The 56,853-nt window shown below is 61.5% G+C and carries 53 protein-coding genes and 2 pseudogenes; 32 read left to right on the plus strand and 23 right to left on the minus strand.

Going from position 1 to position 56,853, the window contains the following annotated elements; genetic code table 11:
• From CQ14_RS02225 to CQ14_RS48040, 4 genes and pseudogenes are all read left to right on the plus strand, one after another.
• Positions 1-919 (plus strand): glycosyltransferase family 2 protein (locus CQ14_RS02225; protein WP_199805419.1); only part of this gene is annotated, 919 nt, incomplete at its 5' end.
• Between the two features lie 815 nt (positions 920-1,734).
• Complete coding sequence (locus CQ14_RS02230; RefSeq protein WP_156434627.1) at positions 1,735-1,965, plus strand: hypothetical protein; 231 nt, start codon at positions 1,735-1,737, stop codon at positions 1,963-1,965.
• A 358-nt stretch (positions 1,966-2,323) separates the two neighbouring features.
• A complete protein-coding gene (locus tag CQ14_RS45180) occupies positions 2,324-2,509 on the plus strand; it encodes a hypothetical protein (RefSeq protein WP_156434628.1) in 186 nt (61 codons plus the stop codon).
• 1,261 nt (positions 2,510-3,770) lie between these two features.
• Positions 3,771-3,878 (plus strand): annotated as a pseudogene (locus tag CQ14_RS48040) (PEPxxWA-CTERM sorting domain-containing protein); the annotation flags it as partial.
• 189 nt (positions 3,879-4,067) lie between these two features.
• Here CQ14_RS48040 and CQ14_RS02245 read toward each other — a convergent pair.
• From CQ14_RS02245 to CQ14_RS02265, 5 genes are all read right to left on the minus strand, one after another.
• Positions 4,068-6,671, minus strand: coding sequence for an NfrA family protein (locus tag CQ14_RS02245; RefSeq protein ID WP_082649664.1), 2,604 nt, complete (start codon positions 6,669-6,671; stop codon positions 4,068-4,070).
• Positions 6,672-6,864: 193 nt separating this feature from the next.
• On the minus strand, positions 6,865-7,791 hold the full coding sequence (locus CQ14_RS02250; protein ID WP_199805420.1) for an alginate O-acetyltransferase AlgX-related protein: 927 nt from the start codon (positions 7,789-7,791) through the stop codon (positions 6,865-6,867).
• Between the two features lie 41 nt (positions 7,792-7,832).
• The gene (locus tag CQ14_RS02255) at positions 7,833-8,891 is read right to left on the minus strand and encodes an alginate O-acetyltransferase AlgX-related protein (protein ID WP_057856311.1); all 1,059 of its coding nucleotides are present in this window, start codon (positions 8,889-8,891) and stop codon (positions 7,833-7,835) included.
• Between the two features lie 12 nt (positions 8,892-8,903).
• Positions 8,904-10,289 (minus strand): MBOAT family O-acyltransferase, encoded by a 1,386-nt coding sequence (locus CQ14_RS02260; RefSeq protein WP_057856312.1) that lies wholly within the window; start codon positions 10,287-10,289, stop codon positions 8,904-8,906.
• Positions 10,290-10,300: 11 nt separating this feature from the next.
• Positions 10,301-11,014 (minus strand): alginate O-acetyltransferase AlgF, encoded by a 714-nt coding sequence (locus CQ14_RS02265; protein WP_199805421.1) that lies wholly within the window; start codon positions 11,012-11,014, stop codon positions 10,301-10,303.
• Positions 11,015-11,755: 741 nt separating this feature from the next.
• On the opposite strand from CQ14_RS02265, the gene CQ14_RS02270 reads away from it, so the two are divergent.
• The 6 genes from CQ14_RS02270 (at position 11,756) to CQ14_RS02295 (ending at position 17,034) form a co-directional block, all read left to right on the plus strand.
• Entirely contained in the window at positions 11,756-12,031 is a 276-nt protein-coding gene (locus CQ14_RS02270) for a hypothetical protein (protein ID WP_057856314.1), read from the plus strand.
• 537 nt (positions 12,032-12,568) lie between these two features.
• Positions 12,569-12,949: a hypothetical protein gene (locus CQ14_RS02275; RefSeq protein WP_057856315.1), complete on the plus strand. Its 381-nt coding sequence runs from the start codon at positions 12,569-12,571 to the stop codon at positions 12,947-12,949.
• 170 nt (positions 12,950-13,119) lie between these two features.
• Positions 13,120-14,277, plus strand: a complete 1,158-nt coding sequence (locus tag CQ14_RS02280) for an epoxide hydrolase family protein (RefSeq protein WP_057856316.1) — start codon at positions 13,120-13,122, stop codon at positions 14,275-14,277.
• Positions 14,278-14,448: 171 nt separating this feature from the next.
• Positions 14,449-15,408, plus strand: a complete 960-nt coding sequence (locus CQ14_RS02285) for an ABC transporter substrate-binding protein (RefSeq protein WP_057856317.1) — start codon at positions 14,449-14,451, stop codon at positions 15,406-15,408.
• 62 nt (positions 15,409-15,470) lie between these two features.
• Complete coding sequence (locus tag CQ14_RS02290; protein ID WP_057856421.1) at positions 15,471-16,262, plus strand: ABC transporter permease; 792 nt, start codon at positions 15,471-15,473, stop codon at positions 16,260-16,262.
• Positions 16,255-17,034: an ABC transporter ATP-binding protein gene (locus tag CQ14_RS02295; protein ID WP_057856318.1), complete on the plus strand. Its 780-nt coding sequence runs from the start codon at positions 16,255-16,257 to the stop codon at positions 17,032-17,034. Before CQ14_RS02290 ends, CQ14_RS02295 begins: the two co-directional genes overlap by 8 nt.
• A 17-nt stretch (positions 17,035-17,051) precedes the next feature.
• On the opposite strand, the gene CQ14_RS02300 is transcribed toward CQ14_RS02295, so the two are convergent.
• On the minus strand, positions 17,052-17,993 hold the full coding sequence (locus CQ14_RS02300; RefSeq protein WP_057856319.1) for a GAF domain-containing protein: 942 nt from the start codon (positions 17,991-17,993) through the stop codon (positions 17,052-17,054).
• A 118-nt stretch (positions 17,994-18,111) separates the two neighbouring features.
• Positions 18,112-18,906 carry a class II aldolase/adducin family protein gene (locus CQ14_RS02305; protein WP_057856320.1) on the minus strand — a complete coding sequence of 265 codons (795 nt, stop codon included), beginning with the start codon at positions 18,904-18,906 and terminating at the stop codon, positions 18,112-18,114.
• Between the two features lie 161 nt (positions 18,907-19,067).
• On the opposite strand from CQ14_RS02305, the gene CQ14_RS02310 reads away from it, so the two are divergent.
• A complete protein-coding gene (locus CQ14_RS02310; RefSeq protein WP_063800288.1) occupies positions 19,068-20,078 on the plus strand; it encodes a glutathione S-transferase N-terminal domain-containing protein in 1,011 nt (336 codons plus the stop codon).
• Positions 20,079-20,094: 16 nt separating this feature from the next.
• On the opposite strand, the gene CQ14_RS02315 is transcribed toward CQ14_RS02310, so the two are convergent.
• From CQ14_RS02315 to CQ14_RS02335, 6 genes and pseudogenes are all read right to left on the minus strand, one after another.
• Positions 20,095-20,724 carry a 2-hydroxychromene-2-carboxylate isomerase gene (locus CQ14_RS02315; protein WP_057856322.1) on the minus strand — a complete coding sequence of 210 codons (630 nt, stop codon included), beginning with the start codon at positions 20,722-20,724 and terminating at the stop codon, positions 20,095-20,097.
• Between the two features lie 536 nt (positions 20,725-21,260).
• Positions 21,261-23,171 (minus strand): flavin-containing monooxygenase, encoded by a 1,911-nt coding sequence (locus CQ14_RS02320; RefSeq protein ID WP_057856323.1) that lies wholly within the window; start codon positions 23,169-23,171, stop codon positions 21,261-21,263.
• A 14-nt stretch (positions 23,172-23,185) separates the two neighbouring features.
• A complete protein-coding gene (locus CQ14_RS02325) occupies positions 23,186-23,959 on the minus strand; it encodes an SDR family NAD(P)-dependent oxidoreductase (protein ID WP_057856324.1) in 774 nt (257 codons plus the stop codon).
• Complete coding sequence (locus CQ14_RS02330; protein ID WP_057856325.1) at positions 23,949-24,596, minus strand: TetR/AcrR family transcriptional regulator; 648 nt, start codon at positions 24,594-24,596, stop codon at positions 23,949-23,951. The genes CQ14_RS02325 and CQ14_RS02330 overlap by 11 nt, the downstream gene beginning before the upstream one ends.
• A complete protein-coding gene (locus CQ14_RS45570; protein WP_245320137.1) occupies positions 24,593-24,808 on the minus strand; it encodes an AMP-binding enzyme in 216 nt (71 codons plus the stop codon). Before CQ14_RS45570 ends, CQ14_RS02330 begins: the two co-directional genes overlap by 4 nt.
• A gap of 260 nt (positions 24,809-25,068) precedes the next feature.
• A pseudogene (locus CQ14_RS02335) lies at positions 25,069-26,085 on the minus strand (AMP-binding protein); the annotation flags it as partial.
• A gap of 169 nt (positions 26,086-26,254) precedes the next feature.
• Between CQ14_RS02335 and CQ14_RS02340 the strand changes: the two are divergent.
• The 10 genes from CQ14_RS02340 (at position 26,255) to CQ14_RS02385 (ending at position 35,660) form a co-directional block, all read left to right on the plus strand.
• The gene (locus tag CQ14_RS02340; protein WP_057856326.1) at positions 26,255-27,514 is read left to right on the plus strand and encodes an ABC transporter substrate-binding protein; all 1,260 of its coding nucleotides are present in this window, start codon (positions 26,255-26,257) and stop codon (positions 27,512-27,514) included.
• 98 nt (positions 27,515-27,612) lie between these two features.
• On the plus strand, positions 27,613-28,515 hold the full coding sequence (locus CQ14_RS02345) for a branched-chain amino acid ABC transporter permease (RefSeq protein WP_057856327.1): 903 nt from the start codon (positions 27,613-27,615) through the stop codon (positions 28,513-28,515).
• On the plus strand, positions 28,512-29,531 hold the full coding sequence (locus CQ14_RS02350; protein WP_057856328.1) for a branched-chain amino acid ABC transporter permease: 1,020 nt from the start codon (positions 28,512-28,514) through the stop codon (positions 29,529-29,531). Before CQ14_RS02345 ends, CQ14_RS02350 begins: the two co-directional genes overlap by 4 nt.
• Before the next feature lie 2 nt (positions 29,532-29,533).
• The gene (locus CQ14_RS02355; protein WP_057856329.1) at positions 29,534-30,292 is read left to right on the plus strand and encodes an ABC transporter ATP-binding protein; all 759 of its coding nucleotides are present in this window, start codon (positions 29,534-29,536) and stop codon (positions 30,290-30,292) included.
• Positions 30,289-31,005 (plus strand): ABC transporter ATP-binding protein, encoded by a 717-nt coding sequence (locus CQ14_RS02360; protein WP_057856330.1) that lies wholly within the window; start codon positions 30,289-30,291, stop codon positions 31,003-31,005. Before CQ14_RS02355 ends, CQ14_RS02360 begins: the two co-directional genes overlap by 4 nt.
• A 25-nt stretch (positions 31,006-31,030) precedes the next feature.
• Complete coding sequence (locus CQ14_RS02365; RefSeq protein ID WP_057856331.1) at positions 31,031-32,245, plus strand: CaiB/BaiF CoA transferase family protein; 1,215 nt, start codon at positions 31,031-31,033, stop codon at positions 32,243-32,245.
• Positions 32,242-33,018, plus strand: a complete 777-nt coding sequence (locus tag CQ14_RS02370; RefSeq protein WP_057856332.1) for an enoyl-CoA hydratase/isomerase family protein — start codon at positions 32,242-32,244, stop codon at positions 33,016-33,018. Before CQ14_RS02365 ends, CQ14_RS02370 begins: the two co-directional genes overlap by 4 nt.
• On the plus strand, positions 33,018-33,473 hold the full coding sequence (locus CQ14_RS02375; protein ID WP_057856333.1) for a MaoC family dehydratase: 456 nt from the start codon (positions 33,018-33,020) through the stop codon (positions 33,471-33,473). The genes CQ14_RS02370 and CQ14_RS02375 overlap by 1 nt, the downstream gene beginning before the upstream one ends.
• 5 nt (positions 33,474-33,478) lie before the next feature.
• A complete protein-coding gene (locus CQ14_RS02380) occupies positions 33,479-34,336 on the plus strand; it encodes an HpcH/HpaI aldolase/citrate lyase family protein (protein WP_057856334.1) in 858 nt (285 codons plus the stop codon).
• A gap of 91 nt (positions 34,337-34,427) precedes the next feature.
• Complete coding sequence (locus tag CQ14_RS02385; RefSeq protein ID WP_057856422.1) at positions 34,428-35,660, plus strand: acetyl-CoA C-acetyltransferase; 1,233 nt, start codon at positions 34,428-34,430, stop codon at positions 35,658-35,660.
• A gap of 8 nt (positions 35,661-35,668) precedes the next feature.
• Here CQ14_RS02385 and CQ14_RS02390 read toward each other — a convergent pair whose 3' ends face one another.
• The 3 genes from CQ14_RS02390 to CQ14_RS02400 are packed head-to-tail and all read right to left on the minus strand — an operon-like array spanning position 35,669 to position 39,487.
• The gene (locus tag CQ14_RS02390; RefSeq protein ID WP_057856335.1) at positions 35,669-37,261 is read right to left on the minus strand and encodes an ATP-binding protein; all 1,593 of its coding nucleotides are present in this window, start codon (positions 37,259-37,261) and stop codon (positions 35,669-35,671) included.
• A complete protein-coding gene (locus CQ14_RS02395) occupies positions 37,258-37,962 on the minus strand; it encodes a response regulator transcription factor (protein WP_057856336.1) in 705 nt (234 codons plus the stop codon). Before CQ14_RS02395 ends, CQ14_RS02390 begins: the two co-directional genes overlap by 4 nt.
• Positions 37,963-37,996: 34 nt before the next feature.
• Positions 37,997-39,487, minus strand: a complete 1,491-nt coding sequence (locus tag CQ14_RS02400; protein ID WP_057856337.1) for a DUF4153 domain-containing protein — start codon at positions 39,485-39,487, stop codon at positions 37,997-37,999.
• 296 nt (positions 39,488-39,783) lie between these two features.
• On the opposite strand from CQ14_RS02400, the gene CQ14_RS02405 reads away from it, so the two are divergent.
• Entirely contained in the window at positions 39,784-41,085 is a 1,302-nt protein-coding gene (locus CQ14_RS02405) for a glycoside hydrolase family 3 N-terminal domain-containing protein (protein WP_057856338.1), read from the plus strand.
• Between the two features lie 18 nt (positions 41,086-41,103).
• On the opposite strand, the gene CQ14_RS02410 is transcribed toward CQ14_RS02405, so the two are convergent.
• The 3 genes from CQ14_RS02410 to CQ14_RS02420 form a co-directional block, all read right to left on the minus strand.
• A complete protein-coding gene (locus CQ14_RS02410; RefSeq protein WP_057856339.1) occupies positions 41,104-42,291 on the minus strand; it encodes an OpgC domain-containing protein in 1,188 nt (395 codons plus the stop codon).
• A 156-nt stretch (positions 42,292-42,447) separates the two neighbouring features.
• Positions 42,448-42,723 carry a hypothetical protein gene (locus CQ14_RS02415; protein WP_057856340.1) on the minus strand — a complete coding sequence of 92 codons (276 nt, stop codon included), beginning with the start codon at positions 42,721-42,723 and terminating at the stop codon, positions 42,448-42,450.
• A 159-nt stretch (positions 42,724-42,882) separates the two neighbouring features.
• Positions 42,883-43,518: a LexA family transcriptional regulator gene (locus CQ14_RS02420; protein WP_057856423.1), complete on the minus strand. Its 636-nt coding sequence runs from the start codon at positions 43,516-43,518 to the stop codon at positions 42,883-42,885.
• Between the two features lie 129 nt (positions 43,519-43,647).
• On the opposite strand from CQ14_RS02420, the gene CQ14_RS02425 reads away from it, so the two are divergent.
• Together CQ14_RS02425 and CQ14_RS02430 are read left to right on the plus strand one after the other, a co-directional pair.
• Entirely contained in the window at positions 43,648-44,349 is a 702-nt protein-coding gene (locus CQ14_RS02425) for a GcrA family cell cycle regulator (protein ID WP_057856341.1), read from the plus strand.
• Positions 44,350-44,396: 47 nt separating this feature from the next.
• Entirely contained in the window at positions 44,397-44,972 is a 576-nt protein-coding gene (locus CQ14_RS02430) for a DUF6456 domain-containing protein (protein ID WP_057856342.1), read from the plus strand.
• Here CQ14_RS02430 and bamA read toward each other — a convergent pair.
• Entirely contained in the window at positions 44,953-47,214 is a 2,262-nt protein-coding gene (gene bamA, locus CQ14_RS02435; protein WP_245320140.1) for an outer membrane protein assembly factor BamA, read from the minus strand. The two genes, CQ14_RS02430 and bamA, sit on opposite strands and share 20 nt — an antisense overlap.
• Positions 47,215-47,541: 327 nt before the next feature.
• Here bamA and CQ14_RS02440 point away from each other — a divergent pair, with 327 nt between their 5' ends.
• Complete coding sequence (locus CQ14_RS02440; RefSeq protein ID WP_057856425.1) at positions 47,542-48,594, plus strand: hypothetical protein; 1,053 nt, start codon at positions 47,542-47,544, stop codon at positions 48,592-48,594.
• Positions 48,595-48,615: 21 nt separating this feature from the next.
• Here the strand turns inward: CQ14_RS02440 and CQ14_RS02445 are convergent, their stop codons facing one another.
• Positions 48,616-50,172, minus strand: a complete 1,557-nt coding sequence (locus CQ14_RS02445; RefSeq protein ID WP_057856426.1) for a winged helix-turn-helix domain-containing tetratricopeptide repeat protein — start codon at positions 50,170-50,172, stop codon at positions 48,616-48,618.
• Positions 50,173-50,314: 142 nt separating this feature from the next.
• Between CQ14_RS02445 and mddA the strand changes: the two genes are divergently transcribed.
• From mddA to CQ14_RS02475, 6 genes are all read left to right on the plus strand, one after another.
• A complete protein-coding gene (gene mddA, locus CQ14_RS02450; RefSeq protein ID WP_057856343.1) occupies positions 50,315-51,091 on the plus strand; it encodes a methanethiol S-methyltransferase in 777 nt (258 codons plus the stop codon).
• A 36-nt stretch (positions 51,092-51,127) separates the two neighbouring features.
• Positions 51,128-51,550, plus strand: a complete 423-nt coding sequence (locus CQ14_RS02455; protein WP_057856344.1) for a GFA family protein — start codon at positions 51,128-51,130, stop codon at positions 51,548-51,550.
• A gap of 325 nt (positions 51,551-51,875) precedes the next feature.
• Positions 51,876-53,138 (plus strand): CaiB/BaiF CoA transferase family protein, encoded by a 1,263-nt coding sequence (locus CQ14_RS02460; protein ID WP_057856345.1) that lies wholly within the window; start codon positions 51,876-51,878, stop codon positions 53,136-53,138.
• 142 nt (positions 53,139-53,280) lie between these two features.
• Positions 53,281-54,414, plus strand: coding sequence for an alpha-hydroxy acid oxidase (locus CQ14_RS02465; RefSeq protein WP_057856346.1), 1,134 nt, complete (start codon positions 53,281-53,283; stop codon positions 54,412-54,414).
• A 158-nt stretch (positions 54,415-54,572) separates the two neighbouring features.
• The gene (locus CQ14_RS45575; RefSeq protein WP_057856347.1) at positions 54,573-54,779 is read left to right on the plus strand and encodes a hypothetical protein; all 207 of its coding nucleotides are present in this window, start codon (positions 54,573-54,575) and stop codon (positions 54,777-54,779) included.
• 436 nt (positions 54,780-55,215) lie between these two features.
• The gene (locus CQ14_RS02475; RefSeq protein ID WP_057840260.1) at positions 55,216-55,569 is read left to right on the plus strand and encodes a phasin; all 354 of its coding nucleotides are present in this window, start codon (positions 55,216-55,218) and stop codon (positions 55,567-55,569) included.
• Positions 55,570-55,578: 9 nt separating this feature from the next.
• Here the strand turns inward: CQ14_RS02475 and CQ14_RS02480 are convergent, their stop codons facing one another.
• Positions 55,579-55,800 (minus strand): hypothetical protein, encoded by a 222-nt coding sequence (locus CQ14_RS02480; protein ID WP_057840261.1) that lies wholly within the window; start codon positions 55,798-55,800, stop codon positions 55,579-55,581.
• Positions 55,801-55,995: 195 nt separating this feature from the next.
• Here CQ14_RS02480 and CQ14_RS02485 point away from each other — a divergent pair, with 195 nt between their 5' ends.
• Positions 55,996-56,292 (plus strand): hypothetical protein, encoded by a 297-nt coding sequence (locus CQ14_RS02485; protein ID WP_245320142.1) that lies wholly within the window; start codon positions 55,996-55,998, stop codon positions 56,290-56,292.
• An 81-nt stretch (positions 56,293-56,373) separates the two neighbouring features.
• On the opposite strand, the gene CQ14_RS02490 is transcribed toward CQ14_RS02485, so the two are convergent.
• On the minus strand, positions 56,374-56,559 hold the full coding sequence (locus tag CQ14_RS02490) for a hypothetical protein (RefSeq protein WP_057856348.1): 186 nt from the start codon (positions 56,557-56,559) through the stop codon (positions 56,374-56,376).
• Positions 56,560-56,853: the final 294 nt, after the last annotated feature.

Consider the following 56,853-nt stretch of genomic DNA (forward strand, 5'->3'; position numbering starts at 1 on the left):
GGCCGAAGCGGGGGCGGAGGTTGTTGTCCGCAACGACCGGGAAAGAATCGGCAAGGGATTCGCGATGGGGTGGGGCATAAACCATCTTGCCGAGGACCCTCCTGATTTTGTTCTCTTCGTCGACGCCGATTGCCGGCTCGAGGCCGACCTGATCGAAGGGCTAAAGCGGGTCTGTCAGCAGGTTCAGCGGCCGGTACAAGCGCTGTTCATGATGCGAAGCGCTGAAAATTCGCCCATCAATCACAGCTTCGCGGAGTTCGCCTGGATCTTAAGAAACTGGATTCGTCCCCTTGGACTGAGAAACCTTCGTGGTCCGGTTCAGTTGATGGGAACGGGAATGATGTTTCCGTGGAGTGCGATCAGCTCCGCACCGCTGGCCAGCGGTCATCTGGTTGAGGATTTGAAGCTGGGGCTCGATCTCGCGCAAGCGGGCAAGGCTCCGTATTTCTTCCCGTTCGTGAAAGTTACCAGCGCATTTCCGACCAGCGCCAAGGGCACCGAGAGTCAGCGTCAGCGCTGGGTGCAGGGTCATATCGCCACGATCGGAAGATTCGTTCCGCAGCTTCTGGCTGCCGGCTTGAAGCGCGGCGATGCCAACGTTCTTGTGCTGGCGCTCGATCTTTCGGTGCCGCCGCTCTCTCTCCTTGCGTTGATGATCGTCGGGATGATGGGCCTGACTTCATTGGTCACCTTGCTTGGAGGGCCGTGGCTGCCCACCCTGATCGCGGGCGGCACTCTCGCTGGATTTATCCTGTGCGTTCTTCTGGCCTGGTTTAAATTCGGGCGCGAGGTTTTCCCGGCGCACCAGGCACTATCATTCGGCTCCTTTGCATTTAAAAAAATCGGGTTCTACGGCCGGATGTTGTTAGGCGGCACGGCGTCCCACTGGATACGGACCGACCGATCAACGCCCAACTAGCCATTTTTGCCGGCGATTTTTTCCGCGGCGTCCCCCAAACGGGTCACGCAACCGTTATCGAACTCCCATAAAAACGCGCCGACAAAGGTTAAACGGAGCCCAGTCGCATCACCGAATTTAACTGGCATGCCGTTTGCCTGAGTTCTCAGGCAGGAGGAGGGGCACTCATGAAAGCGCACGGTCGCACGACCATTCTGCCGAAACCGAAGAAGCCGCGGAGGATCTTGAAAAAGCGCCCGGCCGAGACCATCGCCGAACGATATCTCGAATTGCGACGCCTTCGCGAACGTCTGTCCGAGGCTGAAGCTCTGCGAAGTTCACAATGATCAAGTTGCGTCAAGGACTGGCGCCGCCGCTCTATCTGGCGGCAATCGGGATCGCCATGGTTGGTTGGCTGTGGGCGATATTCACCGGCGTAGAATGGCTCTTGGGAGTGTAGGCAGTCCGCCTCGTGCCGTGCGCACAAAACATGCTCCGGAGCCGGACCATGGTTACCCAGCGGGTTGGCCCTATCGTCCGGGAGCTTCCCGCTGCCGTCGCATTTTCTCCCGGCCATAATGCGCTGTTGCATTCCTGCCGCGGCGCAGAAGAATTAGCCCAGCCAAACAAGCGTTCATATCCACAGCGCCCTTTGTAGGCTATCAAGCGAACTCAAGAGCCGTTCATCAAGAGTCGGAAAAACGCACGCGAATTCGGCGGCACGCTTGCGAATCGTCCCGTAGTCGGGATTTCTAGCTCAGACAGCATTGCGTTCGATCGGCGGCTTTGGGTGGTTGCGACACCGTTCTTCCGGCGTGAGAGCCGGGATGGTGCCAATGGAGCAGGGGACTGTGGCCGTGTCGGATAGACTGACAAGCGCGTTGCTTGCCGCGCTGAATGAATCGACCGAAATCAAAGAGAGCGATTGGCTGAAGCTCGAAATGGCATTGCGCGGTCAATCGGACCGGGACGATAATCAGCAGGGCAGCGAACTGAAAACGACCCCGGAAAACAGGTTCGCAGCCACGGTATGCTCGGGGATGGCCAAGATTCGAGCCAACGTCTAATCGTCCGAGTTTCCTTAATTTTCAGTCTTGCCCGCCAAAACCAGGTCGCTAATCGCCTACGGGATATTGTGGATCGACGGGTCTGATCAGGCCGCTAACCGTCGTGGATTGATTTTTTCCACTTCTGGGCGCCCATCGGGCTCGCGATTACGCGTCTCAGAAAAGAGCCGCCGGTCAGGAGGCTTCTTGCTATAGGATTTTGCCATCCGCTTCTGTCTGCCAGAAAGCCATGTGGAAAGCCTTTGTCGTCCCGGCCGCCTTGATCCTGAGCGCAGCGGTGCACGGACAGGAGAGTGGTCGCATCAGGCGGCCGCCACCCTCTGCCGCGGAGGCCGCGCGGATCGCCTCGGATATGGCCATGAACGATACCCTGCTTCAGAAGGGCGACATCGTGGTCACGGATCGGGGCTTTTTTGTTTTTCGCGGGCCGGCGGCGGATGGCGTGACGAACGAGTTCGCCAGGGTGCCCGATCCGGCCCTGCCGGCAAACCAGCCGGGTAATCCCGCTGCAAAGCACCGATCGGACGGTCGGCGTGCGAACTAAGCTGCTGGCCAGCGAATCAGCCTCGACCCGGCCAGGATCCAAAACTGAACATTAAATGAAAATAGGTTAATTTTGAAAGGGTATTAAATGCCGAACAACGTCGCGGCATGATTATCACGGCTTTTCGAGGGTTTGAACCTCGGTGCCTTTTTGGGACACACACCACGTACGGGACTCAGCAAACTGAGCAAAGCCGCGTTTATTGACGGCCCAAATCAACCGATGCGCGCACCGGTGATCTTTGGCAACAACCTGCACGATTGGGCTGTTAACGATAAACGCTGCCGCAGAAGATGCGGCTTGCACTAGATAAGGCCCGTGGTAATAACTTGGTAACAACAAATGGCGGTGTTCGATTTATTTGCGCACCTCTTGAGGAATTTAATATGCGGTCTCGTTTGCTCATTGCTCTCTCAACCGTCTTGCTGGGTTCTACGACTGCATCGGCCGGCCTCGTTACTGTCNACCAGTTATGAGATGAACAACGGCAACGGCGCCACGCAATTCACAACGCCAANCTGGTAATCAGAACTATTTCGATTGGACCTATACGAAGACGGGCGAGGGCTCGCCGACTGCGAACGCCAGCCAAAACGGATCGAACCAACTCGTTCCCAACAATGCGGCGCCGAAAGAAGCTTGGCTCAGCGGAGGCACCGGGAAGCTGACAGACGGCGTGATCGCGACACTCGGCTACTCGGCGGTGAGCAGCCCCACGGGCAACGTATCGAATTTGATGTATTCCGGCCCTTCCCAGTATGTCGGTTGGAAGTACCAGGACCCGAGCATCATCTTCAATCTCGCCGCAGGCCAGACCGTAAGTTCGATTTCGCTTTACGTGGCTGCCTACAACCCGATTCTCGGGAATGCCAACGGCCTCGTGGCCGCGCCAGCTAGCGTGGAGCTTACGATCAATGGTGTTCCGACCGGCGTGACGTTTTCGTTGACGTCGATCAATGACGACACGGCGCTGATCACCCTCAGCGGGTTCGGTTTGATCTCGTCCAGTTCGCAGTTTGGCTTGACGCTCAATCGCGGAGTGTTGCAGCAGGATGGCATCAATTACTACAACGACCACGTGAAGGGATATAATCCCGCCGATCCCTACAATTCATCCAATTGCGTGACCTTCTGCGATCCGGACGACGGCATCTACAGCAGCGGTTTCCGCAAGGAAGCTGCGCTTGGCCAGACCGGGGAGTTGAAGCCCAACTCAGGGCTTGAGCCCTGGATCATGCTCAGCGAAGTGCAGTTCCTGACGGCCGCCGTTCCCGAGCCGTCGACCTGGGTCATGATGATTGCCGGTTTTGCTGGTCTTGGCTTCATGGCCTATCGCCGCAAGGCGAGGCCGGCTTTGGCGATGGCTTAACATCCGCCAATCTTCATTCAGCACCGCAGAGCCGCCGCAAGGCGGCTCTGTTTTTTTGTGCTCAAGAAGAACGCGAAAGTCGCGCGGTCAATTGATTGGCGACGTTGATGACTGGGGCGCACAAGGTGTCCACCGCCACCCGCGTAAGCTGTTGTCATTTCAATTCCGAAAAGCCGAGTGGGTCTGCGCTCAATAATTGATCGACGTCTGCGCGAAGATGCCTTCGGCCCGCTTGTCGCCGGCAATGCGGAAGCGGTACTGCAGCGTCAGCTCCCAGTAGGAGGGAGGCGCGAGATACTTGGTTTCGCCGAACCAGTAGCGCAGCGAGCCGCCGGCGCCGGCCGAATAGGCTTCGTGGTTGGCGAAGGAGTCGTCGTAGCTGGCAGCCAGCACGGCATGCGGGAAGAACACCAGATTGCGGCTGATGGGATCGAGGCGGAAGCTGTGCCCGAAGCGTCCTTCGGCGATGCCGACGAGCTGGCTCTTCTCGAGGAACTTGTCGACCTCGGCATAGACGTACCAGGTCGGCCAGTGGGTATCGATCGCCCGGAGATCGGTACCGACCGTGTAGGAGTAGGCCGCCCGCAGCAGCGTATCGTTCCGGGCCGCATCGCCGAGCGCGATCAGCTTGTCCACCTCGAGAACGAGGTTGTGGTCCGAGAACGGCTTCCAGCGCGCGCCGACCATGCCTTGCGTGGTCCGCAATCCCGTGGGGCCGCCGGCCTGATCGTACAGCGTTTCGAACAGCCGGACGAAGACGTCGAACAGCGCACCGTTCCGGTTGCCGAACTCCGGGGGGCGATAATAGAGCTCGGTCCCGAGCTGAGACGTGTAGGTGCTTGCGGGATTGTTCACGACCAGGAACGGGTTCGGCGCCGACCCGACCTTGCCGTAGGTAATCGAGCTGTTGATGCCCCACACGCGCGACAGGTCCGAGATCGTGCGGCGGGTTTCGAACAGTTTCTGATCGTCGATGTTGATGCGGCCGTCGGCCTTGGCGTCGACCCCTTCCATGAGATAGGCGATCGCTTTCGGGTTCTGGAACTGACGCATGGCCGTATAGCCGGCATCGATCGTTGCCCGTGGCGGAAGTTGCCCGCGGTCATGCGCGCGATCGAAGCGGTTCAGTGCGATCTCGTCGTTGCCGACGGCGACCGCGAGGTAGGCGAGATCGGCGTCCCGCATCGTGCTCAGCCGGCCGCGCGCGATGGCTTGATCGAAGATCGCGCGCGCCTCGGGTTTGCGCTTCAGTTCCAGGAGGGTGTTGATCTGGGCGCGCAAGGCTTCGTCGCGCAGGATCGCCGTCGGGCCAAGTCGTTCGGCGGTCCGGAACTCGGCGATGGATTCTTCCTTCCGATCGAGCGCCTGCAGGGCATAGGCTCGGCGGATTGCGGTGTCGTAGGTTATCGGCAGCCTTTGAAGGGTGCGCAGCGCGCGCTGCGGATCCTTGGCAGCGAGGGCGGCATCCACCAGCGACAGCCGGACGTTCCGGGCCTGATCCGGCGGCAGCCCGCGCTGAAGGGCGGTCTCCCAATCGGCCATCGCCCCGCGCCGATTATGCTGCAGGTTACGGGCATAGCCGCGCTGGGCGTAGATTTCGGCGGTGCCGTGGCCCTGTGCAATGGCCCGGCTGGCGGCGACTTCCGCGTCGGCCGGCCGGCCTGCGCTGATCATCAGGTTCACCAGCAGGAGATGATTGGCGACCGTCTCCGGACTGGCCTCGACAGCCTTCCGGGCCTCTTCGATCGCCAGCGAGTAGTTCCTGGCCCGGCTCGCCTGATAGGCCTTGCCCGCGGCCTCGAAACTCTCCGCGGCCTTGTCGACGGGAGGGACCGGGGTGGCAATGCTCTGGACCAGCGGCGCCTCGAGGCTGCACACCGAGCCATAGGGTGTGTCGCGACAGGTCTGCACCGGCGGAAGCATCAGCTTGCCGTCGCCCTTCAACGTCGCCTTTTTCTCGGCCGCAGCGTCCGCATCGCCCAGACGTGTCACGACCGCAGGATCGGTCTTCGAATAGTTCGCCAGCAATTCCTGGACGGTACGAAAATCGCCCGAGGCAAGCGCCGCATCGGCTGCGATCAGGCGGATGTTCTTCTTTTCGATGTCGGTCAGGTTGGGGGTGGCAAGGGCCGCATTGAAATCGCTAACCGCCTGCGCCCGGTTGCCCAGCTTCTGGTAGAGGTAGGCGCGCCAGACCAGCGGCACGTAATTGCCTGGGTCGAGCTTGATTGCACCGGTCGCGGTCGCGACCGCATCGTTGAAATTGCCGTCCGCGAGCTGGGCGCTCAGCAACAACAGGCGGTAGGACATCGAGTCGGGTGCATATTCGACCGCGCTGCGAGCCGCCCGGACCGCTGCCTTGGCATCGCCCCGTTCAAGCGCCTTGTAGCCCTCGCCGGCCGGCTGCTGGGCGAGGCGCTGCCGAATATTCGCTTGGCGCCCCTCGAGCTCCTGATTGCCCGCAAACGCCGCCGAGGCGGCCTTGGTTGCCTGCTCGGCCTGGGCGAGGTCGCCCGCGGCAACCAGGGAATCGATCAGCAGAAGATGCAGGCGGAGGAGATCAGGACGGAGCGCCACAGCCTCTGCGGCGCTTGCCGCGGAAGCCTTGTAGTCGCCCCGGCCGAACGCCTTGTAGGCGGTCTCCGTCGCCGTATAGGCCTCGCCCTCCAAGGGGGGGCCGCTATCCGCGATCTGGGCGACGGCACCGGAACACAGCACAGCCCCGAGCAAAAGCGCAGCCAGCGCCGCCCGACAAATCGTCCGGTTCAGGTATTTCCCGCCCCAATTCCCCATGTAACCAGCGTTACGCCAATCCCGTTAAATTTTAACGCCAAACTCTAACCGAGGCGGCGATTCAGCGGAACTGATAAACCGCGTTTTGGTGGCGCGGCAGGCCTTGATGTTATTAATTTTTCTCACTTTTTTGGGGGCTGTGATGTTTTTGCTGCGGCCCGACGCGAACGCCAGCGCGCGTTAACCAGTTTTCCTAGTTGCGCAGCGCCTCCTGCAGGCGTGCGTTCCAATCGGCAGGGCTAGTAATGCTTTGAGCAGCCCATTCCCCGACCGCGTCAGGTCCATTTTGAAGCTGGGCCTCATTAAATTGCCAGACCACGAACTGGGGTGGATGTCCCGCGAATTCCGATGATTTGAGGTATTGCAGTAAGGTGGCCCACGGGCCAACATCACCAGGATTCCACTTGAGCGAGACGGGCCGGTCGATCTTGTTCGACAGCCGCTGAGAAAATCCGAAATAGGGCTGCACAAAACTATTCCCGACCACGGCCACCGGTGCCGGATCGCTGTCCAGCAATCCCGCGGCAACCTTGGGAGCCTGGCGGATGACGTAGGCTTCCGGACCGATCTCGCGCTTCCGTTCCGGCGAAAGGAAGTTGGCGGCGAGGTCGCCGAGATGGCGATCGTTGATCCAATCGCCGAGTTTCATTCCGGTTCCGGCTTTTCCCGGCAGCGGGCCCGATGAGAGGATCAGCGCCGCCACCTCATCGGCGCTCGCCTCCGCGGCAAATGTCGTCCAGTGGAAGTCGGCGCGGTAAAACACTTCCTGCTTGCCGGCGACCACGGTCTTGAACGCATCCCTGACGTCGATCGCGGTGACGCCGCTGGCGCGGAGCTCGGTCAACAGCATGTCGTAGCGCTTGCGGATATCGTCCGACATCGCGGCACCGTCGGGCAACAACGGCTCATAATATCGTGGCTTCAGCGGCACGATCAGGACGATCAGCTTGATGTTCTTTTTCGTGAACTGGCGGCTCGCGCCGGCGATCAGGCCGATCGATGATTTTTCAGCGGCGGGCTTTGTGATCGTCAGGCTTTCCCATCCGGCAAACAGCCAGTTCTGCTTGCCCTCGAGGACGGCATCGCGCGCCACTGAAACAGTCGTTGTCGCGAAGAACACGGCTGTCGCCGCAATGAGATTTGCAAGGGGCCGACGCACGATCAATGACCTTCGATTTGCCGCAGCATCTGCCGCTCGGCATCGCTCAGCGGCGCGACGAGCGAACGCATCGGCCACTCCCATATCACAACCTTCGCGCCCGCCAACATCTCCGGTTTCTGTTGCAGCAGTTTGAGCAGGGCGCCTGCAAAGCCGCCACCGGCCTCGCTGACCTGCGCGACCTCGCGCGCAAGTGCGGCCTGCAGATATTCGATGAAACCGGAGTTTTGCGAAAATGACGAGCCGGCGAGCAGGACCGACGGTGCCGCTGCGTCGTCCAGCAGCCCGCCGGACCGCTGGATGGCGGTCCGCGCATCCTCGGCATATTCCGCAGCCGGCGCCAGCCACTTTGGCCCATCCTGCAATCCCGCCAGGCGCGTGAGATCACCGGGGCGCTCATGCCTGACGCCGCGTGTCAGGCTGATGCGTTCGGTTCCCGCTCCCATTGCGCCGTTGACAAGTTTGGCGACGGCTTCGGCCGCGAAATGCGCACCAGCGCTGTCCCAGTGCGTGTCGGTGCGCCAATAGCCGGGCCGGGGCCATTGATCCCGCAAGTTGACCTGGTGAAGTTTCGTGGCGCTCGCCGCGTGCGCCCACGCATTTGCGCGAACGCGTGACGCGTCGGCGGAAATTCCGCAGAGCTGCTCCTCGACCTGCTCGGCCTTGTCCGGGACGGGAACGACGATGAGCAGAATCTTGCGCTCGGCAAAAGCCTGCACCAGGTGCGGCAATAAGCGAAGGCGCGCCGCCATAGGTTCGGCATCCCGATCATCGACGCGCAATTCTTCGGCGGAATAGAGCCAGTCGTTGCAGCCGGCCCACACCTGCGGCCCGGCATCGCGCAATCCCTTGTAGAGCAGCCCGCCCGAAAAACCGTTCAAGCCGGCGCTTCGGGGAATGGCATCGAAAACGGCGCGATCGATCTTGCCGGAGAGGCTTCCGGACATGTAGTCCTGCAACGGCGCAGCCTTGAGGATGTCGTAGAGGGAATCGCCGCCGCGAATGAGGACGGACAGGAAGCCTGAGAAGATGATCGCCAGAACGGTCAGGATTTTTATCATGCCGGCGCTCGCTCAGAACTGGAAGTAGAGGAACGGAATGACCGTTCGGCTTTGTATTACCCATAGCGACCACAGCCACAGAACTGCAGCGAGCAGAAAGGGCGGCCGGGCAATGGCCGACGTCAACCATGGCGATGACTTGCTCAACGCAGGCAGATACACCATCGCAATTCCGACAAAGAGCGTCACGACTTCAATCGGTCTCATCGCGGCGGCGAAGCCGTTTGTCATCGCAAAACCGTGCTGACCTGCCAGGCCACTGAACATCGTCGCCGCCGTTTGCCAGTCCTGTGCGCGGAACAGCGTCCAGCCGATCATGACGAAAACCAGCGTGACGACATGCCCGACGGGTGCGGGCAGGGCCGGCATTCGCATCGCGTTCCAGGCGCGGCCCACCACCAGCCCGATGCCGTGCCAGATGCCCCAGATCATGAAGGTCCAGCTCGCACCGTGCCACAGTCCGCCCAGCGCCATCGTCACCATCAGGTTGACATAGGATCGAACGCGGCCGGCCCGGTTGCCGCCGAGGGGGATGTACAGATAATCGCGCAGCCAGCTCGACAGGCTGATATGCCATCGCCGCCAGAATTCCGCGAGCGACGTGCTCAGATACGGATTGTCGAAATTTTCGGGAAACTTCAAGCCGACCATCAAGCCCAGGCCGATGGCCATGCTGCTGTAGCCGGCGAAGTCGAAATACAGATGCAGCGTATAGGCGACGACCGTGATGACCGTGTCGCAGGTTGATGGCGCCGGCAGCGCATAGCCGGCATCGACGAGCGGCGCGAGCGTGTCGCCGATCAGCACTTTTTGCGCAAAGCCCAGCATGAACCGCCGCAGGCCTTCGGCAAATTCCGCGGAATGGAACACGCGGGATTTCAGTCGTTCCGCGACCGACTGGTAGCGGACGACCGGGCCTGCCACGAGATGACCGAACATCGCCTGATAGGTCGAATAGTTGATCAGGCTGGGCTCGGCGGGGACCGTCTTTCGGAAGACGTCGACCGAATAGGATATGGCACCGAATACGAAGAACGACAGTCCGATCGGCAGCGGAATGGGCGACCAGTCCTTAACTGGCGCGCCGAGACTGTTCATGCTGTCGACGAACAGGTTGACGTATTTGAAATAGATCAGGCTGACGAGCGGCGGCACGATCCCTGCGAGCAAGGCCCAACGCCGCTCTGCTCCCGACGCCCTCGCAATCCACAAGCCGGTCAACCACGACCAGCAGGCGATCGCGACAAGCAGCGGCAGAAAATCGAAGCGCCACCAGCCATAGAAAACCAGGCTGAAGAACAGGATGGTCGAATTTCGCAGGAAGGCGGGGACGCCCGCATAGGCAATCAGGAACAGCGGCAGGAAAACGAAGACGAAGGAGTCGCTGACGAAAACCATGCAGCGATCGCCTACCGGTCCCGATACGGTTCGGTTTCGTCAAATTGGCCTGAGAGCACGCTCTTGCCGCCGGCCTGGGTGAGAAACAGGCTATAGTGATCGCCCGAGCGGAGCGGGGGGAGCTTCAATGAGACATTGCTGCTGCCGCAGGTGGCCTCGAGCAGGGCTTCCACCGGATTGATGGCGCGCGATTTGACGGTCGTGAAAGCGACCGCATCGAAAACGGTGGGACCTTCGGCAATTCGCAGCGTTGCCTCGCAGCCCGGCATGAGATTGAAAAAACGAAGCTGGGCTTTCAGGTCGCTGGCGTTGCCGCCCGGGCCTTCGTCGATGGCGTGAGCGCTCCAGTTCGCGCCCTCGCGCGCAACCACGACCGTATAGAAGCGGTCCGGTAGAAAGGTGATGTTTTTCCCGACGGCGGCCCCATCGATCGACAGCCTGACCGGTGCGTCGGCGCGCACCGCCCGGTATCGGCTGGCGGCGTCGTTGTCGACGATCGACAGGTCGCGGGCGTTGATGTGCAGCCGCGTGTCGGCCTTGATGTCGCCGATGGAAGCGACGCGAATGAATGCCGATCCGGGGGGAGGTCGGGTGGCGTAGAGCTTTCCGATTTCCTGCGCGAAGGCCGGACTGATCGCCAGCCAGCACACCGCAATTGCGGACGACCAACGCAGGCAAAGATGCCGGGCGATGGAAGGCGGCTGCAGGTTGGGCCGGCGAGACAAATCAAACTCCGAAATAAAGCGCTTTTCGCCAGCGTTAAATGTTAATCGGCAGCCCGCGGGTGGCTGCTACGCTGCAACGGAGGGGTCATATCATCTCAGGGCGGATTCGGAAATTTAATGCGATCAAGAACCGGTCGAATAGTAAACGTCCACCCGTAAAACCCCGGGATTATTAGGGTTAAATGCGTTCGCCCGTTGCAGAGATCGGCAAGAATCTGAATTTGTAGGTTCCGGGCGGCGGCCTTGGCCGGCATTCCATTGAGGCTTTTTCAATCGTTCATTATTTCAGCTTGTCGAAGTTCGATTGATGGTTTTTAGTATGGATATCGAGGCGAACGTGGACCTGATGAACAGGCAAACATTCAAGCTGGTTTGCGCGCAATGCGGGAGCCTGACGGTTGCGTTGCCGGTCGAGGCCCAGCCGGATCCATGCTCCATTCTGAAATGCGGCCGGTGCGGCTCTCCAAGAGGAACGCTTCAAGCGCTGCGCGACACGTCAGTTCAGGCGGGCATCCGGCATCCGGTGTAGCGGAAGCGGCCGGGGCAATGGTCGCATAGTCGCCGAACCCGCGGGCGCCGATTGTCATGCGAATTCCGGCTGTTCCTGGAAAATCAGGCAGGAGGCCTAGTCAGCATCCGGCCAAGCGGATAGGGTCCGGCAAGGAACCAGTTTTTGTTTGTCTGTATGGGCTTCGCATTTTCGGAGCAGCAGCTAGTTAATTCGCGAGGGGGAGACGAGACATGCAAACGATCTTTGCGTCGGTGCTGGCGGCCAGTTTCTTGATTGCTTCCAATGCCAGTGCGGCGCCGCTGCTGAGCCATATGCAGCCTGCTCCGGATTCGCTCATCACGGCTGCGAAGGTGATCTGCGACGAGGCGGGCAATTGCTACCGACCGGATCGGCGCCGCCCGGTCGCTCGGTGGGTTTATGGCGACAAGAATTTCTATGGGCCGTACGCTGGACCTGGTTACTACGGCAATCCGCGTTATCGCTATAACTGGTGGCCCTGGTACTGATCACGGGCCCAAGATCTGGCAGACGAAGATCTGCCAGACGCCGTAGCTGCGTCGGCCGTTAGCCTGCCGAAAGCCAATGCAGGAACGTGGCGCAGCCGCAAATGAGCTGCGATGCCAGCATCAAAACGGCCCATGAAACGAACAGGATACGAATCATCCCCCACGCTCCCGACCGACTGCAGATCGCTAATCGGTCAGGCATAACGCTCTAGATTCGAATTTGTTCATCGTCGCGGAGCGCGAAGGCTCGTTTTGCTTGGCCCCGAGGGAGGCGAAGCGCAGCCTGGAAGTTGTTCTCACATAATGTGGCGCTGCCATTCATGGTCGCGGTCATCGCGAGCGAACCTTTGCCGCAAGTTGCAATTATATCTCCACATGCGGATTGCCGTGGAACCCAAATAAAGCCGGCTTCGCCCTATAAACCCTATCAAATCGCTGCTATAGGATCGCGCAACGCTGCCGATACTGGCGGCCAATCAAACATGCGATTCCCGGTTTTTAAGATAATCACGCTGTTTAATTATCATGGTCGTTAAAATGAACGATGTGGTTGCGTGGACTCAGCGTCCTCGAAACGTCGGGTTAAGCGACAAGCCCGACCTGGCTGATATCTCCAAGGCCGTACCGCACGAACCGGAATTCGATGGCATCGATTGGTCGGCTGCTGCACCTGGCTGGCCTTCGATGTTCGCCGGGCTCATTCTGCCGTTGCTGGGTCTCGCTTTGCTGGTCGTTTCCGTCGACCTTGCGCTGGTTTGGCTGTTTGAAAGATGGATTGACCCTTCATCGAACATGTCGCCTTTGCTGCTTGCCGCGATCATGTTTCCGCCGGCGCTGATGAGCGTTTTTTGCGGCTTCAAGCTTTTCCTCCATTTCAGGGATGCGAGGACGACGACCGCGCAATCGCGCAAGCAATAGAGCGGTATCTGAGCGGATTGATCGCCTGCTGCATCTGCTGACAGTCTCGACGTTCGTGTGAAATCGGCGCGCCCCGGCGGCCACCCTTGATATCGGCCGCGTGTGCGACGATGATTTCCGCGGGGAGCCCGTCCCGGCGGCTTCACCGGGATAAGAAAACGGGGGCCTTCATGAGCGCTGAAATCAAGCCCTATCGCATTTCGATTGGCGACGACGTCCTCCACGACCTCAAGTCGCGGCTGCGCAACACGCGCTGGCCGGAGGCCGAACCGGTCGACGACTGGAGCCAGGGCGCGCCGCTGAAATGGATCAAGGACATCTGCCGCTACTGGGCCGAGGAGTACGATTGGCGCCGGCGCGAGGCGCGGCTCAATCGCTTTGCGCAGTTCACCACCGAAATCGGTGGGCTCGATATTCATTTCCTGCATGTGCGTTCGCCGCACCCGGATGCGATGCCGCTGGTCATCACGCATGGCTGGCCGGGCTCGGTGGTCGAATTTCACAAGGTGATCGAACCGCTGGCTGATCCGACCGCGCATGGCGGCAGCGCCGCCGACGCGTTTCACGTCGTTTGCCCGTCGCTGCCGGGCTTCGGCTTTTCAGAGAAGCCGAAGACAACCGGCTGGGGCATCGATCGCATTGCGTCAAGCTGGGCGGCGCTGATGGATCGCCTCGGATATGCGCGATACGGCGCGCAGGGCGGCGATTGGGGATCGGCAATCACCACCGCGCTCGGTGCGCAGGACCCGGAACATTGCGCCGGCATCCACATCACGCTGGCGATGTCGACGCGTCCCAATGTGGAAGGACAGCCGACGCCCGAGGAAGCGCGCGCCTTGAAGGGCATCCAGTATTACGCCGATTGGGATTCCGGTTATTCCAAGCAACAGTCCACCCGGCCGCAAACGCTTGGTTACGGCTTGACGGATTCGCCGAGCGGGCAGGCGGCGTGGATCCTGGAAAAGTTCTGGTCCTGGACCGATTGCGACGGACATCCCGAAAACATCGTCGGCCGCGACGAGCTGCTCGACAATGTCATGCTTTATTGGGTGACAGCGACGGCCGCCTCATCGGCGCGCCTGTACTGGGAAAGCTTTGGGCCGAAGCGACGCACGGCTCACAAGGTGGTAGTGCCGACTGGCGTCGCCGTCTTCCCCAAGGAGATCGTCACGCCGGTGCGAAAGTGGATGGAGGCGAGCTACACGAACATCCAGCACTGGAGCGAAATGCCGAAGGGCGGTCACTTCGCGGCGTTCGAGCAGCCGGATCTGTTCGTGCAGGAGGTGCGAGATTTCTTCAAGACCGTGCGCAAACCGCCTGTTTCCTGATCAGTTCGGCTCCCCTATGCCCATTTTCGACGCATCCCGGCAAACCGGGACCGTACCTGAAGCGCCGCTGCGCACCGAATACACGGCGGTCGGGCGCAGGGCGAGTTAATGGCAAAGCCGCTCATTCGGCATGTTTGTTGCATTTCCCTTGGTCAAAAAAGGGAGTGCACGATGACATACGGCATCCGCCGACGTGAATTCATTGCCGGCATTGGTGCCGGTCTCATCGCCAGCCCGGCTATCGTACGCGCTCAAGGTCAACCCGTCGTCATCAGGGCTGGTGCTCTAAAACTCATCCACTCCATCGCGCCTTATTTCTACGAGCAGTTCGTGCCGGCGGGTTACAAGATCGAGGTGTTGCCGTTCGAAACGCCGACCGAATGCAAGAACGCCGTCGTCACCAAGTCGGTCGATTTCGGCGCGTTCGGCATCGCCGCCGCACTGCTCGGTGCCGCGGCCGGCGAGCCGGTCGTGGTGATTGCCTCGACCTGTAACCGCGGCATGGCCATCATTGCGAAAAAGGACGCAGGGATCGCCGCAATCAAGGATCTGAAGGGCAAGCGCGTCGCCGTTTTTCCCGGGACCACACAGGAAGTATTCTTCCTGGAACGGCTGCGGATGGAAGGCATGACGATCAAGGACGTTGAGCCGGTCCGCGTCTCCTTCAGCGAAATGCATATCGCTTTGTCGCGCGGCGACATCGATGCGTATGTCGGCGCAGAGCCGGGTCCCGGCGTATCGCTGTCCAGCGGGATCGGAACGCTGGTGGAATATCCGTACTCGACGGCGATGGGTTCGCTGAACATGGTGTTCGGTACCCATCGCGACGTGATCGCCGAAAAGCCCGACCTCGTCCGGGTGATGCTCGGCATTCACCAGAGAGCAACGGATTTCGCGTCGAAGAACAAGGACGCGATGGTCGCGATGGCGTCCAGCAAGCTCGGCCAGAAAAAGGAGGCGATCGAGGCTTCCGTCCCCAATGTCGAACTGACATGGAAGCTTGAAGCAAAGCAGATCGAGCAGTCGAAAATCTATGCCGATCACATGCTGGCGCTGAAGCAGATCAAGCGGCTGCCGGATTTCTCGACCTTCATCGACACCAGCTTTGTCGATGCGGTGAAGCCGACCTGACCGTGACCACGCTCGCGTCCGATAGCGGGGATGGCGCGGTCGCGGAGCGCAAGGCCTCGGGGGTGGCGACATGGTGGCCACGCCTGAGGCCCCTGCTGCTGGCAGCGGCTTTTCCCGCGGCGATGCTGGCGATCTGGCATTTTGCCACGATCGGGCGGCCGGGCAGCCTGATCCCGCCGCCTTACGAGGTTTGGCTCGAACTCCGGGATCTTGCCTTCGGCGGAATCAATGACGATGCCTACAGCAAGACCCTGCATATTCATCTGCTGGCTTCGATTAGCCGCGTCTATGGCGGATTCGCGCTGGCACTCATTGTCGCGCTGCCCCTTGGCATGCTGATCGGGCGGGTGCCGCTCATCCGGCAGTTACTCGACCCGACCATCCAGATACTGCGGCCGGTTCCGGTCACTGCATGGCTGCCGCTTGCGATGATCATCTTCGGGCTCGGACCGCGATCCGCGTTCTTTCTCGTCTTCCTTGGCGCGTTCTATCCGATCCTCGTGAACACCATCTTTGGCGTGCGTTCGGTCGAGCCGCGGCTGTTCGAGGCAGCCTCGATGCTCGGCTGCAGCGGCTCGGCGCAGTTCTTTCGCGTGGTGCTGCCCGCGGCGCTACCGTCTATTTTTACCGGCACGCGCCTCGGCTTGGGCTTTGCGTGGGTCGTGATCGTGGTCGGCGAGATGACCGGCGTCCAGACAGGGCTGGGGGCCATCATCATGGAAGCCCGCCAGCTTTCGCGCACCGAGATCGTGATTTCCGGGATGATCGTCATCGGCGCCTTCGGTTTTCTTTCCGATCAATTGGTCATGCTGATTGGGCGGCGTCTCCTGGCCTGGAGCCCATCGCATGGCTGAAGGTGCGATCCCCATTCTCGAAATGAAGAACGCCGGCAAGACCTATTCGCAAAATGGCCGCGCCATCGAGGCGCTGCGCGGCGCCAGCCTGCGCGTGAAAAAAAGCGAATTCGTCTGTCTGATCGGCGCGTCGGGGTGCGGAAAATCGACGCTGCTACGCATGGCCGCCGGGTTCGAGGCTGCCACGCAGGGCGATGTCTTGATGTGGGGAATGCCGATAACAGGGCCCGGGCCCAGCCGTGGCATGGTCTTTCAGGACTATGGTTTGTTTCCCTGGCTCAATGTCCGCGACAATATCGGCTTCGGCCCGAAGTCCAGGGGGCGGACAAGGGCGGAAATCCGCGAGACGACGGATCGTTTTATCGAACTCGTCGGCCTGCAGAACTTCGCCGACATCTATCCGCATCAGCTTTCCGGAGGCATGAAGCAGCGCGTTGCCATTGCCCGCGTGCTCGCCAATGATGCCGAAATCGTGCTGATGGACGAACCGTTCGGCGCGCTCGACGCGATGACCCGCGAGCGGCTGCAGGACGAGCTGGTCGAGATCTGGTCGCGAACCGGCCTGACCGTCATTTTCGTTACCCACTCGATCGAGGAAGCGATCTTCTTGGCCGATCGGGTCGTGGTCATGTCACCAGGGCCGGGCCGCATCGACAATGAATACTCTATCGACCTTCCAAGGCCGCGCGATATTGCAAGTCCGGAGTTCAACGAGTGGCGGCGCCTTCTGTCCTCGCAACTGCATAGTCATCATGGCCGCAAGGCGGGCTGACCTGCCGCACCCATTGGTTAGAGGTACCAGGCCAGCACCGCCTTGAGCATCGCGTTTTCGATCACGGGAAGAACGACGATCTGGTTCATGCCGGCTGCGCGCGCGAGCTGCGCCGCAATCGATTCATCGACCTTCAAATGCTCGTTGATGGCGGGCATGCCCGTCGCCCAGGCGCCGCCGATTGAGCCTTCGCCCTTGCGGATCGTCTTTGACGCATAAAGCGAGGCGAGATCGGCATTCTTGCTGCAATCGCCGGACTGAAACACCAGTTCCGTTCGCGACGGGTCCGGCACCCAGATCTCAAAACGTCTGGCGATCGGCGTTGCCTGCGCGGACAGGAAGGTCATGACCCAGGTCTGATCCGGAGAGGTCGTATAGGGAATACCGACGCCGCAATTGATTCCGATTTCGCTCGCTTCCTCCCAGCGCAGGAAGCTCTTGGCGTTGTGCAGATCCTTGATGATCAGCGGCATGCCGGCTTTCCAGGCGCGACCGGGCAGGCCGAAGCCGCGCGGGAATTTGGTGTGCCGCGAGTTGAACTCGAACATATCGGCTGTGCCGTAATAGCCGTCGACCAGGCCCATCTCATGGGACTTCTCGGGATCGTTGTGCCAGAGCTCGATGGCGCCGACGTGCTTTTCATCGTCGCCACAGAACAGCACCATCACCGCCATCAGGAATTCGCCGGCAAAGACCGGCAGCGCCACGCCGCAGGTCAATCCGGCTTCGACCGCCTCGTCCGTGCGCTTGAAGTAGGAGTTTGCGAACTCTGTCAGGATGACGGGATGGCCAGCGGCCCAGGCCTTGCCGGGTAGCCCTTCATCATAGGCGAACAGCGCGTTCTCGCTGACGGCCTTGAACTCCGAATATTCGTCGCTGCAAAGACAGCCGCCGAACTCCAGGCGGGTGCGGGTTCGGTCGGGCACCCACAATTCAACCACGCGAATGAATGTCTTCATCGGACGCACCTGCCACCACGCCTGACAGCAGCATCGGCGATTTAGCGGCGACAGGTGCGATCAAATTACAGGCAGGCTCCGCCCAAAGATCGTGCGGAGTTCCGGCGTGCCGAGCGGCTCAGTTCCGATAGGATGGATCGGTGCGGTCAAGCTTGCGCAGCAGCGCCGGCCAGGCGAGCTCGCCGTTCCGCGCGGGCCGGTCGGTCCGCGGCCGCATCTTGTCGTAGGTTTCTTCCAGCACGTTCTGTGGCGGGTAGATCAGCTTGGTGTTGCAGGACAGCGCCATGACCTGCACCTGGCAGGCACGCTCGAGGCGGAACAGCACGTTGAAGGCCGCCGGCACGGTGCGGGCGACAACGAGCAGACCGTGGTTGCGCAGGATCATGGCTTCGTGATCACCGAGGTCCCTGACCAGCCGCGCGCGCTCGTCGACATCGTCGGCGATGCCCTCGAAGTCGTGATAGGCGATGTGGAGAAATCGCATCGAGGTCTGCGCCAGCGGCAGCAATCCGCATTCCATCGCCGAGACCGCCATGCCGGCCGGCGTGTGCGTATGTGCGACACAGTCCATGTCGTGCTTGGCCATGTGGATCGCGCTATGAATGACGAATCCCGCGACGTTGACGCCATAGTCGGAGGCGTTGAACAGCGTGTTGCCCTCGACGTCGACCTTGATCAGGCTGGATGCGTCGATTTCCTCGTAGAGCATCCCGTAAGGATTGATCAGGAACTGATCGGTCGTCCCCGGTACGCGGCATGAGATGTGATTGGCGATCATCTCGGTCATGCCATACATCGCTGTGAGGCGGTAGCAGGCCGCAAGATCGACTCGCGCCTGCCATTCCTCCGCGCTCACCTGTTCGCGAACGGATTTCACGACCTTGACGGCGGGTGAGCTGACAGGAGGATTCATGGACGTTTCTCCGCGGAGAGGAATTATCCGGCCCGCTGGGCCGATCATTGTTCCGCAGGATAGCTGCATTTCGGTGCGCGGCAAGGCGAGTACCGCAGGCGTTATTGCAGGTCTGGCGGGTGAAAATCGAATGCGCTATGGCAGGAGGCGAGGTGGGTACCATGACCGAAGGACGCTACCGGCTGATCGGATCGACCGCGTCGCCCTACGCCATCAAGCTGCGGGCGCTGCTGCGCTACCGGCGAATTCCCTTCGACTGGGTCATCATGACCAAGGCGCTGCGCAAGGCGACCGAGCACTTGCGACCCAATCTGATTCCGGTGCTGCAATATCCAGATGGTACCTACCGCGGCGAAACCACGACGCTGGCCTACGACCTCGAGCGCCGTCACAAGGACCGCTCCGTCATTCCCGGCGACAAGGCGGTCGCGTTCGTCTGCGATCTCCTGGAAGACCTCGCCGACGAATGGGCGGTCAAGCCGCTGTTTCTCTATCGCTGGTGGGATGCGGAAGACCAGGCCTATGTCTCGCGCTGGGCCGGCGAGGAGTGGTCGGTCTCGGAGGCCGCAAACGGCAGCGCGGAGGAAATCGAGCAGTTCCGGCAGCGGCAGATTTCGCGGATGGTCATTCTCGGCGCCACCGCGGAGAACAAGCCGCTGCTGGAAGAGAGCTACCTGCGAATACTGGCGGCATTCGAGCCGCATGTCGGGATGACCAATTATCTGTTCGGCAGCCGGCCCTCGCTCGCCGACTTCGCCTGGTTCGGGCAGCTCAGCGAAATGGCGACCGATCCGACCCCGATGCGGATCATGCGCGCGAACGCGCCGTTTACCGATCATTGGGTGCGACGACTGGACGATGCCTCGGGCGTGGAGGGGGACTGGTATCCGGGCGAACGGGCGCTCAGTGGCATGACCGAGGCGCTGTTGAAGATATCAGGCGAACTCTATTTGCCGTTCCTGGTTGCTAACGCCGAGGCGTTCGCAAAAGGCCTTGAGCGGCTGGAGATGAATGTCTGGGGCCTGCCTTGCGCGCTGGCGCCGTTCAAATATCAGGTGAAGTGCCTCTCGCTGCTTCGCGACAAGTTTTCAGCGCTCGATGCCGACAGCAGGACTGCGTTGCGGCCGGTGCTGGAGCGCACCGGGTGTTGGCAGCATTTGACCACCGGCTAGCGCTCAGCTCGCGGCCTCACGTCCGATAGCGGCTGCCCAGCGCTGTCACGATCGATTCCGGATTTTGGATGCGCTCGATCAGCATGTCGATGCGATCGCCGCCCCAGAACAGTTCACCGTTGAAGACCATGGTCGGTACACCGAAAACGCCGAGCGCCTCCGCCTCGTCGATGATGCGGTCGTGCTCGGCCCGCGCCGGGCCGTGGACGTAAGCCTCGAATTGATCCGACGAACCGCCGATCGACGCGATCACGCCCGAGATTGCCGACAACTCGTCAATTTCGAGATCATGGCTCCAGAACCGCCGGAACACCGTGTCGTGATAGGGCCGGAACAGGCCATGGCGCTGAGCGAACAGCATGCCGGCGCTGGCATAGAAGGCGTCATAGATGCGCCGCGGCCCTTTCATGGTGAGGCCCTGCGCATTGGCGTAACGGCGCGCGTCCATATAAGCGTAGCGCACCTTGCGCCAGAAATGCGGCGTGCGCTCCTCCACCGTTCCCATGAATTCGGGAATGCGCAGCGTGTATGGCAGCCATTCGAGTTCGACACCGCAAGTTTCTTCGAGTTCGAACAGCCGCTTGTTGGCGACGAACGCGTAGGGGCTTTTGTAATCGGTGTAAATTCGTACCCGGGGCTTTTCCATTCGGATGTCTCTGTTCGATTGAGGTCATTATCCTCGATCCGAACCGAGCGTGGAACCAGGCGATGCGATTCTGATGCCGCAAAAACGAATGGGCCCCGGTGCATCAGAGCATCGCGGGGCCCGACATCTTCGTTTTAGGCGAAGGATTTCTGGTAGACACCAGTATTTATCTCAGGATCCGGCAGCGCGTGGCCTTGGCGCTCCAGTCCCGCGTATGTGCTCGAATTGTCGAAAGGCGCAATGAGGCTGGCAGCTGCTTATCACCTCAACCACGCCTGGACCTTGCGCTGAGCAAGGTCACCGGCTGACCCGGTGGCGTCATGCTCCTCTCCAAGAGTTGGCCAACGGACTGTATGTCCGCTTCCGCTGCGTGTCGTCTCGATCNACGTAACCGGGGCGCCAGTGCCTGCGAAGCGGGGAGCTGACGCTCCGTGACTNCCCGCAGGTGCAGTCGTGGAAATGCTGCGGCAGATAAAGGCACGTGTCAAGTAAACGTAGGTTTGTTGATCGTCCGGGTTCCCGTGCCCGCTGGTATTTCAGGCCTTTGTGTGGCGGTAATCACGTAAATCAGGATCGTGGGTCATCGCCCAGTAGTCCACGAACCGCCATGGCATCGCCGAGAAAACCCGGCCTTGCTTGTTGCGGTAATAGGTCGTCATGCCGGGATGCGTCCAGATCAATTGCTCATGCTCGGCATCTACTTGTCTGATGTATCGATCGTGCGCTTCCCGACGAACATCGATCGCAGCGATGCCTTGCTCGATCATTTCGACGAGGCAGGCCGAGATGTAGCGGCTCTGGCATTCCGACTGGAAGATCACGCTGCCGCCATGCGCGGGGCCTGAATTGGGGCCGAGCATCACGAAGAGATTTGGAAAGTCCGGCACGGTGAGCCCGAGATAGGCGGTCGGGTTGTCGTTGGCCCAGCTCGCCTTCAGATTTTTCCTATCGCGTCCCGTGATGTTGAGGCGAGCGGCCATCTCCGTGACCTTGAAGCCGGTGGAGATGACGATGATATCGGCGGGCCGCAACTTGCCGTCGGCGGCGACGATGCCGTCGGGGGCAAAATGGTCGATCGTGTCGGTGACCAGTTCGACATTCGGTTTCGTCAACGTCTTGAACCAGTTGTTGTCGAGCAGGATGCGCTTGCCGTAGGGCGGATAGGTCGGGACGCATTTTTCGATCAGATCTGGACGGTCCTTCAGTTCCGACAGGATGAAATCCGTCAATTCTTCACGATGCCGGTCGTTGCCGTTGTTGACGGCGCGGTCTGGATGCGGCCACGCCGGATCCTTGCGCAGGAACGGCAGCAGGCCGTCGCCATAGCGCCAGAACATGTTGAAGCGATACCACTGCACATAGAACGGCAGGTGTGCGAGCAGCCACTGCGCGCCCTCGGTGATGGGATCGGAATAACCTGCCACCGGCCGCGCCCACTGTGCGGTGCGCTGGTAAACCGTAACCGACGCGACGCGGTCCGCGATCGACGGCACCAGTTGCATGGCGGTCGCGCCGGTGCCGATCACGGCAACGCGCTTGCCGTCGAGATTGATGTCATCGGACCACAGGGCGGAGTGCAGCGTCACTCCCTTGAAATCCTCTTCGCCCTTGAAATGTGCCGGGTGAGGATCGTTGAGCTGACCGATCGCGCTGACCAGCGTGGTCGATTCAAAGGTTTCCTCGCCCTTGGGGGTCTTCAGCGTCGAAATCCAGCGCCGCTTGTTCTCGTCCCAGCGCGACGACGTCAATTCGGTGTTGAGGCGCAGATGCTTCCGGATGTCGTGTTCGAGCGCGACTTTCTTGAGGTAGTCGAGCAATTCCTGGCGCTGGGCGAAATAGCGCGTCCATGGGTTCCTCTTTCCGAACGAAAAGGAATAGGAATGGTTCGGTGTATCGACGCCGCAACCGGGGTAGCGGTTGACATACCAGGTGCCGCCGAGTTCGTCGTTCTTCTCGACGATGGTGTAGGGGATGCCGAGCCGGCCCAGCGCGACACTCAGCGCGATGGCGCAGACACCGGCGCCGACGATCAGCACATGCTGCTGCGCCAGCTTCTCGTTCGATGGTGCCTTGGTCCAGCGCGCCTCCCGGGGGATGAAGCCCATTTCCTCGCGCATCAGCGGCGCGTATTCCGGGGCCACGTTCTCGCCCAGCGTCGCGCGCATCATCTTCAGCATCAGTTCATTGCCGGGATCGGTGATGGCAGGCTTCGGTTCGCCGTTTGCAAACAGCTTCAACACGGCCGCGCGGATCTCGGCCTGGATCTCCTCCGGCACGCCGGCGTGCGGATCCGGAATCAGGCGGACGTCGCGCTTGGGCTTGTAGGGCGGCTCCAGCCAGCGTTCGTCGCCGGTCATATGCACCAGCACCATCAGCAGCACACGGATATCGCCCTCGGCGATGGCCGATGACAGATCGAGTTTCTTGCGCGGCAGCTCGATATTCATGCTGATGTCCTCGTTTACGCGCCTGATGCTTCCGGCAGGCCGCCATAGGCGGCCCAGGTGGTGCCGGCGACATAGCCGGCATCGACGGGAAGGTTGATTCCGGTGACGCCGCTGCTCATTGGCGAAAGCAGCCACGCGATGGCCTGTGCGACCTCGATCGGCTCGACCAGCCGGTTCATCGCGGTTGGGCTTTCAAGCCATTTCTTGTTCAGCGCGCCCGAGGCGATGCCGGCCTCCAGCGCGACGGTGCGTGTGAAGCCGGGCGACACCGCATTGACGCGGACGCCGCTGCGGCCCCATTCGGCGGCCAACGTCTGCGTGATCTGAATGACACCAGCCTTCGCGGCGGTATAGGCATGGATCGGCCCCGAGGTCATGCCGGCAACGGAGGCGACATTGACGATCGCGCCATGCCGGCGCTCGGCCATCTTCACGCCGACGCTGCGGGCGACCAGAAAGGTGCCGCGCAGATCGATATTGACCTCGCGGTCCCATTGATCCATTCGCACGCGCTCAATTCTGTGCATCTTGCCGAACACGCCCGCGGCGTTGACGAGGCCGGCGATCGGGCCATGTGCGGCTTCGATATCGGCGATGCCGCTGACGACGGCGCTTTCGTTCGCGACATCGAACGGAGCCGGCCACAAAATCGTTTGCGTGTCCGCGAGCGGTTCCGGTGAGATGTCGACAACAACGACCTTGCGGCCTTGTTCGGCCAGAAGCGTGGCGGTTGCCGCGCCAATGCCACGGCTACCGCCGGTGACGAGGACGATCCCTTCAGCGGTCACGGCCGTTCTTCCTCTCAGGTACGAACAGACCGCGCGTGACCAGTTTCTGGTAGGCGGAGATGACGTGCTCGGGTGCTGCCGTGACGTTGCCGCCAACGTAGGAGTAGCGGCGGCTCAAATAGCCGCGTGCACCCATCAGCATGTGAACGATGGCTTCGAACTCTTCGTCGTTATAGTCGATGATTGCGCCGGCGTGACGGGCGCGCCGGAGAATGCGGACATAGGCGGTGGCGATATTGTCGAGATGCTTCTGGTAGCCGATCGGCGCAAAATATTCGGCCTCGTTGAGGATGCGCAAAAATTCCGGCACTTCGCGGATGAAGTCGAAGAAGGCGCTGAAGCGCTCGATCTCCTGTCGTGCAGCGTGCGCCGTGCCGGTGCGCTCGCGGATAAAATGAACCATGTCGATGCCGATCTTCGGCAGCAACTGGTCGAGCAGCTCCTGACGGTTCTCGAAGTGATTGTAGAACGTGCCTTGCGCGACGCCGGCTTCCTCGGTGATGCGGGCGACGGACGCTTCGGCATAACCATACTTGCCGACGATCTTGGTGGCGGCGTCGAATATCTTGCGCTTGGTCCAGGCGTTGCGCTCGACGCGGTTGAGTTTTGTGATCTTGCTTGGTGAAGTTTGCGTCATGCGTGGGATTCCAGCTCAGTGCGTAGCACGCGCTTGAGAACCTTGCCGGAAGGATTGCGCGGCAGGCTGTCGCGGATGATCAATTGCTTCGGTACCTTGAAGCCGGCAAGGCGCGCGCGGCAGTGTTCAGCGAGGTCGGGTAATTCCAGCGTGGCGCCGTCTCCGAGTACCACAACCGCGACCGGCTTCTCGCCCCAGCGTTGATCCGGCATGCCGACGACGGCGACTTCGCGCACCTGCGGCAGTTCGTGACGCGCTCGACTTCGGAGGAGGCGATGTTCTCGCCGCCGGAAATGATCATGTCCTTCTTGCGGTCGGTCAGATAGAGGAAGCCGTCTTTGTCGAGATAGCCGACGTCGCCAGTGCGAAACCAGTCGCCGAAGAAGGCCGCGGCGGTCTTTTCGGGATCCTTCCAGTAGCCTTGTGTCACTTTGGGCCCACGCAGGCAGATTTCGCCGTTCTCGCCTGATGGCAGCCTGTTGCCGGCATCGTCGCGGATCTCGATCTCGACATGGGCGATGGCGCGGCCGGTCGAGCCGATCTTTTCGATCTCGCGGCCGGCTTCCATGAAGGTGTCGCCGCCACACGTTTCGGTCAGGCCATAGGCGTCGATGTAGCGGGCATTCCTGAAATATTCGGAGAAGGCGCGGATGCGCGCTTCCGGCGTTTTCTCGCCGCCGCCGATCGCCCAGCGCAGGCTCGATACATCGTAACGGTCGCGGGTCGGGCAGGTGAGGATCGCGGTCGTCATGACAGGCGCGAACCAAGCGGCGTTGAGCTTCTCCGCTTCGATCGCAGCAAGCGCCTGCTCGGGCTCGAAGTTGCGGAGGATGGAAAGCATGCCGCCATGCCAGAGCACCGCGATACCGGGCAGGTCGAGAGCGCCGACGTGGTAGAGCGGACCGACCACCAGCAAGCGCGTGTCCGCGTTCAATCCAAGCACGAGCGTCTGGTCGGCCGACTTCCAATACAGATTCTCGTAAGTCAGCATCACGCCCTTGGGGCGGTCGGTCGTGCCTGATGTGTACATCAGCCGCATCAGGTCGCGCGGCGGTTTCACATGAACTGGGGCAGGGGCGATATCGGGCGCAAGACGTGTTGCGTTGGATTGCGCAGCTTCATCCAGCAGCACCACTGGCGCGCCGCCGGCCGTGATGCCCTCAAGCTCCTCATCCGCAATCAGGATGCGCGCGCCGGAATTGACCACGACGTAACCGACCTCGTCGGCGGACAGGCGGTAGTTGATCGGCAGAAACACCGCACCGATATGGCTGGTCGCAAACACCAGCTCAAGAAACGCCGTGCTGTTCTTCATCAGTGCCGCAACGACGTCGCCGGGCTTGATCCCGCGCGCCGCGAGCCATCCGCCGACGCGGCGGATACGGGCGTCGAATTCGGCATAGGAAACATCCTCGCCGCGATATTTCAGCGCACAGCGGTCCGGCGTTCGCCGGGCGTGGAATGCGATGAAGCTGGAAAGATTGATCATTATCAGCTCGAACGGCTGGTTGCCCGGGTTGCTTCTCCAAATATGAATTCTGACTCGTAATTCATATTTGGCTTGACGTCACCCCCTTTGCTCTGAAATTCTTGGGCCATACGGAGACGACACGATCTCCGGCCGGGATTTGGGAACGCAAACCCCACAGGAGGAAGCAATGACGAGAACCCGCAAACCGGGCGTAAGCCGACGTGCGACGTTGGCGATGATGGGCGCCGGTGCCGTGACATTCGCGACGCCCTGGGTGGCGCGCGCGCAAGCCAAGACGATCAAGGTCGGCATGCCGACCATTCTCTCCGGACGCGTCGCGCAGCTTGGCACCTCCTCGCGCAACGCGGTGGTGCTGGAAGTCGAGAAGGTCAATGCCGCCGGCGGTCTGGCCGGACGTCAGATCGAGATGGTGATCCGCGATTCCAAGGGGCAGCCGCAGGAAGCCGCCCGCGTCGCCCGCGAACTCGTCAATACCGACGGATGCGAAATTCTGATCGATGCCGAAGCGTCATCGGGTGCGTTCGCGGTGCATGAAGTGGCGCGCGATCTCGGCGTGCTCTGCATTCACACCAATTCGGAGACGTCGTCGCTCACCGCCGATCCGAAGCAGCACATTCCCAATGCGTTCCGCACCGCGCGGCAGGGCGTGCACGACTCGATCGTCGGCGGCAGCTATGCCGCGGCGATCGCCAAGGCCAAGGGGCTGAAGAAATGGGCGACCTGCTCGCCCGACTATGCCTATGGCCGCGACACCACCGGCGAATACGTGACGTATCTGAAGCGTTTTGCACCCGACGTCGAGATCATCAGCGAGTCCTGGCCGAAGCTGTTCCAGCCCGATTACACCGAGGTGGTGACGAAGATCCTGCAAGCCAAGCCGCAAGCGCTTTATTCCTGCCTTTGGGGCGGTGACCTGACGTCCTATATCGATCAGGCCAACATCTACGCGCTGTTCAGCCAGATGGAAGTTTTCGCCGTCAACATGGCCGACTACACCGCGCTGACCGTGGTGAAGAACCTGCCGAAGGGCATTCACTCCGGCAACCGCTACATCAAGACCTATCCGGCAACGACGGAGAATGCCGCGTGGGGCGATGCCTACAAGGCGAAGTACAACGAATATCCCACCAACTGGTCGTGGGAGAATGCCACCGCGATCATGCTGCTCGCGGAAGCGTCGAAGAAGGCGAACTCCGCCGACGGCAAGAAGATTGCGGAGGCGCTGCGCGGCCTGAAGATCAAGTCGCCGTTCGGCGCCGACGGCACCGTCACCATGCGCGCCGAGGACCAGACGCTGGTCGGTTACGCGATCGGCTGGGGAACGACGATCCCGCAGGAGCCCTACGTGCCGCAGGTTCAGGCAGGCGACTGGAAGACGATCTTCGAACTCGAAGCCGAGTGGAAGAAGAGCAAGGGTTACGCCTGATCGGTCGGCGATCACGGAGGCGGCGTGAGCCGCCTCTGTTTGTTGCGGAGTTTTTCTCGCGCGCCGTTCGTTCCGGCACGCCGTAATGGATGCTTCCCTTGGATATCGATGCGCTTACCGGCTGTCTCGCCAGCTCCGCCTGTCTGGTGACGCAAACCACCAGCGGCTTCATCATCGGCATGTTGCTGTTTCTCGTCGCCGTTGGGCTGACGCTGATCTTCGGCGTGCTCAAGGTCGTCAATTTCAGCCACGGCGCCTTCTATATGTTCGGCGCCTATTTCGCGATGACGGCCTATCAGCTTACTGGCAGTTTTGCGCTGGCGATGCTGTGCGGCGCGGCCGGCACGGCCATCCTTGGCCTGGTCTTCGAGCGTGGTTTCATGAGCCGCGTCTACGGTGCCGACGTGCTGATGCAGCTGCTCGTCTGCTACGCCTTCGTGCTGATCTTCGACGACGTCGTGCGGATGATCTGGGGCCCCGAGTTCAAATCGATGGGCATGCCCGCGGCGTTCCAGGTGGCGCCACTGTTCATCGCCGGCGGGGTGGTGCCGCCATATTATCTGCTGCTGATCGGTGTCGCGCTGGCGGCTGCGGCTATACTCGGGCTCGGATTGGCGCGTACGCGAATTGGCAAGGTGATCCGGGCGGCCGCGCATAATCCGGGCATGGTGTCCGCGCTCGGCATCAACACCGGGCTGATTTATGGCGGCGTGTTTGCGCTCGGCGGGATGCTGGCGGGCCTTGCCGGGGCGCTCGCCGCGCCGGTGCGTTCGCTGACGCCGGGCATGGGATTTTCGGTCCTGATCGAATCCTTCATCGTTACCGTGATCGGCGGCATGGGCTCGATCCTCGGCGCGCTGATCGGAGCGCTGCTGATCGGCATGATCCGCTCATTCGGATCGCTCGGCTTCCCGCTGTTCACGGAAGGGCTGATGTACCTGTTCATGGTGATCGTCCTGGTGTCGCGGCCGACCGGGCTGTTCGGCAAGGAGGTTGCATGACCGAGCTGCCGGCCGATCAGGGCGCGCAGGCACTCGACGTCCCGCAGCCCCACGTAAAGACGCGGCGCAATCGGGATGTCCTGATTGCGTTGGCGGCCTTTGTCGTCCTTGCATTGTTGCCGATGGTCTTCAGCAGCAAATTTCTGCTCGATTTCGTGATCCGCTGCGCGGCCTACGGCCTGTTCGCGACGTCTCTTAACCTTCTGATCGGTTACACCGGCCTGACTTCGTTTGGCCATGGCATGTTCTTCGGCCTCGGCGCCTACGGCTTCGGGTTGATGATGCAGAAGACCGGCGTTTCCGTCCCGGTGGCATTCGTTGCTACGCTCGCAATCACGTTTGTCACGGCCCTCGTGATTGGCGCCATCTGCGTGCGGCTGAAGGAAATCTATTTCGCCTTCGTGACGCTGGCGTTCCAGATGCTGATCCACTCGACCATCCTGTCCTGGGTATCGCTGACGGGCGGCGATCAGGGATTGCGCGGCGGCATTCCGCGGCCGCCATTCTGGGGCATTGATCTATCGAACCATTTGCATCTCTACGTCACGAGTTGCGCATTGCTGGTGATCGGACTGTTCCTGATGCATCAGATCGCGCAGTCGCCGTTCGGCTATACGTTGCGCATGATCCGCGACAACGCCACGCGTGCGAGCTTCATCGGCATCGATGTCTGGCGTGCCAAGTTGACGATCTTTGTGCTCGCGGCGCTGTTCGCCTCGACCGGCGGCGTCATCATGGCGTTGTTTGTCTCGGGGGCCTATCCGGAATTCGCCTATTGGACCATTTCGGGCGAGGGCATCTTCATCAACATGCTCGGCGGGGTGACCACATTCCTGGGGCCGATGGTCGGCACCGTGCTGCTTCTGATTCTCAACGACACCGTCACCCGTCTGACTGAATATCATGGGCTCGTGCTGGGAATCGTGATCCTGTTCTTCGCGATCGGCCTGCGGAAGGGCCTGATGGATTTCGTTATCGAATGGTACGCGCAACGCCGCGACCGTCGCGGGAAGTAGCCATGCTGGAGATACGCTCCCTTTCCAAATCGTTCGGCGGCGTCAAGGCGACGGACAATGTCACGCTCGACTTCGCTGACGGTTCGCTCACCGCTGTGATCGGCCCCAACGGCGCCGGCAAGAGCACGTTCTTCAACCTGATCACGGGTGCGCTGACGCCGGACGCTGGCCAGATCCTGCTCAATGGCGTCGATTTGGCCGGGCGCACGCCGCCTGAGATCGTGCGCCACGGCATCGGCCGCGCATTCCAGGTAGCGAGCATCTTTCCATCGCTTACGGTGCAGGAGACGATGCTGGCAGCGGTGTGCGCCGATCAGCGCAAGGCGAGCGTCCTGCATCGTCGCTTTCCTTTGGCCGAGACGCGCGACCGCGCCGAGCATGCGATGGAGTTGTTGGGTCTGGCCAGCAAGCGGAACCGGACTGCGGCGACGTTGTCGCATGGCGACCAGAAGCTGCTCGATATCGCGCTGGCGCTCGTGCTCGATCCGAAGGTGCTGCTGCTCGACGAGCCCACCGCCGGCATGGGCACCGAGGAGCGCTGGCGGATGATCGACAAGGTGAGGGAGCTCTGGGAGAAGCAGAAAATCACGGTGGTGTTCATCGAACATGACATGGATATCGTGTTCAAGATCGCGCCCGAGATCGTCGTGCTTTGCTACGGGCGAATTCTCGCAACCGGCGCGCCGGATGCGATCCGGCGCAACGAGGCCGTGATCGAGGCCTATCTCGGTACCGAGCATCACGCGGGGGCTGCCGTATGAGCACGCAGCCGGTGGTGCAGGTCGAAGACCTCGACGTTTATTACGGCACCAGCCAGATCCTGTTCGGCGTCGGCTTGTCGGTGCGGCAGGGCGAGACCATGGCGCTGCTCGGCCGCAACGGCGCCGGCAAGTCGACCACCATGAAGGCGATCATGGGTCTCGCTCCGGCCCGCCGGGGCACGGTTACCTTGCAGGGCAGGGTTGTCTCCGGCCTGAAACCGCATCGCATCGCGCGAGCCGGCCTCGGTTTCGTGCCCGAGGATCGCCAGATCTTCCCTGAACACACGGTTGAAGACAATCTGGTCATCGGGGCCAAGAAGGGGCCGAACGGCGAGGACGAATGGCCGATCCGGCGCATCTATGACGTATTTCCGCTTCTGGAGCCGTTGCGTCACCGCATCGCGGGGCGGTTGTCCGGCGGCGAACAGCAGATGCTGGCGATTGCGCGCACGCTGATGGGCAATCCGGCGCTGCTGTTACTGGACGAGCCGAGCGAAGGACTGGCGCCGATCATCGTGCAGCGGATCGGCGAATTGCTGCGGCAGCTCCGGGGCGCCGGCGCCACCGTGCTGATCGCCGAGCAGAACATGCATTTTTGCCTTGGCCTTGCGAGCCACGCGACGGTTATCGACAAGGGCCAGATCGTCTACACCTCCGGGATCGAAGAGCTGAAAGCCAACGAAAACATTCGTCAGCGCTACCTCGCGCTGTAGCTTTCGGCCCGACCCGGGGGACGAAATGACCATCGAACGCAAGCTATCGCCGACGCATGAGGCGCCATATCGCGGCCTGCGCGTGCTGGATTTCGGGCAGGGCATCGCCTCGCCCTATTGCGCGATGCTGCTCGGCGTGTACGGGGCCGACGTCATCAAGGTCGAGCCGCCGGAGGGAGACTGGTCGCGGTTTCTCGGCACGACCTATGGAAGCCATACCACGCTGTCGGCGGTCTATAACCGCGGCAAGCGCAGCCTTTGCCTCGACATGAAGCACAAGGATGGGATTGCCATCGCCAGAAGGCTGGCGAGGGACTGCGACGTGCTGATCGAAGGCTTTCGGCCGGGCGTCGCCGCGCGGCTCGGGATCGGTTACGAGGATTTGTCGCGCGACAATCCGGGGCTGATCTATCTCTCGGTCAGCGCATTCGGGCAGAGCGGTCCCTATTCGAAACGGCCGGGCTCCGATTCCGTGGCACAGGCGTTCTCCGGCTTCGTATCGATCAATGTCGGCAACGACGGGACCCCGCATCGGGCCGGCACCACGATCTCCGACGTCGTCACCGGCGTCTATGCCTTCCAGGCGGTAGCGACGACACTGTTTGCGCGTGCAACCGTCGGCACCGGCCGGTGGATCGACGTTAACCTGTGCCAATCGACCTCCGCGCTGCTTGGCCACAAGGTCGCCGAACACATTCTGGAGGGCGGGGCACCGCGCGCGCTCAACGTTCCGGCGGGGTCTTATCAGACCACCGACGGCTGGATGATGGTCACGCTGGTAAACGAACCGCAATACAAGCGGCTGTGCGCGGCAATCGGGCGGGACGACCTCGCCAATGATCCGCGCTTTGCCGATTTTGCGCGACGTGCCGACGCCGTAGATGCGCTGATCCCGCAGTTGCGGGAGGTGTTTCTGACGCAGCCGACGGACGCCTGGCTTGCCCGGCTACATGCCGCCGATCTCATTGCCGAACGGATCCTTGACCCCGGAGAATGGCTGCGCAACGTCCATGTCGAGGCGACCAGGGCGGCGGTCTGCCAGCAGACGCCCGGCGTTGGGCCGGTTTACTCGCCGCGAACGCCGGGCATTGCGAGCCTTTCCGAGGATGACTTGCGCCCCGCACCTGATATAGGCCAGGACAGTTACGAGGTGCTGCTCGAAGCGGGTTTCGCGCGCGGCGACATCGACGATCTGGTTAAGGCCGGCGCAGTGCGCCAGGCCAAGGGAGACGCCGCATGAGTACCGATCTCGTTCGTTATTCCGTCACGAGCAATATTGCCGAGATCATGCTCGATCGTCCGCCGGTCAATGCGCTCAGCATGGACCTGATCGATGCGCTGCTGGCGGCGCTGGCCAAGGCGAGGGACGACGAGGCGGTGCGAGCGGTTGTCATCGGCAGCGCGCACAAGGTGTTTTGCGCCGGGCTTGATCTGGACATCGTTCGCGGCAAGCCCGGCATCGAGACCAAGAAGTTCCTTGAACGGCTGTATTTCGCGCTCAACGATACGCAGTATCGCATGGGCAAGCCGACCATCGCCGCCGTGGACGGCGCGGTGCGCGCTGGCGGCATGACGATTGCGATCTCCTGCGACATGATCATCGCCGGCGACGCCTGTACCTTTGGTTATCCCGAGATCGACGTGGGCCTGATCCCGGCCATCCACTTCGTGCAATTGCCGCGGCTGGTCGGCAAGCACCAGGCTTTCGGTCCGCTGTTTCTCGGCGAACCCTTCGATGCCGCGACCGCCTTTCGCATGGGTCTGCTCAGCGAAGTGGTGCCGAAGGGGACGGCGCTCGAGCGCGCGCGGGAGATTGCGCGCAAGCTCGCTGCCAAATCGCCCATCGTCATGAAGATCGGGCGCGATGCCTTCATGCGGGCGGTCGACGCCGATTTCCGTCGCTCGGTAGAAAATGCAGCCGAGAGCTTTGCGCTTGTCGCAACGACCGAGGACTGTCAGGAAGGGCTGAATGCGTTCGTCGAGAAGCGGACGCCGAACTACAGGGGACGCTGATGGCCGGATTGTATTTCGAGGAATTCGAGGTCGGCCGGGAATTCCATCATGAGTTCAGCCGCACCGTGACCGAGATGGACAACACCATGTTCAGCCTGCTGACCATGAACCCGCAGCCGCTGCATATCGACGCGCATTTTTCCGAAGGTACCGAGTTCGGCCAACGGCTGTTCAACAGTATCTATACGCTCGGCATCATGATCGGCATGAGCGTCTACGATACGACGCTCGGCACCACGATCGGTAATCTCGGCATGACCGACGTCAAGTTTCCAAAGCCGGTATTCCACGGCGATACGCTGAAGGCGCACACCAGGATCATTGCCAAGCGTGAGAGCAAGTCGCGGCCGAACCAGGGCATCGTGGAATTCGAGCACACCATGACCAATCAGCGCGGCGAGGTGGTGGCAAGCTGCCGCCGCACCGGTCTGATGCACTGCAAGCCGAAGGCGTAAAATCGATGCGTTCGTTCCTGTTCGTTCCCGGTGACAGCCAGCGCAAGTTCGAAAGCGCGAAGAAGACCGCAGCCGATGCGCTGATCCTCGACCTTGAGGACTCGATCGCGCCGGACGAGAAGGTCGGTGCGCGGCGCACGGTGCGCGAGATGCTCGATACACGGATGCCGGGCCAGAAGATGTATGTCCGCGTCAACGCGCTCGATACCGGGATGACGCTTGGCGACCTCGCGGCCGTCATGCCGGGCCGGCCGGATGGGATCGTGCTGCCGAAATGCGCCGGCGCCGCCGACGTCAATCGCCTCTCGCTGTATCTCGATGCCTTCGAGGCCGCCGCCGAAATCGAACACGGCTCCACGCGAATCGTCACGGTGGCGACGGAGACGGCGAGGGCAGTCCTCAAGCTGCTCGATTTCGAGAATATGAGCCCGCGGTTGTGGGGCATGATGTGGGGCGCCGAGGATCTTGCGGCATCGCTCGGCGCGTCGCGAAATCGGACGGAGGGGCGCTTTCACGGGCCGTTCCTGCTGGCGCGCGATCTCTGCCTGATCAGCGCTGCCGCGGCCGGCGTCGTTGCGATCGATACCATCGCGACCGATATCAATGATCTGGACGCGCTGCGGGAAGAATCCATTGCCGCGCGGCAGGATGGGTTCCTGGCGAAGGCGGTGATCCATCCCAAGCATGTCGACGTCGTCAATGCCGCCTTCATGCCGACGGATGAGGAAATCGCGTGGTCGGAGAAGGTGGTTAAGGCCTTCAACGACAATCCCACGTCAGGTGTCGTGAAGATCGACGGCAAGATGATCGACAAGCCGCATCTGCGCGCCGCGGAGAAGATTCTGGCGCTGCGGGGGCGGTAGCGCAGTAATCATATCGCCCGGATGGGCGCTGCGATTGACTTTGCAGCTTGGTCAGCGACAAATGCGGCAAAGCAACAAGAAGGAAAACACCATGGTTGACGCGCTGATCATCGACGCATGCAGGACGCCGCGCGGCATCGGCAAGGCCGGCAAGGGCGCCTTGTCGGGCATCCATCCGCAGCAGCTCGGCGCAACGGTTTTGCGCGCGCTGGCCGATCGGACCGGCATCAATACCGCCGATGTCGACGACATCGTCTGGGGCACCAGCTCGCAACGCGGCCAGCAGAGCGGCGATCTCGGCCGGATGTCGGCGCTCGATGCCGGCTATGACGTCCGCGCCAGCGCGGTGACGCTGGATCGGTTCTGCGGGTCCGGCATCACCAGCGTCAACATGGCGGCCAACTCGATCATGTCCGGCTCTGAGGATCTCGTGATCGCCGGCGGCACCGAAATGATGTCGATGGAAGGCCGTCGCGGCGAGGGGCCGTTCATGATGGATAACGGCAATCTCCGCCTGCGTGCCCGGCATCCGCAATCGCATCAGGGCGTCTGCGCCGATGCGGTGGCGACGCTCGAAGGCATCACGCGGCAGGACGTCGATGAGTTCGGCCTCGAAAGCCAGAAGCGGGCGGCAGCCGCGATCAAGGGTGGACATTTCGACAAGAGCCTCGTGCCGGTGTATCGCGAGGACAGCAGCCTCGCGCTCGATCGCGAGGAATATCCGCGGCCGCAAACCACGCTCGAAGGGCTGGCCGGATTGAAGCCCGCCTTTCCCGCCGTAGCGGACTATCCGCTCGACGATAAGGGCACCACCTATCGCAAGCTCATCCTCGACAAATATCCCGATCTCGACATCAACTTCGTGCATCACGCCGGCAACTCGTCCGGCGTCGTGGACGGCTCGGCGGCCATCCTGCTGGCGTCGCCGAGCTACGCCAAGGCTCATGGCCTGAAGCCGAGGGCCCGCGTCGTCGCGATGGCGAATATGGGAGATTCCCCGACCCTGATGCTGAATGCGCCGGTGCCTGCCGCCCGCAAGGTGCTGGCCAAAGCCGGTCTCACGCTCGACGATATCGACCTGTTCGAGATCAACGAAGCCTTTGCCGTCGTCGCCGAAAAGTTCATCCGTGACCTCAAGCTCGATCGCGAGAAGGTCAACGTCAATGGCGGTTCGATCGCGCTTGGCCATCCCATCGGTGCGACCGGCTCGATCCTGATCGGTACCGTGCTCGACGAACTAGAGCGGCGCGATCTCAAGCGCGGGCTGGTGACGATGTGCGCGGCCGGCGGCATGGCGCCGGCCATCATCATCGAGCGGGTTTGAGCAGGGCGCTAGACCGCCGGAAACTGCAACTCGAACGTCACGCCGTGGTTGGACGGCAAAAGCCGGATCGACCCGCCGTGGCTGGTCATGATCGCCTGGACGATCGAGAGCCCCATTCCCGTGCCGCCGGTATCGCGGCGCGTGGTGAAGAAGGCGTCGAAGATCTTCTCCCGGTTCGCTTCGCTTATCGGATCGCCGTCATTGCTGACGGTCATCCTGACGGAGCCTTCTTCCGCGGCGGCTTCGAGCCGTACGCTCTTCGCATTGTGGCGAATGGCATTGTCGGTCAGATGCGACAACACGATCAGCGCCTTTTCGCTGGACATGCCGATCGAGCGCTCGAGGTCGCCGGTGGCCTCGATCGCTCGTGTCGGGAACCGGCTCTTCAATCCGCCGACCACCGCTGACAATTCGGTTTGCTCGTTCTGCGGTGCGGTTTCGGCGCGCGCCAGTTCGCGTAAGCGCTGGGTCATGGCTTCCAGGCGGCCGGTGTCGCCCAGAATGTTCGATATGAAGTTCTTCTGCTCCATCCGAGTAAGCGTATCCGACTTGCTCTGTAGCGAATCCAGCAGCAACTCGGCGGCGCCCTTGATCGACGTCAGCGGCGACTTCAATTCGTGGGTAAGGTGTGACGAAAACGTCGCGATGTACTCCGACCGCCGCGACAATTGTTCGGCCATGTCGAGGAAGCTGTCGGACAATTGGGCGAACTCGCGCGTGCCGTAATGGGCGAGCGGCTGGAATGCATCGCGATCCCCGCGGCCGATCCGCTTGGCGCGATCGACGAGCTCGCGCATCGGGCGGGTGATGGTCCGGGAGAAAATCAGGCCGATGACGATGGTCGCCAGAACGACCGTCAGGCCTGCCAGAATGAATTTGCGGCGTTCCTGATAGAAGTGGTCGAAGATGTTGCTCGGCGTTCTCGACGTATAGACGACACCCGCCACGCGGTTGTTGACGATGACGGGCATTGCCGAAAACACATGAACGCCGACGCCGCGGCTGATCGAGTAGATGGGAGGCGGAGGCTTGTCGGGTTTGCGAATTCGCAAGGCCGCCCGGTATAGTCCCCGTAGCGCCGTCGCTACTTCTTCGATATGGGCGAGGGATTGGCCGACCTCGTCGCGGCCGGCGATCACGACCCCGCGAGGATCGAGAATGCGGAAGCCGGCCAGCGTGACCTTCTGCGTTTCCAGCATGATCGGCGTCAGCCGTGTGCCGATTTCGACATAGGCAGGCGAGGCGGGTGCGTTTGCCGGAAGGGCATTCGGCCGCCGCCGGAGCAGATCGCGGCCAGCGGCGAGATCGAGCGCGGGGCGGATCGGCGTCAGCTGATCGTCCCGATCAGGGCGCGCCTCGGGCGGAATTTCAGCGCCGAGCGTTATTCCGGCCGTGAGTTGGGCTTCCACCTCGCGCGCATAGACGGCGGCCAGCACGCGGCTCTGGGCGATCAGCTCAGCCTGGGTTTGATGGATGAGCTGGTTGTCGTAGAGGCGGAAGAAAAATAATCCGACCAACGGCAGCATCGCCACGGAGGCGAGCATGGCGAAAATGACCAGTCCCAACGATGGGCGCCATTTCTCGCGTGCGCGGGATGTCATGCCTGCGGCTCGCATCGTCCGAGCTTGAAGCCGACGCCGTGAATGGTTTCGATGACATTGTCGCAATTCACGGCGGACAGCTTGGCGCGGATGTTGCGGATGTGGCTGTCGATGGTGCGATCCGACACCTGGATGTTGAGCTGATAGGCTGCGCTCATGATCTGCTCGCGGCTGAAGACGAGCGTCGGCCGCGTCAGGAAGGCCCTGAGGATTCCGAACTCGATAGCCGTCAGCCGAAGCGGGGTGCCCGCAAACTCGGCGAGATGCTGGTCGGGATCGACGGACAGCCTGCCCTGCGAAAGCGCAGCCTGGGACGCCTTCGCATCCTGCCCGCGCGAGGCGATGCGGCGCAGGATAACATTTACGCGCGCGACGAGTTCGCGCGGGCTGAAAGGTTTGGTGACGTAATCGTCGCCGCCGATCTCCAGGCCCAGTACCCGATCGATCTCGTCGTCGCGCGCGGAGAGGAACAGGATCGGCACGTCAGAGGCTTTTCGAATTTCCCGGCAGACGTCCAGGCCGTCGAATTCCGGCATGCCGATATCCAGAATGATCAGATCGGGTTTGTCCGCGGCAAAGCGGGTCAAGGCTTCCTTGCCGTCGCGCGCCTCGAAGATGGCCATTCCGGCCTTCTTCAGTGCGACGCGAATGACCTCGCGGATGTGAAGATCGTCGTCAACGATGAGAATGCGGTGCGTCAAACGTCTCTCCCGGCGCAATCGGCTTGCAGTCGAACTAGCCTGTGGTCGAACTCTTTGGTCGGGCATCCAGGGCGCGTTGGAGGCGCCAGTTCCGCAAACCCCAGGAGCGCCAGGAAGCCGTTTCTTTCTTTTGCTGTTCTACAAGGCAACTACGGCGGGAAACAAGGGTCGGATCGAACCCGCGAAGGGCAATGGCCCGGTCGATGGAGGGCAATGCCTGCGGCCCCAGGGACAACAGATAGTTCATGTCGATCCACACCCCTTTGCCACCGGCTTCGCGGCTATGGCTGACATTATAGTCGGCGATGATAGCGGCAAAGTTCATCAGCGAGCAGATGTAGAGCGTTGCCGTCAGGGTAATGAGGTTGGCGCGGATCAGCCAGTCATTCGAGCGATTCAGAACGATGCGGGCAACGATAAGCACGAGCCCCAATGCGACCAGTATCATCCAGATGAAAGCTGCGACACGCCACCAGGTCAGCAGATAGATTTGAACATAGAGATCGAGGCGCAGGATCGACGACATCACCAGCAGCACGTTTTGCGCAACCCAAAGATAGACCAACGGCCGGATCACTTTCGATTGCTCGGCCGGCCCACCGGGCCTCATTGCGGCAAGGACGAAGCCGGCAGCCAATAGCGCCGTTACAATGAGCGGATAAGCGCCTCGATGAGCATATGAAGCGTAGCTGATATCGGAAGGTAGAGCCACGTTGCCCCAGAGATAGATCGCGTCGAGGATAGTCTGAACGGCGAACAGCAAGTTGAACAGGACCAGCGAACGCAGGATCGTCGCAACACCGAAGAAGTGGTTTTGGCCCGATGGTATCCCCTGCGCCAGGGCTGCCGCTTCGGCTAAAGCTGCCGGCATCTCCCGCTTGCGGTTCCACCGGACGTGGATAAAGGGCCATACGATCGACAGCGCCACCGTCCAGAACAGTATGCGCCCGAGGCTCAGATACGAAGCCGTGTTACCCGGGTTCAGCAGGCTGATCCACTTCTCAAGCAATGGATTGGCCGACACCAGCAGAAACACGAAGATGCTGCTGAGAACTATGGGAATGAACCACACGGCAAATCCGGTCTTCAGTGCCGGCAGATTAAACGCACCAATAGCATCGCGGAAGAATCTGAACGGGCCGACCAGATAAAGATCGCATAATGCAGCCGTTCGCTCGCCGAGACGATGTCGGTCGCGGTTTGTCGTCAGCAGCAGACCTATGCCGAGGGCCAGCACCGTGAAGGTGAGCGACGCGACGTTGAATTCCTCGATGGCGGGCACAAGGGCGACCAGCAGGAGAACGCCGGCCAGCAGCACCTGCTTTCGGTTCAGAGTTGCGAGGTTGGCGAGCAGCGAGCCGCAGGCTACGGCGACCGCAAAGATGGCGGCCGATATTCCAATGCCATGTCCGTAGAAAAGCCAGTCGGCCAGTGCAGCGAGAGCGAGAGCAACTGTTGCCTTGACGGGAAAAGTGCCTTCCCGAACGGAGCCGGCATTGGATGCCGGGGCGGTGAAATCTGCCATCGTTACGTTACCTGCCTTGAGGGGAAAACTGCAAACCGGCGCGGTCGTGGGGCGCTCGCATAGCCACCATCCGTCATTCGCTAGTCTTGTCGGAATAGGCATTCGATGATCGCCTGCTGGTTTGCAGGACGCACTATCCGGCGCTGTTGTGCAGTTGCCTGGAGTGTCGTCTGCAAGACTTCAGGATTTTTTTGCAGTTTCCGTGCAGGTGCCGTTATGCGCTCGCGCCGATGAAGCAAGTTTGATACGGGCAATGGTCTCCTTCGATCTTCTCGCGCAAGCCGCTATCGATTCTCATGAAAATTCTCAAGCGTATTGGCCTCATCCTGCTCTGGCTCGTCGGAGCTGTCTTTGTTTTCGCTGCAGCCAACAAGAACGATCCCTATCTGATTTCGCTGCGGGGGCCGGGAAACATTGTTCTGGCGGTCGCGAGCGTCGCTGTTGCCGTCATCCTTATCCGCGGCGGATACTGGAGGAGGGGTGTCGCGGGTAGGGCGCTCATTCTGCTGTGGTGCCTGCCGTCGCTGTCGATGCTCGGCGCGCATGCTTCGTTTGAATGGCGCAAGCAGCGCGTTCTGCAAGCCGATGCCGCGCAGGCAAGAAGCCTTGCGCGCCACTTTATCGTTGGATACTCGTCATTTGCCGAGGTGGCCGTCCTGGCCGAAAAGGGTCTGATTGCCGGCGTCTACATCACCAGGCACAACATCGTGGGCTCTACCGCGGCGCGTCTGAAGGAAGAGATCTCGGCGCTACAGGAGAAACGGCGGGCCGCCAGCCTGCCACCCCTGATCGTTGCGGCCGACCAGGAAGGCGGCATCGTATCGCATCTGGCGCCGCCCTTGACCAAATTGCCGGCGCTATCGACGCTTGCGGACCTTGCGCCGGAAGCTCGCGCCGAGAAGGCCCAGGCGTTCGGGCGTACTCACGGTCAGGAGCTGGCGGCGCTCGGCGTCACCGTCAATTTCGCGCCGGTGCTGGATTTGCGGCCCGAAGTGAAGCGCAACCGATTCGACTTCAACACGCTGATCGGCCGCCGCGCGATTTCCGGCGATCCGGCGATCGTCGCCGATATCGCGAGCGCTTATGTGGGCGGTCTCGAAGCGTCCGGCGTCGGCGCGACCGTCAAGCATTTTCCGGGGCTTGGCCGCGTACGGACCGATACCCATCATTTCAGCGCCGACCTGGATACGCCTATCGAGGAGCTTGAAGCATCGGACTGGATCCCGTTCAGGAAGGTGCTGGCCGGCTCGAAAGCGCAATTGATGATCGGGCATGTGGCACTGACTTCGGTCGATCCGGACCGCCCCGCGTCGCATTCCAAGCGGGTTGTCGACGGCATCATTCGCAAGAAATGGAACCATCAGGGCGTCGTCATAACCGACGACCTCGTGATGGGGGCAATCTATCAGCGCAACGTCTGTACAGCGGTGGTCGAGGCGCTCAACGCCGGTGTCGATCTTTTGCTGGTCGCGTTCGACGGGGCGCAGTTCTATCGCATCTTCACCTGCGCCATGGCGGCGTCGGCCGAGGGAAGGCTCGATGCCGCCATGCTGCGCGATAGCGAGACGCGGTTGAAGGCGGCATTCCCGGTGGATTGAAGCAAGCCGGCGCGCGAATTACTTCGCGAACCGGCCTTCCTCCGATAGTCGCGCCATTGCCTGAGCTCGAAATGCCGGCTTTTGATCCTGCCGCTTGGACCACGACACATAATAGGCCACGCCCGTCATGATCGAGATTCCGGCAAAGCTGACCAGGGCGTGCATGACGAGCGAGTCGGGACCCGTGATCAGGACGAAGTGCCCGGCAAATGAAAGAAAAACCCCGGCGCAGAACACCGCCAGCCATTCCTGGCCGCACGTGATGACTGGCTGCAACGCCAGCCATTTGAATCCGGCCCAGTCCCGCGGCACCAAATAGGCAAAGAGAAAGGCGAGCGCGAGGAAGTGAATCACCCTGTGCGGGGCGAGAGTTTCCCTGTCACGGGGCAGAAGGACGTCGCGAAGGAGGTCCGGGACAAGCCCAGCCTGCGGAAACTTCGCCGCCACCGTCATCACAAGGGCAAGGACCAGATACAGCCACGCAGCGGCGCGCAGGATCGCGAATTCCTGAAGCGTACGCAGGGTGCGTATTTGATTCGCGCCGCTCAGGGCAAACCAGGCGCCGAGCACAAACAGGAGTTGCCAGCAGAACGGGTTGAGGTACCACTTTCCATCGGGAAACGAAGACAGATTCCAGTCGAGCTGGCGGGCTGCCGCGTAGAGCCCGATCGACCCCGCCATCGTGACGTTCGGCCGGCGGACCAGGCCGAACAGAACGATCGGGAAGATCGCCATCAGCACGATCAACAGTTGGAGCACATCGAGGTTGAGCGGCTTGGCCTGCAGCAGCAGGCCATGAATCAGTGTCCGGATCGTATGGTCGACGATTCCCGTGACATTGAAATCGCCGATGAGTTCGGATGCCCGGGACTTGCGCGCGACGTATCCGATCAGATCTATATAGATCACAAACAGGACGATATAGGCGGCATAGAGCTGCCACAGCCGCTTGAAGATGCGGGTAGCCGTTACGACGAAGCCGCGCTCCAGCATCATCCTTCCATAAAGGATCGCGGCAGTATAGCCGCCGACGAACACGAACAGGTCGGTGGCGCCGCTGAAGCCGAAATTGCGCATGGTCAGCAGGCTGACCGCATTATGAGGAACGTGATCCAGAAAGAGAAACCAGGCCGCGATACCGAGCAGGAGATAGAGTCGGAGATCGCCGTCGCGCGCAGCGAGCTCAGTCTTCATTGACGGAGACATTGTGAACTAAGAACTTTGCAAGTCGGAGGAATCGAATCGCGACAATAGCGCGACTGTCCGCACCGTCGGAATAGACTTTGCGTGAAGAATATTTAAGCAAGCCGTCGGCGATTGAAGCGGTTCAGCGATCACAATGTTTTGACGGAATAGCGAGGCTCACGCGCGCTCATGCTTGCGCAAGTCGCGGAGGTGATCGAAGTGGCTGGCTTGGAGATCGGCGCCGGTCGCGGCGATGCCGGGCAGGGACGCTTCGCCGAGGATCTCGGCGGTGATATCCTCGACCGTGCAATCGGCGATTTCATGAATGAAGCTGATATTCCTGTACTCACCCGACGCCACCCGGGAGATGACCTCGCGCCTGGTGATTTCCGGATCGACGATGGCCTCGCGGCCGCGCCGGCCGTAGTCGATCATCACGACGAAATACTGCATGCTGGCGATCCGACCTCAATCCATGCCCTGAAATCGAGGGGCAGTATTTCGGAAAATCGGAAGTTTGTCAAGATAAAATTCGGAAAAACAGAAATCGTGCGTCGCGGCGGTGACTTCCGCGACAGAAGCGGTTGATTCGGAAATCGCGAGCCGCGGTAGCTATTTTTCCGGCGCGCGGCCCGCCGCCCTTGCTGCCTTGCGTGCCCGGGCGGCTGCCTTGCTGCGCAGCCGCTCGATCTGGCCCCTGGGCAGCGTGACGCAGATCTCGCCGATCCATTCCACCTTCACGCCGGTGATCGGTTTGGCATTGAAGCTCGTGAGGTTGACCGTGGTCGGAGACTTTCCGCGCTCGATCGTCTTCAGATAGCGTTCGCCGGTCTTGAGGCGTACGGCGGCCTCTTCGCCGTAGAAGCTCGACACCGGATGTTGCTGCTCGCGATAGACCACGATGATATCGCCATTCTCGTACTTCGGCAGCATGGAATCGCCTGATACCTCGAAGGCGATGGTTTCTTCGGCGATGGGGAAGGGCAGTTCGACGTCGCCGAGGCCTTCCGGCGGCACCTGCTCGTGTTCCGGCTCGATCGTAGCACCGGCGCCGACGCGGCCCATGATCGGCACCGAGTTCAGTTCGAGATACTCGATGATTAAGGCGATCTCGGACGCCTTGATCAGGCGTATCCCGGACAGGATCTCGGAGACGGCGCCAGGGCGAACGCCCATTGCGGCCGCCAGTCCGCCCTTGGTCTTGCCCGGCTTCTCCAGTCCCCGTTCGATCAATCTCACATCCAGCATGGTCGAATCCTTCCGAATTTCAGAAACCATAGCAGTTCCGATTATCCGAAATCAAGCTTGACTTTCATTTCGGAATATCAGAAATTGGTGGTCGGCGTCGGGCGGCGTTGACAAGAGCAAGGACAACAAATGGAACTGTCGAACTGGGCGCCCGAGCACTCGGACGCGCTGCGGGAATTTATTGCCAAGGGCTTGAGCTTTTCGGAGGCCGCGCAGGCGATCAACTCACGATTCAATACGTCCTACTCTCGCAATGCTGCGCTCGGCCGCGCCCGACGCCTGGGGCTGGGGGCTGATGATCGTCGGCAACCGTCGATGCCGACCAAGCCGGCAGAGCTGCGCGACGTCGCGGAGCCGCCTGTCCGTGAGGCCGGGATGTCTGCGCTGGTCTGGCCGGTGCCGCTATTCAAGGAGGTCAAGCCGCTCAAGCTGCGCTGCGTGGCCGTCGAACCGCGGCATCTCTCTGTGATCGAACTCGAGAAGGGTGACTGCCGCTACCCCTACGGCGGCGATGAAGAGAACGAAGCTATCACCTTCTGTGGACATCCGCGTCGCTCGGGTTCGGCTTACTGCACGCCCCATTTTCATTTGAGTCGAAATCCGGTCGAGCCGGCCGAACGCGCGGTGAGCACCGCCCTGCTGCGTGTGGTTGGAGGCGGGATGGAGAGTGCCGATGTCGCAGGCGTGGCGGGCAGACTGAAGCGGCTGCCGCGCCGGCATCGGATCGCGCATCTGCGCGCGCTGATCGGACTTGAGCCGGAAGGCGGCGACCGCCGGCACGTACTGTTCGAATTGCTAAGCGACGAGCTGTCGGGCGTACCAATCGAATAGATCTTCCGATCAAAACCTGAATTCCACTCTTTCAAGGAGTCCATCAGATGCCGAGAGCCAAACGCCGAAAGCCGTACGATCCTGCCAGGGCGCATGACCGGAGATCCCGTGACGTGTTACGCAACGCCGAAGTCGCAACCGTGGAGGTCGATAATCCCCTGGCGCTGGAGCCGGGCGAGAAGATTGTTGCGCTGCGTTCGATCCGCAACGATCCACTCGCTCGCCTGCATTCCCATCGCCAGATCGACGAGGCGCAGTATCAGGCAGGGCGTGCGTTCCAGAGCGACTGGGAGAAGGCCGAGCGGGGACCGCGTGCGGTCGATCCGAGCCGCGACTACGTCGATGGCGGGCAGCGGCGCGAGCCGATCACCGAGGGCCAGCGCAAGGCTGTGCTGCGGTTGAACCGGGCCGAACGCGAGCTTGGTGCTGATGGTTCGGCGCTGGTGCATGACGTCCTGGTCCACGGAATGACCATGGAGCAGATCGGCCAGCGCAGAGGCCTGCATACTGGACGCTGGAAGGACTATTTTTCAAAGCGATTCCGCGAGTGCCTCGACCGGCTGGCGCTATTGTACGGGTTCGCGACGGAGCATCCCGTTCCCGTCAAAAGCCTCCAGCGCTGAATCGCAGCGGCTGCACCACGTCATAGGCCGCCTTGGTCAGCGGTACGGCATAGTCGACGGTTAGGGCGCCGAATGGCGAGGCCCAGGTCAGGCCGGCGCCGACCGACGAGCGCACGACGTTCTTGTTGGCGACCTGAAGCCCTGCCGTCGAGCCACTGTAGCGGAATACGCTACCGGCATCGACGAAGGCCGTGGCCCTGAGGCCGTATTCGTTGGGTATGCCGGGGATCGCGCTCTGCAATTCGGCGGTCGTTGCCCAATAGGCGCTGCCGCCGACATTATCCATCGTGGTGCCGGGCGTCAGGTCGCGCGGGCCGAATCCGTTCGGAGCAAAGCCGCGCACCATGGTCGGGCCGCCGAAGAAATTGTTCATCAGCGGCACCTGCTGGCCACCCCAGCCGGTGACGTAACCGCCCTGCGCGCGCACCATGCCGACCAGATCGCTGTTCAGCGACTTGTAGTAGCGCACGTCTTCCGTCGTTTTCAGGAATTTCACGTCGCCGCCAAGGCCAGCCAGATCCTGGCTTAGCTGCGACCTGATTCCACTGGTCGGGCTCTTTGCGTCATCGAGCGTGCTGTACGTCGTCACACTGCCGGGGGCGGAGACCCACGTCGGTCCGGCGGCCGCTGCCTGCCGGACGGCCAGCGAAGGCGTCAGGCCGGAGCTGTTCGGCGATAGCGTGATGTCCTGATTGTAGATCGCATAGCGCCATTGCACGCCAATTTCCTCGGTAATCGGCGTGCCCAGTTGCAGCCTCGCGCCATAAGTGGTGCTGCCGTAGGACTGGTAGCTGTTGGCGTCGGTCTGGCGGCCGAACAGTTCGATTCCGGCCGCGACCTTGGTGCCGAGAAAATAGGGTTCGGACGCCGCCAGGTTGATCCCGCGCGCATACTGGCCGTAAGTGAAAACGGACTGCAGGTTCTTGCCCGTGCCGTAGAAATTGCGCTCGCCCAGTTTGACCTCGACCAGCGCGCCGTCGACGGTCGAGTAACCGCCGGCGATGTTGAAATCGCCAGTGGCCTGGTCGACCGCCTCGACATCGAGGATGACATGATCCGGCGCCGAGCCTGGCCGGTTCGATACTTTCACCGTCTTGAAGTAGTTCAAATTCTTCAGGCGCCGTTCGGCCCGGTCTATCAGCGTCTTGTTGTAGGGATCGCCTTCCGCGATGTCGAATTCGCGCCGGATCACGTAATCGCGGGTGCGCGTGTTGCCACGAATTTCGATCCGCTCGATATAGGCGCGCGGCCCCTGTTCGATCACGAAGGCAACGTCGATGCGTTGCGTGGCGGCATCGCGGGTGAGGCGAGGGGTCGCCTCGGCAAAGGGATAGCCGAGCTTTGCCATTTCGATGGCCAGTAGCTCGGTGGTCTTGTCCAGGGCATTACCGTCGAACACCGCGCCCGCGCGGGCGGTGGGAAGGGCGCGAAGCCGGTCGCAATCCATGCCGGGAATGTTGCAGGTGACGGTGACTTCCCGGAAGTGATAGAGCGGACCTTCATCGATCGCGAAGTTCAGCGTGAAGCCCTTTGCCGCCGGATCATACTCGGCCTTCGCCGAGGGGATGCTGACATCGGCATAACCCTTGCTGCGGTAGTAACGCCGGAGCTGTTCCTGGTCTTGCGCGACGCGGTCGGGATCGTAGATGTTGCCGCCGGTCAGGAAGCTCAGCATATGGGTGGCGGAAGTCTTGATCACCGCGCTGAGCTGCCGTTTGCCAAAAGCCTTGTTGCCGGTGAAGTCGATTTGCCGCACCGGAGTCTTTGCGCCCTCCGTTATGGCGTAGACGAGGTCGACCCGGCCATTGCCGCGGTCGATGATTTGCGGATCGACGTGGACCTCGGTACGGCCGGCACGCCGGTAAGCCTCGATGATACGGCTGACGTCGGACTGCACGGTGGCGCGCTGCAGCGAGCCGCGCGCCTTGGATTCAACGGCGGCGGCAAGGTCGGCGTCCTTGACCTTCTTGTTGCCTTCGAACGCGACGCGGTCGAGCACGGGCGCTTCGGACAGATGCACCACAAGCCGCTCGCCGGCGCGTTCGATGGAAACCTTTTCGAACAGTCCCGTTGCAATCAGCGCTTTCAACGCCGCGTCGCGTGCTGCCTCGTCGAAATGCCCGTCGGGATTTGCCTTGAAGTAAGAGCGTACGGTCTCGGCATCGACGCGGCGGTTGCCTTCGACGATGATCGATCCTTGCGGCGGCGCGGTTTCGGCGACGACTGGTGTCGCGAAAATCAACCCGACGGCGCCGGCAATTCGACAAGCGACCAGCCCCGATCGGGACGATCGGTTGTGTTGCGTGATGCGTCTAATCGCTCTGATCCCCACGTCCCGCGGGGCTCCCGTTGATCGCCTGAGATCGAATTGCTCGCGCGGGGCAAAAAAATGTCTGGGATAAGGTGAGTTGCAGGCGGGTTTTTCAAAGCGCGCCACAATTTCGACGCCTTTTGTTAAGGTCGGTTTTCTCAGAATTGTCGCAATGCGCGCTTCATGCTTTCTCATCGAGAGCGCCTGGGACGCATGTGCCGGAACCGTGGCATGCGTCTGCACTCGCAGGAGCATCACATGCGATTTGCCGTCCTCATTGCCGCTGCGCTCATGCTGATCCAGCCCGCGCATGCAGAGAAGGCGCCGGAAATCGATCCGCGCGCCTCGCTCGGGGTCGTCCAGCAATGGATCTATAACTATCGGGCCAAGCCGGACTACGCCCATGTCCCGGCTGCCGTGCGCGTGTTGTTTCACTCGCAGACGTTCAAGGAGCCGGAGAATGCCGGCATCTATCTCGGCTTTATCGCCGGTGCGATCGGCTCTAACCCGGCCAAGGCCGAGCAGCTCATTGCCAGTTTCTTCCCTGTGCGACCGGAAGACGAATGGGTGATCGTCCGCGCCATCGCCTATTCGGGACTGCCTGACTGGAGAAACGCGCTGCGCCGGGTCGCGCCGCGAATGCCGGGCCGGCGGGTCATGATCGACAGCTACCTGGCCGGCAAGCTGCCGACCTTGACCGACATCCCGCTGGAAGAAGTAAAGCCCGGCATGATGGAGAAGATGCGCGGAGCCTTCACCAAGAATCCCTTCGCCAAGGACGAGCGCAAGCTGAACACGACCCTTACGTTTGCCAGCAACCAGGATTTGCTTGATACGCTGTGGGGCTACTATTTTGCGACCGGCTCGCATGCACCGATCCAGCGCATCGTGCTGATGCTGCCATGGAGCAAGAGCCGCGACACGATCGACAAGCTGACGGTCGGAAGCATGGCGCGCTATACGCTCGCGAGCTATGCGATCCGCGATGCCGGTTTGCGCGAATATCTCCGCAGCGAGCTTGCAAGGCAGCCGGCGGCGGTCAAGGCGCCGCTCGCCGAAGTCGTCGAGGCAGCGGACACGGTGCAGATCGCAGCGCTGCGCAAGGATGCGCTGGCGGCCGTTGATGAGCTCAAGACCAAGGGCTCCGATAGCCGTCGCGACCTCAGCTTCTGGGGCCAGGTCGGCGTCGGCGCGGTCGCGCTCGGATGCGTCTCAGCTGCGGCGCTGGGGCAGGTCGCGGTTGGCATTCCCTGCGTGATCGGAGGCTCGGCCTCACAGGGTCTGCTGTCGTTCTGGGAAAAGCAGCAGTAACCCGGGACCAGCCGCCGGAGCTTATTCCAGTCCGGCGCGGCGAAAGCCTTCGAGATAGTGCTCGCGATCGGCGTCGTGTTTCCAGGGTAACTGCGTCGCGATCCAGGCGAGCGAAATATTCGGCTGGGTCCGGCGCAATTCCTGAAGCGCGGTGCGCGCGAGTTCGATCTGGCCGGTCATGCCGGCGGCGACCGTCAGCACCCGGTAGGCGCCGGTGAGATCGCCGCGCTGACGGGTTGCCTCGCGCGCCAGCGCGATCGCTGCCTCATAGTTTCTTCCGACGAACTGGGCGTAGGCCCCAACACCATAATAGATGGCGGAAGAGGGGTCTCGAGGACTCTGGCGGATCGCGCGTTGCGTCGCCGCGAAGGCATCCTCCCACCGTCCGATATAGGACAAGGCCAGGGCATAGTATCCCTGCGCCAGGGAGAAGTTCGGGTTGAGCTGTAGCGCCAGCTCGAACTCGGCCAGCGAATGATCGAGACGGCGCGTGGAGAAATACACGCTGCCGAGGGCGGTATGCGCCCAGGCATCCTCACTGTCGGCGGCAATCGCCGCCAATGCCGCTTGCTCCGCAACGGGCGCCGCTGCTGCAATATCCCTCCAGCCCAGATGCACGCCGAACATGTGGTTGGTCGCGAACAGGGCTAGCGCCTGACCGTAGTTGGGATCGATCTCAATTGCTCTTTCCAACAGCGCTTCGGCGGCGAGACTGTCGGGCCGCGTCACCCGCCAATGGTGGGACAGCGCCCGCATCACCAGGTCCCATGCATCCACGCTGTTGGGGGGCTTGCGCCGGCTGCGAAAATTCTCAGCGGCATAGATCTGCGGCTCGATCGCGGTGACGATGGCGTCGGTGATTTCGTCCTGCACGGCGAATACATCCGTCAGCTCGCGATCGTAATGCTCCGCCCAGATGTGACTTCCAGTCGCGGTGTCGTTGAGTTGTGCCGTGATGCGGACGCGATCGCCGCTCCTTCGCACGCTGCCTTCGAGCACGTAGCGCACGCCAAGCTCGGCGGCGACCTGCCTCATGTGTACCGGCTTGCCCTTGTAGGTGAATGACGAATTGCGCGCGATCACGAAGAACCAGCGCAGTTTTGACAGCGCGGTGATGATGTCTTCGCTGATTCCGTCGGAGAAATACTCCTGCTCCCGGTCACCGCTCATGTTGTCGAACGGCAGCACGGCTATCGCTGGCCGGTCGGGAAGCGCGAGCGCCGCACGCGGTTGTTCTGCTTCTGCCGCCGATGCGGAACGCACGTCGCATGGGCTCTTCACGTCGCCGACGAAGCGAAGTCCCTTGCGCGGAATGGTCCGGATCAGCCTCTGATCCTTGCCATTGTCGCCGATTGCGTTGCGGGCGGCGTTGATCCGGCTGTCCAGCGTGGAGTCCGAGACGATCCGTCCACCCCACACCAGCGCAATGAGATCATCCCGGCTGACCACGCGATCGCGGTGCTTCAGCAGGTGAACCAGCAAGTCGAATACCTGAGGCTGCATTGCAACCAGATCGCTGCCACGGCGCAGCTCGCGACGATCGGTGTCGAGGATGTGATTATCGAAGTTGAATTTCACTTGCCCCATCATCTTTCCTAAAGAAACAATCAAGTCCGTCTAATGAAGAGCTGAAGCATAAGGCAAAGTTTCGTGGCCGCTTTCGCGGCATCCTGAGAGAATCAGGAGTTGCAATCCCATTGCCTGCAGCGGAGCCAATTTCATGACGGTAACTCAAGCCATCCGCCCGGCGATGCCGGGCAATCGAGGGCTAAGATTCACTGCATTTCTGTTCGGAGGTGTGGCCTATCTCACATTTCTGTTCACGATTATGTACGCCATCGGGTTCATATCGGGCTTTGCCGTGCCGAAGGCGATCGACACCGGCGCGAAATCGGGGGCATTCGAGGCAATTGTCGTCAATCTTGCGCTGATGTCGTTATTTGCCATCCAACATAGCGGGATGGCGCGTAAATCATTCAAACACTGGTGGACGCAGTTTATTCCGCAGTCGGTGGAGCGCAGCACCTATGTGCTTTGCGCAAGCCTGACGCTGTTGTTGCTGTTCTGGCAATGGCGTCCAATGCCAGCCGTGGTCTGGAGCGTCCAGGAGCCCGACATGGCCGTGGTGATCGCGACATTGTCGTTCGTCGGTTGGGTGATCGTGTTCACGAGCACCTTCCTGATCAATCATTTCGAGCTGTTCGGATTGCACCAGGTCGCCAACAATCTCGCAGGTCGCGAGATGCCGGCGCCGGTTTTCCGGACGCCGTTTTTCTACCGCTTTGTCCGGCATCCGATCTATCTCGGTTTCATCATCGCCTTCTGGGCGGCGCCGGCGATGAGCGCGGGGCATCTACTGTTCGCCGTTGTAACCACGGCCTACATCTTCATCGGCATCATGCTGGAGGAGCGCGATCTCGTTGACATGTTCGGCGACGAGTATCGGCGTTACCGGGAGCGCGTTTCGATGTTGTTTCCCTGGCGCAAGCTAACCTGATCACTTCGTTATTGTCTGCAAGGAGAGGGAAGAATCATGAAACACACTGGAAGCTGCTTTTGCGGTGCGGTCGAGGTCCAGGTCACCGGCGCGCCGGAAGGAATGGGTTATTGCCATTGCCGTTCCTGCCGTTCGTGGTCCGGCGGGCCGGTGAACGCGTTCACCCTTTGGAAGCCGGAGGCCGTGCGAGTCACGGCAGGGGCGCAACACGTTGCAACCTTCGAGAAGACTCCGATGAGTCAGCGCAAGTACTGCAAGGAGTGCGGTGGTCACCTGATGACCAATCATCCGACGCTTGGGCTGGTCGACGTGTTCGCCGCAACTCTCCCGACACTTCCTTTCACGCCCGGCGTGCACGTCAACTACGCCGAGACGGTGCTGCCGATGCGCGATGGGTTGCCCAAGCTCAAGGACTTTCCTGCCGAGCTTGGTGGCTCCGGTGAGATGATTACCGAATAGGAAAAACCGGCCTCCACTGAGGTAACGACGCGGCGAATGCCGCTCGCAGCGCGTTCCTCGCCAGCCGCCGCTCGACTCCTGGATCAACCGGGGTCGGGCGGTGGTCCTTTGGAATCAATCGCCACGGTCCGGTCCCGCCCCTGCAGCATGGCCGCGAGGGCAATGCTGCGGGCTCGTGCACCGTCATGAGAGCTATGTCAGCGGAAGGTCCCGCCCTGCAAAATAGGGGTTTGGCGTTGCCCACCCGGTTCCGGTAGAAAAGCCTTGAAGTCGCGGCGAAAAGCCTTTGTTTCGCCAGGCAGAATAACAAGGGGAAACGCCGGAAATGACTGCCAAGCCGCAATTGCCGGAGCGAACGCCGCGCGCCAAGGGAGAGCCGACTGCCCTGGATGGTCTATTGGTCGTCGACTTCACCCGGGTCGTGGCCGGTCCGGCCTGCACGCAGACGCTGGCCGATTTCGGCGCCGAAGTAATCAAGATCGAAAACCCCGACGGAGGCGACGATACCCGCCACTATGAGCACGCCGAAATCGGCGGCGAGAGCGCGGCCTTTCTCAGCCTCAATCGCAACAAGCGTGGCATTGCGCTCGATTTCAACAATCCGGCGGCGCTCGAAGTCGCCCGCGAGCTGATCGCGAAAGCGGATGTCGTGGTGGAGAATTTCTCCGGCGGCGTGATGAAGAAGTTCGGTCTCGATTATGCGTCCGTCGCGCCGACCAATCCTCGGCTGATCTATTGCTCGATCTCCGCCTATGGCCGCAAGGGCGAGTTCGCCCTGCGTCCGGGCTTCGATCCGATCACACAGGCCGAAAGCGGCTTCATGTCGCTGAACGGGTTTCCGGACGGCGAGCCGGTGCGGACCGGGCCGCCGATCGTCGACATGGCGACGGGTATGTCGGCATGCAACGCGATCCTGCTGGCGCTGATCGCCCGAGACCGGCTGGGCCGCGGCCAGCAGGTCGAGGTCGCGCTGATCGATACCGCCGTTTCGATGACCGGCTTTTACGGCATGGCCTATCTGATCAGCGGCGCGAATCCGGGCCGCTTCGGAAATTCGCCGAACGGCTCGCCCACGGTCGGCGTCTACCAGGCGTCCGATGGGCCGCTCTACATGGCCTGCGCCAACGACCGCCTGTACCGCCGGCTGGTGGTGAATGTGCTCGACCGGCCGGACCTCGTCACCGATCCCCGGTTCGCACACCGGAAGGATCGAACCGCCAACAAGGAAAAGTTGCGCGCCATCATCGCCAGCGTTTTTGCCAGCGACAGCCTGGAGCACTGGATGGCGAAGATGAAGAAGGCCAACATACCGGTCGGCTATCTGCGTACCGTGGAGGAAGGCTTCAACGCGCCGGAAGTGCGCGACCGCCATCGCCTCAGCCGGATTCCGCATCCGACCGCGGGCGCGGTCCCCAATATTGAAACGCCGCTGCAGATGAGCTTGACGCCAACCATCGATCCGGTGGCGGCGCCGCTGCTCGGCGAGCATACCAGGGAAGTGCTCCAAAAGACCCTCGGCTATGATGAGCGACGTATCGCTGATCTGGCCGAGGCCGGGGCTTTCGGGAAGGTCGGCAGTATGGCCTGAGCGGTGCTGGCCTTCCGCACTACCGCATCTCGTGGACGAACGGCGTCCCTGCTTTTTGCATGACGCCTAACCTGTTCAAAGCGGTAGCTTTTTCCGTTTATCTGCGGCTAAGGTGCAGCCAAGATGATGGGAGAGAAACAGCATGAATGACGGCACCCCCACGCGTCCGGCGAGGAATGTCGAACTCGGCGCCAGCGGCGAGGAATTCCAGAACCTCCACGAATTCATCCGGAAGGCGCGCTCCCGACTGAACCAGAATGCATGGGACTATATCGTCGGCGCCTCCGAGACGGAGACCACGATGCGCCGCAACCGCATGGCGCTCGACGAGATCGCCTTCCGGCCGCGGGTGCTGCGCAATGTCGCGGAGGTCGACGCTTCGACCGAGGTATTCGGCCGCCGCCTGCGTTTGCCCGTCATGATTGCGCCGGTTGGCGCGCTCGAGATTTTCGACCCCAATTCAGGTGCCGCCGTCGCGCGCGGCGCCGGGCAGTTCGGCGCCGCTCACATGCTGAGCTCGGTGTCCGAACCGGGGCTTGAGGCGACCGCCAAGGCTGCGCCCGACGCGCTACGCATCTATCAGCTCTATGTTCGCGGCGATGATGCCTTCGTCGAGGATGTTGTCAGCCGCAGCATCGACAATGGTTACACCGCGTTCTGCCTGACCGTTGACACGGCGCATTACAGCCGGCGCGAGCGCGATATCGCCAAGCGGTATGTCCGCGAAAGCCGCATCCGGGCCACCGGCGGCGACTTCCAGAAGGGGCTGGATTGGCGCACGGTGAAGCTGATCAAGGACAAGTACAAAATTCCGCTGGTGATCAAGGGCATTGCCACGGCGGAAGACGCCGCGATCGCGCTCGATCATGGCGTGGAGTGGATCTATGTGTCGAACCACGGCGGTCGCCAGCTCGACCATGGACGCGGCGCAATGCACGTCCTGCCGGAAATCGTCGACGCCGTTGCCGGCCGCGCCAGGATCATGGTCGATGGCTCGTTCTGCCGCGGCACCGACATCGTGAAGGCAATCGCGTCCGGTGCCGATCTGGTCGGCATCGGCCGGCTGCAATGCTGGGCGCTTGCGGCCGCGGGCGAGGTCGGCATCGTGCGGATGCTGGAGCTTCTCGAAGACGAGGTCATCCGGTGCCTTGGATTGCTCGGCGTCACCCGTTTGGCGGAGCTCGATAAATCCTATCTGCATGCGGCGACCGCGACCAATCCGCCGAGCGTGTTCAGCGCTTTCCCACTGCTGGACATCGAGCCCTATCGCTACTGAGAAGGGCGGCTGCGCCCGCTCTTTCACCTGAACGGCCCTGTTATTTCAGGGGGCGCTCCTCGCCAGGGAACCTGGCGGGGGATCTCTGCATTATCTGGGCGCCGAAGGTTGCGCCGTGAGCATAAGTCTGATCCCCATGATCCTATAGCCGCAAGCGAATGGCAGAAAATCCTTTCGCTCAATTCAGCCTCGAGAAGGCGATCGGTCTCCGCTGGACGTTGCGGGATATTCAGGCGCGCCGACTGAAACTGTCGCCGGTCAGCGACGAAGATGTGAGAACTTTGACAGACCTCGGTCTGGTCGAAGCGCGGGAGGAGGGACTTGTGCTGACGCCGGCCGGAACGGCCGTCGTGAACGGGTCGTAGTCAGCGCGCCTTCAGGAAACTCTCGCCGGAATCGCAAGGCGTGCAACGGTAGGTCAACACGTCGTACTGCTGGTCGCGCGGCTCGATCGTGGCCAGCCGCATCTGCGCACCGCATTTCATGCAGGGCATTTCTATGCTGGTCTGAAACCGCGTGCAGGTAGGTGTCGGTCGAAGCGCTTGCAGCATCGTATCCCCATGTCCCAAGAGAGACCTAAAAACCAGAGACGCAACGCCACCGAACCCGAATCACTATGCCACACTGTTGCCACCATTGGAATCACGCGTCACGTCCGTACGGTTACGGACTATTTCCTGGGATCGGGTGGGCTTGATGCCGGCCGCGAAAGTCCATGCCGGGGCGAAAGGCCGGTCAATACGGCGCAGACGCAGGCGGGAATTGTGCTAACCTGCCAAGGCCGACACTGGAGGAGCGACCATGACTGAACCGAAACTCGAAGTCCCGGCCGAGCTGCGTGACCTGGCCGAGAAAACCATCGATCAGGCGGAAAAGGCGTTCGGCATGTTCTTCGACGCCGCCGGCAAGTCCATGACATCGATGCCCGGCGCGGGTACGGAAATTTCCAGGCAGGCGCTGTCGTTTACCGAGCAGAACATGAAGGCTGCGTTCGAGCATGCCCGGAAGCTGGTCCACGCGACCGACCTTCAGGAGGCGATGCGGATCCAGTCCGAATTCCTGCGCAGCCAGTTCACCAACGCCGGTGAACATATGCGACAGATCACCGGCGGCGTTATGTCGGCCGCAAAGGACTCGGCGAAAGGCAAGTTCTGAGAAAGCTCGCTAGCGGCGGCGCGCGATCGCGACGCCGAACAGAAAGGCGACGAACAGGCTGGCCAGCGGCGCTTCGCGGGTAATTGCGCTGATGGTCGCGAGCGGCATTCCGGGCTTCCGTGCCGCGGTGATCGCGTCGCTGAGACGCCCGACCGCAGTTTGCAGCGCGGCGGATACTTCCGTCAGCGTGCGTGACACATCGGTCGCGGTGTCGATGGCGCGTTCTGCCATCCCGGGTTGCGATGGCCCTGAGTTTTCGATTTCCACGTGATCAACTCACTCGATTCGCCCGACATTTGCCGAGCGGTGGCTAATGTCCCGACAATGCGCGGACAAGACGTTTGTTCCTGTAGATTGTCGCCTCCTTGATGGATCAGGCGGAACCTTCGTCGTCGCCAGGGTTTGATTTCGTCAGAGGAGAACAACATGGATTTTCCGATGACGAGGGAATTGACCGAGGATCAAACGACCCGGCGCGGCGGCGCACCGCTGAAGGTTGCGATTGCGGTCGCAGTTCTCGGCGTGCTCGGCATGCTGATCTTCGACCATGGGCCATGGAACAAGCCGAAGGTGCAGCACCCCGTGATTGCCAACTACAGCACCACTGGCGAGGCTGCCCGAGCCGCCGGCGCGGATGTCATTCCGACCGAGCCGAAGCTGCAGGTCGAGCCTAGTCCACCTGTGCCAAAGCCCCTTCACCCGGTGAACCCGTCGCCGCAGTAGGCGGCGCCGGTTGACCCGTCGGGCAAATCACCGGCACAACGGCGTCATCGCGAAAGTTTTCAGGGCTCTTCAATGAGCGCGTTAGCGCACGCTGACGAATGCGCCCCAGCACGCAGCCAATCCTGCAGCCACCAGCACAAGAAGCGGATTATCGCAGAACGGACCGCCGTATTGGCACATCGCGACACCCAGCGAGCCGATCTCATGACGGCCAGCCGCGTAGAACAAGCCGGATAGAATTGCGAGCACGGCAGCAACGAAAAACATCTGATGGCCTCCTTGCGCTCTGCAGGGCCGTAGGTTGCGCCATCCACGGCCCAATAATTTCGTTTCGATATTGCCAGCTTTCTGAATCTGTTTTGCTCGGCCCCTTGACGCGTCGGGCAAATCAGATGCACATTGACAGCATCGCCGATATCGTAAGCCCGCGCCGGAAACGGCAGCGGGTTTTTCATTTCATCAGCGTCTGACAAAGCAGTTTCAATTTTTCGAAACTGTTCTGTCGAATTTTCCGCAATTCGTTGACCGCTCGAAAAGGATTTGACATGTCGGGCAAATCAC

The sequence above is a fragment of the Bradyrhizobium lablabi genome, from assembly GCF_001440475.1.
In the GTDB taxonomy this organism is placed as follows: domain Bacteria; phylum Pseudomonadota; class Alphaproteobacteria; order Rhizobiales; family Xanthobacteraceae; genus Bradyrhizobium; species Bradyrhizobium lablabi.

Excerpts from the sequence above, each read along its gene's own strand:
- CQ14_RS02245 (WP_082649664.1), bottom strand. The coding sequence starts at position 6,671 with ATGGGGAATTGGGGCGGGAAATACCTGAACCGGACGATTTGTCGGGCG.
- CQ14_RS02285 (WP_057856317.1), top strand. The coding sequence starts at position 14,449 with ATGACATACGGCATCCGCCGACGTGAATTCATTGCCGGCATTGGTGCC.
- CQ14_RS02455 (WP_057856344.1), top strand. The coding sequence starts at position 51,128 with ATGAAACACACTGGAAGCTGCTTTTGCGGTGCGGTCGAGGTCCAGGTC.
- CQ14_RS02330 (WP_057856325.1), bottom strand. The coding sequence starts at position 24,596 with ATGACGCAAACTTCACCAAGCAAGATCACAAAACTCAACCGCGTCGAG.
- CQ14_RS02430 (WP_057856342.1), top strand. The coding sequence starts at position 44,397 with ATGCCGAGAGCCAAACGCCGAAAGCCGTACGATCCTGCCAGGGCGCAT.
- CQ14_RS02260 (WP_057856312.1), bottom strand. The coding sequence starts at position 10,289 with ATGGTTTTCGTCAGCGACTCCTTCGTCTTCGTTTTCCTGCCGCTGTTC.
- CQ14_RS02275 (WP_057856315.1), top strand. The coding sequence starts at position 12,569 with ATGAACGATGTGGTTGCGTGGACTCAGCGTCCTCGAAACGTCGGGTTA.
- CQ14_RS02370 (WP_057856332.1), top strand. The coding sequence starts at position 32,242 with ATGAGTACCGATCTCGTTCGTTATTCCGTCACGAGCAATATTGCCGAG.
- CQ14_RS02305 (WP_057856320.1), bottom strand. The coding sequence starts at position 18,906 with ATGAATCCTCCTGTCAGCTCACCCGCCGTCAAGGTCGTGAAATCCGTT.
- CQ14_RS45570 (WP_245320137.1), bottom strand. The coding sequence starts at position 24,808 with ATGCCGGATCAACGCTGGGGCGAGAAGCCGGTCGCGGTTGTGGTACTC.
- CQ14_RS02380 (WP_057856334.1), top strand. The coding sequence starts at position 33,479 with ATGCGTTCGTTCCTGTTCGTTCCCGGTGACAGCCAGCGCAAGTTCGAA.
- CQ14_RS02315 (WP_057856322.1), bottom strand. The coding sequence starts at position 20,724 with ATGGAAAAGCCCCGGGTACGAATTTACACCGATTACAAAAGCCCCTAC.
- CQ14_RS02375 (WP_057856333.1), top strand. The coding sequence starts at position 33,018 with ATGGCCGGATTGTATTTCGAGGAATTCGAGGTCGGCCGGGAATTCCAT.
- CQ14_RS02485 (WP_245320142.1), top strand. The coding sequence starts at position 55,996 with ATGGATTTTCCGATGACGAGGGAATTGACCGAGGATCAAACGACCCGG.
- CQ14_RS02300 (WP_057856319.1), bottom strand. The coding sequence starts at position 17,993 with ATGAAGACATTCATTCGCGTGGTTGAATTGTGGGTGCCCGACCGAACC.
- CQ14_RS02460 (WP_057856345.1), top strand. The coding sequence starts at position 51,876 with ATGACTGCCAAGCCGCAATTGCCGGAGCGAACGCCGCGCGCCAAGGGA.
- CQ14_RS02415 (WP_057856340.1), bottom strand. The coding sequence starts at position 42,723 with ATGCAGTATTTCGTCGTGATGATCGACTACGGCCGGCGCGGCCGCGAG.
- CQ14_RS02350 (WP_057856328.1), top strand. The coding sequence starts at position 28,512 with ATGACCGAGCTGCCGGCCGATCAGGGCGCGCAGGCACTCGACGTCCCG.
- CQ14_RS02465 (WP_057856346.1), top strand. The coding sequence starts at position 53,281 with ATGAATGACGGCACCCCCACGCGTCCGGCGAGGAATGTCGAACTCGGC.
- CQ14_RS02365 (WP_057856331.1), top strand. The coding sequence starts at position 31,031 with ATGACCATCGAACGCAAGCTATCGCCGACGCATGAGGCGCCATATCGC.
- CQ14_RS02405 (WP_057856338.1), top strand. The coding sequence starts at position 39,784 with ATGAAAATTCTCAAGCGTATTGGCCTCATCCTGCTCTGGCTCGTCGGA.
- CQ14_RS02340 (WP_057856326.1), top strand. The coding sequence starts at position 26,255 with ATGACGAGAACCCGCAAACCGGGCGTAAGCCGACGTGCGACGTTGGCG.
- CQ14_RS02320 (WP_057856323.1), bottom strand. The coding sequence starts at position 23,171 with ATGAATATCGAGCTGCCGCGCAAGAAACTCGATCTGTCATCGGCCATC.
- CQ14_RS02360 (WP_057856330.1), top strand. The coding sequence starts at position 30,289 with ATGAGCACGCAGCCGGTGGTGCAGGTCGAAGACCTCGACGTTTATTAC.
- CQ14_RS02270 (WP_057856314.1), top strand. The coding sequence starts at position 11,756 with ATGCAAACGATCTTTGCGTCGGTGCTGGCGGCCAGTTTCTTGATTGCT.
- CQ14_RS02310 (WP_063800288.1), top strand. The coding sequence starts at position 19,068 with ATGACCGAAGGACGCTACCGGCTGATCGGATCGACCGCGTCGCCCTAC.
- CQ14_RS02280 (WP_057856316.1), top strand. The coding sequence starts at position 13,120 with ATGAGCGCTGAAATCAAGCCCTATCGCATTTCGATTGGCGACGACGTC.
- CQ14_RS02425 (WP_057856341.1), top strand. The coding sequence starts at position 43,648 with ATGGAACTGTCGAACTGGGCGCCCGAGCACTCGGACGCGCTGCGGGAA.
- CQ14_RS02410 (WP_057856339.1), bottom strand. The coding sequence starts at position 42,291 with ATGTCTCCGTCAATGAAGACTGAGCTCGCTGCGCGCGACGGCGATCTC.
- mddA (WP_057856343.1), top strand. The coding sequence starts at position 50,315 with ATGACGGTAACTCAAGCCATCCGCCCGGCGATGCCGGGCAATCGAGGG.
- CQ14_RS45575 (WP_057856347.1), top strand. The coding sequence starts at position 54,573 with ATGGCAGAAAATCCTTTCGCTCAATTCAGCCTCGAGAAGGCGATCGGT.
- CQ14_RS02480 (WP_057840261.1), bottom strand. The coding sequence starts at position 55,800 with ATGGCAGAACGCGCCATCGACACCGCGACCGATGTGTCACGCACGCTG.
- CQ14_RS02400 (WP_057856337.1), bottom strand. The coding sequence starts at position 39,487 with ATGGCAGATTTCACCGCCCCGGCATCCAATGCCGGCTCCGTTCGGGAA.
- CQ14_RS02295 (WP_057856318.1), top strand. The coding sequence starts at position 16,255 with ATGGCTGAAGGTGCGATCCCCATTCTCGAAATGAAGAACGCCGGCAAG.
- CQ14_RS02490 (WP_057856348.1), bottom strand. The coding sequence starts at position 56,559 with ATGTTTTTCGTTGCTGCCGTGCTCGCAATTCTATCCGGCTTGTTCTAC.
- CQ14_RS02440 (WP_057856425.1), top strand. The coding sequence starts at position 47,542 with ATGCGATTTGCCGTCCTCATTGCCGCTGCGCTCATGCTGATCCAGCCC.
- CQ14_RS02420 (WP_057856423.1), bottom strand. The coding sequence starts at position 43,518 with ATGCTGGATGTGAGATTGATCGAACGGGGACTGGAGAAGCCGGGCAAG.
- CQ14_RS45180 (WP_156434628.1), top strand. The coding sequence starts at position 2,324 with ATGAACGATACCCTGCTTCAGAAGGGCGACATCGTGGTCACGGATCGG.
- CQ14_RS02390 (WP_057856335.1), bottom strand. The coding sequence starts at position 37,261 with ATGACATCCCGCGCACGCGAGAAATGGCGCCCATCGTTGGGACTGGTC.
- CQ14_RS02385 (WP_057856422.1), top strand. The coding sequence starts at position 34,428 with ATGGTTGACGCGCTGATCATCGACGCATGCAGGACGCCGCGCGGCATC.
- CQ14_RS02475 (WP_057840260.1), top strand. The coding sequence starts at position 55,216 with ATGACTGAACCGAAACTCGAAGTCCCGGCCGAGCTGCGTGACCTGGCC.
- CQ14_RS02230 (WP_156434627.1), top strand. The coding sequence starts at position 1,735 with ATGGAGCAGGGGACTGTGGCCGTGTCGGATAGACTGACAAGCGCGTTG.
- CQ14_RS02355 (WP_057856329.1), top strand. The coding sequence starts at position 29,534 with ATGCTGGAGATACGCTCCCTTTCCAAATCGTTCGGCGGCGTCAAGGCG.
- CQ14_RS02255 (WP_057856311.1), bottom strand. The coding sequence starts at position 8,891 with ATGATAAAAATCCTGACCGTTCTGGCGATCATCTTCTCAGGCTTCCTG.